Annotated in this window: 36 protein-coding genes (1 of these 36 only partly in view); 27 read left to right on the top strand and 9 right to left on the bottom strand. The window is 50.4% G+C overall.

Annotation, left to right across the window (positions count from 1 at the left end; translation table 11 throughout):
• The 4 genes from B7982_RS12125 to B7982_RS12110 all read left to right on the top strand — a co-directional run.
• Positions 1–363, top strand: a 363-nt coding sequence (locus B7982_RS12125; protein WP_144065964.1) for a nitroreductase family protein, incomplete at its 5' end; no start/stop codon positions are given.
• 11 nt (positions 364–374) lie between these two features.
• Entirely contained in the window at positions 375–3113 is a 2739-nt protein-coding gene (locus B7982_RS12120) for a hypothetical protein (protein WP_088660973.1), read from the top strand.
• Between the two features lie 17 nt (positions 3114–3130).
• A complete protein-coding gene (locus B7982_RS12115) occupies positions 3131–5344 on the top strand; it encodes a hypothetical protein (protein WP_233138536.1) in 2214 nt (737 codons plus the stop codon).
• A 75-nt stretch (positions 5345–5419) separates the two neighbouring features.
• Positions 5420–5866, top strand: coding sequence for a nitroreductase family protein (locus B7982_RS12110; protein ID WP_233138535.1), 447 nt, complete (start codon positions 5420–5422; stop codon positions 5864–5866).
• A 42-nt stretch (positions 5867–5908) separates the two neighbouring features.
• On the opposite strand, the gene B7982_RS12105 is transcribed toward B7982_RS12110, so the two are convergent.
• The gene (locus B7982_RS12105; protein WP_088660971.1) at positions 5909–8077 is read right to left on the bottom strand and encodes an FISUMP domain-containing protein; all 2169 of its coding nucleotides are present in this window, start codon (positions 8075–8077) and stop codon (positions 5909–5911) included.
• Positions 8074–8910, bottom strand: coding sequence for a TIGR02147 family protein (locus tag B7982_RS12100; RefSeq protein ID WP_088660970.1), 837 nt, complete (start codon positions 8908–8910; stop codon positions 8074–8076). Before B7982_RS12100 ends, B7982_RS12105 begins: the two co-directional genes overlap by 4 nt.
• 354 nt (positions 8911–9264) lie before the next feature.
• Here B7982_RS12100 and folE point away from each other — a divergent pair, with 354 nt between their 5' ends.
• The 4 genes from folE to glgA all read left to right on the top strand — a co-directional run bounded on the left by folE (position 9265) and on the right by glgA (position 14167).
• Positions 9265–9834 carry a GTP cyclohydrolase I FolE gene (folE, locus tag B7982_RS12095; RefSeq protein WP_015732037.1) on the top strand — a complete coding sequence of 190 codons (570 nt, stop codon included), beginning with the start codon at positions 9265–9267 and terminating at the stop codon, positions 9832–9834.
• A 135-nt stretch (positions 9835–9969) separates the two neighbouring features.
• A complete protein-coding gene (locus B7982_RS12090) occupies positions 9970–11271 on the top strand; it encodes a S9 family peptidase (RefSeq protein WP_088660969.1) in 1302 nt (433 codons plus the stop codon).
• A 218-nt stretch (positions 11272–11489) separates the two neighbouring features.
• Positions 11490–12731, top strand: a complete 1242-nt coding sequence (locus B7982_RS12085) for an esterase (protein ID WP_088660968.1) — start codon at positions 11490–11492, stop codon at positions 12729–12731.
• Positions 12732–12934: 203 nt separating this feature from the next.
• Positions 12935–14167 carry a glycogen synthase gene (glgA, locus tag B7982_RS12080; protein WP_088660967.1) on the top strand — a complete coding sequence of 411 codons (1233 nt, stop codon included), beginning with the start codon at positions 12935–12937 and terminating at the stop codon, positions 14165–14167.
• 251 nt (positions 14168–14418) lie between these two features.
• Here the strand turns inward: glgA and B7982_RS12075 are convergent, their stop codons facing one another.
• On the bottom strand, positions 14419–16227 hold the full coding sequence (locus B7982_RS12075) for a thioredoxin family protein (RefSeq protein ID WP_088660966.1): 1809 nt from the start codon (positions 16225–16227) through the stop codon (positions 14419–14421).
• Between B7982_RS12075 and B7982_RS12070 the strand changes: the two genes are divergently transcribed.
• From B7982_RS12070 to B7982_RS12055, 4 genes are read left to right on the top strand one after another with little or no spacing between them, the layout of a single operon-like run.
• Entirely contained in the window at positions 16217–17005 is a 789-nt protein-coding gene (locus B7982_RS12070; RefSeq protein WP_233138534.1) for an RNA polymerase sigma factor, read from the top strand. The two genes, B7982_RS12075 and B7982_RS12070, sit on opposite strands and share 11 nt — an antisense overlap.
• Positions 17006–17035: 30 nt before the next feature.
• Positions 17036–19405, top strand: a complete 2370-nt coding sequence (locus tag B7982_RS12065) for a hypothetical protein (protein WP_088660965.1) — start codon at positions 17036–17038, stop codon at positions 19403–19405.
• Between the two features lie 20 nt (positions 19406–19425).
• Positions 19426–19788 (top strand): hypothetical protein, encoded by a 363-nt coding sequence (locus B7982_RS12060; protein ID WP_088660964.1) that lies wholly within the window; start codon positions 19426–19428, stop codon positions 19786–19788.
• Entirely contained in the window at positions 19788–21125 is a 1338-nt protein-coding gene (locus B7982_RS12055) for a CCA tRNA nucleotidyltransferase (RefSeq protein WP_088660963.1), read from the top strand. The genes B7982_RS12060 and B7982_RS12055 overlap by 1 nt, the downstream gene beginning before the upstream one ends.
• A 10-nt stretch (positions 21126–21135) precedes the next feature.
• Here B7982_RS12055 and B7982_RS12050 read toward each other — a convergent pair whose 3' ends face one another.
• Entirely contained in the window at positions 21136–22239 is a 1104-nt protein-coding gene (locus B7982_RS12050) for a glycosyltransferase (RefSeq protein WP_088660962.1), read from the bottom strand.
• A 34-nt stretch (positions 22240–22273) separates the two neighbouring features.
• Here B7982_RS12050 and lpxA point away from each other — a divergent pair, with 34 nt between their 5' ends.
• A complete protein-coding gene (gene lpxA / locus B7982_RS12045; RefSeq protein ID WP_088660961.1) occupies positions 22274–23041 on the top strand; it encodes an acyl-ACP--UDP-N-acetylglucosamine O-acyltransferase in 768 nt (255 codons plus the stop codon).
• Between the two features lie 31 nt (positions 23042–23072).
• On the opposite strand, the gene B7982_RS12040 is transcribed toward lpxA, so the two are convergent.
• Positions 23073–24209 (bottom strand): glycoside hydrolase family 5 protein, encoded by a 1137-nt coding sequence (locus tag B7982_RS12040; protein WP_088660960.1) that lies wholly within the window; start codon positions 24207–24209, stop codon positions 23073–23075.
• 326 nt (positions 24210–24535) lie between these two features.
• Here B7982_RS12040 and B7982_RS12035 point away from each other — a divergent pair, with 326 nt between their 5' ends.
• The 7 genes from B7982_RS12035 to B7982_RS12005 all read left to right on the top strand — a co-directional run bounded on the left by B7982_RS12035 (position 24536) and on the right by B7982_RS12005 (position 35659).
• Positions 24536–25279: a carbohydrate binding domain-containing protein gene (locus B7982_RS12035; RefSeq protein WP_233138533.1), complete on the top strand. Its 744-nt coding sequence runs from the start codon at positions 24536–24538 to the stop codon at positions 25277–25279.
• A 9-nt stretch (positions 25280–25288) separates the two neighbouring features.
• Positions 25289–27571: a hypothetical protein gene (locus B7982_RS12030; protein WP_088660959.1), complete on the top strand. Its 2283-nt coding sequence runs from the start codon at positions 25289–25291 to the stop codon at positions 27569–27571.
• Positions 27572–27598: 27 nt separating this feature from the next.
• The gene (locus B7982_RS12025) at positions 27599–29746 is read left to right on the top strand and encodes a hypothetical protein (protein WP_233138532.1); all 2148 of its coding nucleotides are present in this window, start codon (positions 27599–27601) and stop codon (positions 29744–29746) included.
• Positions 29747–29761: 15 nt separating this feature from the next.
• Positions 29762–31903, top strand: coding sequence for a hypothetical protein (locus B7982_RS12020; protein ID WP_088660957.1), 2142 nt, complete (start codon positions 29762–29764; stop codon positions 31901–31903).
• A 12-nt stretch (positions 31904–31915) separates the two neighbouring features.
• Positions 31916–32575, top strand: a complete 660-nt coding sequence (locus tag B7982_RS12015) for a hypothetical protein (RefSeq protein WP_088660956.1) — start codon at positions 31916–31918, stop codon at positions 32573–32575.
• 17 nt (positions 32576–32592) lie between these two features.
• Complete coding sequence (locus tag B7982_RS12010) at positions 32593–33648, top strand: glycoside hydrolase family 18 protein (protein ID WP_088660955.1); 1056 nt, start codon at positions 32593–32595, stop codon at positions 33646–33648.
• A 250-nt stretch (positions 33649–33898) separates the two neighbouring features.
• Positions 33899–35659, top strand: coding sequence for a glycoside hydrolase family 9 protein (locus B7982_RS12005; protein WP_088660954.1), 1761 nt, complete (start codon positions 33899–33901; stop codon positions 35657–35659).
• Between the two features lie 69 nt (positions 35660–35728).
• Here B7982_RS12005 and B7982_RS12000 read toward each other — a convergent pair whose 3' ends face one another.
• Positions 35729–37324, bottom strand: coding sequence for a chorismate-binding protein (locus B7982_RS12000; RefSeq protein WP_088660953.1), 1596 nt, complete (start codon positions 37322–37324; stop codon positions 35729–35731).
• Between the two features lie 290 nt (positions 37325–37614).
• Positions 37615–38262: a ribulose-phosphate 3-epimerase gene (gene rpe, locus B7982_RS11995; RefSeq protein ID WP_088660952.1), complete on the bottom strand. Its 648-nt coding sequence runs from the start codon at positions 38260–38262 to the stop codon at positions 37615–37617.
• Between the two features lie 69 nt (positions 38263–38331).
• On the opposite strand from rpe, the gene B7982_RS11990 reads away from it, so the two are divergent.
• The 6 genes from B7982_RS11990 (at position 38332) to glmM (ending at position 44020) form a co-directional block, all read left to right on the top strand.
• Entirely contained in the window at positions 38332–38799 is a 468-nt protein-coding gene (locus tag B7982_RS11990; protein ID WP_073425304.1) for a glycogen-binding domain-containing protein, read from the top strand.
• A 160-nt stretch (positions 38800–38959) separates the two neighbouring features.
• Positions 38960–40219: a diaminopimelate decarboxylase gene (gene lysA, locus B7982_RS11985; protein ID WP_073425305.1), complete on the top strand. Its 1260-nt coding sequence runs from the start codon at positions 38960–38962 to the stop codon at positions 40217–40219.
• Positions 40220–40381: 162 nt separating this feature from the next.
• The gene (locus B7982_RS11980; protein WP_088660951.1) at positions 40382–41287 is read left to right on the top strand and encodes a bile acid:sodium symporter; all 906 of its coding nucleotides are present in this window, start codon (positions 40382–40384) and stop codon (positions 41285–41287) included.
• Between the two features lie 206 nt (positions 41288–41493).
• Complete coding sequence (locus B7982_RS11975) at positions 41494–42264, top strand: hypothetical protein (RefSeq protein ID WP_088660950.1); 771 nt, start codon at positions 41494–41496, stop codon at positions 42262–42264.
• 61 nt (positions 42265–42325) lie between these two features.
• Positions 42326–42658, top strand: coding sequence for a cupin domain-containing protein (locus B7982_RS11970; RefSeq protein ID WP_088660949.1), 333 nt, complete (start codon positions 42326–42328; stop codon positions 42656–42658).
• Between the two features lie 21 nt (positions 42659–42679).
• Positions 42680–44020 carry a phosphoglucosamine mutase gene (glmM, locus tag B7982_RS11965; RefSeq protein WP_088660948.1) on the top strand — a complete coding sequence of 447 codons (1341 nt, stop codon included), beginning with the start codon at positions 42680–42682 and terminating at the stop codon, positions 44018–44020.
• A gap of 78 nt (positions 44021–44098) precedes the next feature.
• Here glmM and B7982_RS11960 read toward each other — a convergent pair whose 3' ends face one another.
• Positions 44099–45622 (bottom strand): T9SS type A sorting domain-containing protein, encoded by a 1524-nt coding sequence (locus tag B7982_RS11960; RefSeq protein ID WP_088660947.1) that lies wholly within the window; start codon positions 45620–45622, stop codon positions 44099–44101.
• Positions 45623–45866: 244 nt separating this feature from the next.
• Entirely contained in the window at positions 45867–47414 is a 1548-nt protein-coding gene (locus tag B7982_RS11955) for a T9SS type A sorting domain-containing protein (RefSeq protein ID WP_088660946.1), read from the bottom strand.
• A gap of 197 nt (positions 47415–47611) precedes the next feature.
• Here B7982_RS11955 and B7982_RS11950 point away from each other — a divergent pair, with 197 nt between their 5' ends.
• A protein-coding gene (locus tag B7982_RS11950; RefSeq protein WP_088660945.1) for an NYN domain-containing protein crosses the window boundary here: on the top strand, positions 47612–47849 show its 5' end (the start). It continues 917 nt past the right edge of the window; 238 of the gene's 1155 nt are visible here — the first part of the coding sequence; it begins with the start codon at positions 47612–47614; the stop codon falls past the right edge of the window.

Here is a 47849-nt window from a genome sequence, read left to right as displayed (position 1 = left end):
TACAAGAGCCTCAAGAATTCTATCACGCTTTCGCGCAAGGGCAATTATTCTTTCTGCTACACGGCGCCCGTGCTTATCGTCGTTGCGAACAAGAAGGAATACGGCAACAATATGGCCGATGTTGCCTGCGCTGTCGAAAACATGATGCTTGCTGCAAACGAACTTGACCTCGGCAGTTGCTACATCAATCAGCTCAAGTGGCTGAACGAAGACCCGACGCTTCTCTCATACTTGCGTGGCCTCGGGCTCAAGGAAGATGAACGCGTGTATGCCTCTGTCGCAATTGGCTATGCCGATACGGAATCGGGACTCCCGAATCGTACGGAAACGCCTCGCGTCGGTAACGAAGTCGTGTATGTATAAATAGAGATTTCATGGTGAACTTTATAAAAGCGTTTCTACTGACAGCTGCGTTGTGGCTTGTGGCCTGTTCCTCCTTTGATGATGGGGAGGAGCGGGCTCTTGAACGTTACGATGAATTCGGGGTCCGGTTTTCTCCGACAGAAGTGCAGGGCAGTGTCCAGTACTTGCCTTCCATGACGCCGGAATACTTCAGGATTGTGACCGTCGATAGAAAGCTGAATCCGCGGGATTCTTTTGAATTATATCCTGTGGATGTTTATAAGTTCATCCATGATAATCGCGATTACGAATATCCGTACCTCAAGATTGTGACTGTTTTCCCGGCCGAAGGCGAACAGAAACAAATGGAATTTGTGCAGTACATGCGCCTTTCTAGAGCGGGAAACTTCTCGAAATTAAATCAGAACTTTTATGCGGCGCTTGCATCGAAGCGAATTGAAACGCTTGTGCAAAAAGAGGACTATGATTTTGATGATGCTGTAGATACGGCTTTTGCGGAACTGGGGCGCGTATTTGGTGCTGATTTAAGTGATGTGTTCGGGAAAAAGTATGACCTCGCTCCTTTCGTTTATTGCAGGCACGAGATTTCGGATAGCGTCTTTTATCATGACTTTATCGAATTTCGCGATTCGTTTGCCAAATCGGGGAGTATTGATTCTTCGATAATTGTCCGTGCCGCAGATGCGTGGCTCTCGACTTTTGAACAAGTTTATGAAAAAGGCTACCTTCGCTTTAAGAGCGGCTCAAGGGATAAGGATTATGATGATGAAAATTATTCGTATAAATTTTTTAGTGGGGCTTACGGGATAGGGTTTCCGCGGTGTGATACTTGCTATTCAGAAATCTTGAATAAAAAAAGCGCGTATTACGGTCGTAAATTTATTTGCGAGTACGATGGAAGTAATTGGAATAATACTTTCTTCCGTTTGCCTTCGCTTCTTGAAGATACTTTGGGGCTATGCAAGGTAAAAGCGGTTTCCATAGTTGAACATAATGGTATGTATTACCTGTGCAAGAATAAGGAATTTGCTTGGAAAACGGAAAGCAATCGTGATACGATTTTGACGTATAAGTACGGGACGTGCGGGGGGTACTATACAAGGGGCCATGCTTTCTATCTGAAAGATTCGCTTTTCTTTTGTGAATGCGATAGCAAGAATAAATGCGCTTGGACCAACAAGTATGCAAATACAGTGTTTCATGAAGGGGATTCCCTGTATGCAGAAGTATTGCATGCAAAGGCGCTTGATCGATTTGGGGAATGTAAGGACGATGGGAATAAAAAACAGCTAGATAGTGTTTTTGTGCAATGCTCTTTTGGAAGATGGGCGCAAATAGATTCCTTGATGTATTATTTGGGAGGATGCACGAAAACTAATCAGGTGGGCAAACATCTTGGGGTCTACTATTCATGTAAAGATTATTGGGCGGGTTCTGATTCGCCTGTGTGGCGAGAAGTTTACCCTCCTGTGTATTATAATGACACCTGTGATTCTAGGTATCAGAACCATACTGTAAGATACGATGGTGCATATTTTATTTGTGAAGCTGATTATTGCGTCGATGAGGATGGCTTTGTAAAATCTGGTTGCTGGGGGATTGGTCATTGGCGAACAATAGAAGATGACGAAATGATTCCGCCGATGATTGACAATGTTCCTTGTAATAGGGACCGAATCAATGAGAAAGTGGCTTATGGTGATGAGTTCTATATATGTAGGGATGGCCGCTGGCATAGTGTAGGTGCTGATTCTGTAATGGCTCCTGAAAGAGATGGACTTTTCTGTACGGATAGTTTGTATGGGACTGTGAAATGCTATAACGGTGATTATTATGTGTGCGAGTCCGTAAAGACGTGGCGTAAGATGTCTGCGTTGGAAGCGGGGCCGTATGAATATCGCGATAGCTTGGGTGCGTGTAGCGCTATTTCGCAAAAGACAATTCATTGGAGTGAAAAGGCGGATTCGTTTTTTGGTTGCGCCAAAATGGACAGCGTATGGGATTGGCACGAAATCCTTTTAGGGGCCAAGCCGTATACAATGCCGAAATCTTTTAAGCGCGAAAATTTCAAGGGTGGAAAAATCGACAACGATTCTATTTATACGGTTGAAGTTGGAAACTCTACGTATCGTTTTATACTTTCGAAAAATACAATGTACCTGACCCATGTTGATTTGAGTAGTGGTGCTTATGACGCGTATTTTTATAACGGGAATTTGTTCTTGCATGTGGAACGCCCGCAGGAAAGGCTCCGCGTGGATTCCCTGAAAAATACAACGGAAGAATTTGACACGTACTATAAATCGTGGAAATCCAGTATAACAAGCTACAGCAAGTGCGGCGGTCGCTATACGGCGAATGTGGATACGGTGTACTTGACGCGTTTTGATGTGGATTCTTACAAGGATTATACGGACTGGAATCGCGCAAGCAAATTCTGCCCGGACGGATTCCATATTCCATCATCGGAAGAATTTATGCAAGAGGATTATATTGCGTATTTGACGACGAATATGGATCTTCGAAACGATTCGCCGTTGATGTGGGATTATTACATCAGTAGATGCTCTGTTTACGGAAACTTGATTTACTTTGATTTGTTCTGGACAAGTACTGAAAAGGACGAAAAGACTCAGGAGTGCTTTGAATATGCCTGGCACCACCGTGATGGAGAAAAGGGCCGTCGCCTTGTCGATTGCCCGAAGGATTTGTATCCGATGGTGCAAGCGCTTTGCGTCCAGGATGAATAGCGAGGAGGAAAATGAATATGAGAAAAGTTGTAAAATCAGTTTTGTTGTTTGTAAGCCTGTGGCTTGCTGCATGCTCTGATTCCGGAGAAGAAGTTGTCTTTGCCCGCTTCGACAAGAACGGCTACCAGTTTTCGCCGGCATCGTTGCAAGGGACGATAGATTATTTGCCGACTATGGAACCTTTGTCTGTACGGATTATGAGTGTCGATAAGGATCTGAATCCTGTAGACACTATTGACTTGCCGATTGACAGCTCGGATCGTTGGGACCGCAAGGCATTTGATTTGACCTCACAGGATGTCCGTTATCCGGTCCTGAAAATCGTGACGACGTTTAAGGATGGCGAAAAGTCCAAGAAGGAATTTTCACAGTACTATCGCCTGAACGGGTCTCACTATAGCATCAGCCTGAACATTCACATGTCGCTTGTGGCGGCGCGTGTTGAATATTTGGTGCGCGAGGAAAATTTCGATTTTTCAGCGGCGAATGATTCTGCGTTGAATGAACTGAACGAAATTTTTAAAGTCTATGCGAAGACTATCGGGTATTCCTCTGGAAATAATAATGTCGACTTTGAAAACTTGATGCCGTATATCTTTTGCAAGCATGAAGTATCGGATAGCGCTTTTTATGAAAACTACAAGAAGGTGCGCGAATCGTTTGCCAAGAACGGTTTTGTGGAATCTGCTATCATGGTGGATGCTGCCGATACGTGGCTATCAACTTTTAAACGTGTCGAGAGCGGTGTGAAGGGCAAGCTTTCGTATGCAAGCGTTTCGAGAGATACGGCCGTCGGGATTAAAGCTTTTGAACCGGGCTTCTTTGGCCTTGCCTATGGAATGCATTTCCCGACACAGTATCCGGATTCTGTTCAGATCAAGTGCAAGTCCAGTGCTTACGACGGCAAGTATTTTATTTATGACACGTATGACAATGGCGGTTTTGATTCCCATTGGCGCCTGAAGGATTCCCTTGAAGATTCTATTGGTATCTGCATATTTGAAACGCGCTCTATTGTCATGTACAAGGGCGATGAATATCTGTGTAGGGAAGAATCGAATATCTGGGAAAAGAACGTCAGCCAGAAGGAACTGCTGAGCGGCTACTATCAAGATTGCGGAACTTACTACGAAGATGGTTCTGTGATATTTGTCAGGGATTCGCTATATCTTTGTGAATGCGAAAAGTCCGGTAGCTGCGCTTGGAACGACAAGTACGCTGGTAAGGAAATTACGGAAAAAGATACGCTTGTCTATGCGAAGGCCTTGGACATAAAGGCCTCAAGAAAACTGGGCCAGTGCTATTCTTCCGGTTATGGCGATAGAAAAATATTTGATAGTTTATATGTGCAGTGCATTGGGAGGAGCTGGACAAAGATTGATTCATTGACTTATTATCTGAACCGTTGCACAAAGGACCGCGTCACGGGCAAACATCTTGGTGTCTATTACGGATGCCGTGACTTTGCCGATTATAGTGCGGGCGATACCGTGTGGACCGAAATCCCGGCGCCTGTTTATGCGAATGAACCGTGCACGGAAAAACAGGTGGAAAAGATTTTTAAAGATAGTTTGGATTATTTTATTTGCGAAGATAGTGGCTTGAAAAGGAGTGATTCCAGTGTGGTGTACAAGTGGCGCAAGATGACTCCCGAGGAGGCAATCCCTCCCGTAATCAACAATGATACTTGTTCCATCGTCCCGTTCTATAACTTGTCGAAAAAGATTTATGATGGCAAGTATTACATATGCGAAAGCGGTAAGTGGCATGTTTTAAGTGAGGATAAGTTGACGGTCCCCGAAAAGGCGGGAGATTTGTGCTATGTCGATTTGTACGATACCGTAAAAAGGTATGACGGGGATTATTATAGGTGTATGGCGCTGAATATGTGGATTCTTATAAAATCTGAAAATGCCGTGAGCTATGAATATCGCGATAGCATTGGAAGTTGCGATACCCTTTCGAATGTCGGTTTGCTTTGGAACGAGAAGACTTCGTCGCTTTGGAGCTGTGTAAAATCTGGTGGCAAATACCAGTGGGACAAAATTGAACTGCGTGGTAGGTCAGATGTTTCCTTGCCGGATGATGTAGAACTAAGCCGTTTTGCAGGAGGAACCCGTGTTAGCACTTTGATTTATGCTGTGGATATTGACGGGACGGTTTATCGTTTTAGTGCGCCGACAAATAGTGGTGTTTGGTATTTGAACGGGATTGTAGAACCTGAAGAATAATATTACATTTAAAAACATGAATACACTCGAAGCTATCAAGACTCGTCGCAGCACGCGCAAGGTAATCACTTCTTTGTGATTTCGGATGCGGCGGTGATTGCAAAGCTCAAGGAACTTGCACAGTCCGCATTTGCAGCGATGGAACTTCGTGAAGATTTGTACAAGAGCCTCAAGAATTCTATCACGCTTTCGCGCAAGGGCAATTATTCTTTCTGCTACACGGCGCCCGTGCTTATCGTCGTTGCGAATAAAAAAGAATATGGCAACAACATGGCGGATGTCGCCTGCGCTGTTGAAAACATGATGCTTGCTGCAAAAGAACTTGACCTTGGCAGTTGCTATATCAATCAGCTCAAGTGGCTGAATGAAGACCCGACGCTTTTGGAATACCTGCGCGGTCTTGGTCTTAAGGAAGATGAACGCGTTTACGCTTCTGTGGCGATTGGCTATGCCGATACGGAATCGGGACTTCCGAACCGCGCGGAAACGCCCCGCACAGGCAACGAAGTCGTGTTTGTTTAATACAGGTAATCTCGCGGTTAAAAAATCGCGGGATTTATTTTTTTATTCCTTGACGCAGCGGACGGGAGCCTTGATGTTGTTTATGTCACTGGAGAATTTGCGAGACTTTATTTCGTAGGTTGTTATTTCCGCTACCGTTATGTCTTTCCATCCGGTATCCTGGATCCAGAAGTACTGATAGTCGCTATTCACATAGACTTCTCTATTAAAAAGGCCGGTCTTGGTGAAACTCAGTCCATATTTATCCAATCCATCATAGCCAAGGCCCAAGCTATTCATCTGCGAGAACAATGCATTGAACAACTTTCGCGTCGAGGACACACTAACTTCTTCTGAGTCGTCAGGAGTACTTAGAAGTGCAACTTCGTTATTTGTCGGGAATCTCCATCCCTCCGGGCAGGCTTGTTCCGCAGCATTTATGGTATAGTAGTAACCTGAATTTTTGCAATTGTCACTTTTGCAGTATTTTTTGTCAACTTCAAAGGTTTCTGGAGTTCCTTGATACTTGAGATTTTCGGCCATCCATGTTGTTCCTCGGTAGCCAATGGTACGATAGGTGCGGCCATCTCTCGGATCTGAAAACGAGCCGTATTCAATGTTGGGATTGAAATAAAGTTCGTATGGAATTTCCCAGGATTCGTCTTTACTTGAATACCACTTTCCGTCTTTGCAGGCATAATTCGTCTTGTATTTTTTGTCCTTTTCATTGGCCGTAGAGTACCTTGCGCCATTTTCGCAAGTGATTTCGTCAAATTGATGCCATTTGCCTTCATGGCACACATAATACATAGATTGGAGTTCTTGGCTTTCGAAATGTTTGCCCTCTTCGTCGCATGGGATCTTGTAGGTTTCCCTTTCCAAGCGGGTGGCTAATCCCCAAATGCCGTCCCTACAAATATGGAATGAATCCGGAGCCACGACGCTTTTTATCATTTCCCCATTTTTTTCACAGGGAACGTTCGCGACTTCGGCTTCAAAAGGAGTCGCCTTGTCCCATGTATTTAGGGTATATTCTCGATTCCAGAGATATTCCCCGGTCCAGACGGTATCCCTACAAATATAAACCCCTCCAGGATTCAGTTTGCTTTTGAACAATGCTCCTACTGTATCGCACGGGATTTGCTTCATTTCGATCTTGACGGTCGTTGTTGAATCCCATCCACTATCGGCTGTGCAAATATAGGAGCGATCGGGGTTCTTGCGGCTCACGACGAACTTGCCGTCGGCGTCGCAGGGAATTCCCGACGTTTCGACATCCAGCGGAGAGGCTATTTCCCAATTGGTATAGGTATCGTCATTTATGGTATAATTGTCAGTTATGGTATAAGCGTAATACCTGCTACTTTTGCATACTAATGAACTGTCTTTGTTGAACATCCCGACCATCGCATCGCTGCAGTACGGCATTCCGGAGCACTTGCGCCAGATGTTCTTGATGATGGCTTCCGGGTCCAAAATCTCGTGTTCATCGTATACGCATCCTATGGGCATGAAATTAAAGGCAACTTGGTCAAATGTATCGTATGGCTTATTACTGAAGCAGTAATTTTTCGGTTCAAGCTTGCCGTCTGCAAAATCGTCGACCAAATACGCTTTCAATTGATCGCTGCCACTTCTGTAAAGGTAGAACAAGGTATATTCCATATAATATACCGGCATTTGGCGATCGGCAAGTAGGGAGTCTAGACCGAGTTCTTGCAACAGTTCTTCTGCCGCCTGTATCCAAGCGGAATCGTGTGCGACTCCTTGTTTTTCAAGAATCTCGAGACGTTTTTCGACAAAGGCACTCAGGACTCCATATTTCTCATCTTTCATCATAATGGCTGCGTACGAAGGCTCCTTGGCGGATGCCGCTTTTATCTTCGCTATTTTCGCAGCGGGCTTCGCTTCCAGTGAGTCTGTGTAGACATTGGGGGCTATTCCGCATCCGTTATGTTCCGGAAAGTGTATTCCGACTTTGTATGAACTCGATGACTCCATTTTCACCGAGGAACTGCTTTCCTCCACGACAGAACTCGAGGATTTGATTTCCAAAAGTGAACTAGACGAATTTTCTGAACTGGACGAACTTTCATTAAACGCAATGGCGGGTTCGTCTACCCAGACGCCGGCATCCTGCGGGTTCTCGGTTTCGGAGCAGGCGCCGAAAAATGCGACGGCAAGGAACGATGCGGCAATCGGTAGGCTATTCAAAGTTTTCAGCATATTCATACGTTCCTCTGGGTTTCATCGACTTTTTTCGTCAGGGGGAAAAGTTGCAGATTCAGGCGGTAGACCTGGTTAATTTTTTTGCATTCGCCGGCGATGGCGGCCACCTTGCGGCGGCACTCGTCCACCTCGCGCACGATACGGCGGTAGGTAATTTCGTCGACGCCCATGGTGAGGCCCGAGACGCTTCGTTCGTCAACTTCTGTGTTGTCCAGCGACAGAAAGCCGAGACGGCCCATTTCGCGGTTCATGGAGCGTACCGTCAGGGGCAAGGCGTCCTTCGAAATCTTCACCATTTTCGAAGTCTGCTCGTAGGAATTCTCGCCCGTCTTTTTTAGAAGTCCTGTCTTTACCAAGAACTGGAGTGTATCGCGGACATCGAGCGCCGTAACCTCGGAATTGATTTTTGCGGCCATTTCGCTTGGAAGCGCGCCGGGCATCAGCGGGGCAAGTTCCCGCACGATCGGGCACACCGGATGTTCACAGAAGCGGAAACCGTCCGCATTCAGGACGTGCATCTTGTTCTCCTTGGCCGACTGCAGGATTTTTGCAAGCACGGTCTTCTTCTCGGCATCGCTTTTCACATGGCCCAATTGCACTAGGTTTTCAAAGAAGGTTCGTTCGAATCCCTCGAGACCCATAGCCTTCGCGACTTTTTGAATGCCGGGTTTGCTCAAGTTTGTCTTTCCGTCGCACACCAGTTTCAAGTACGTGGGCGAGACGAATCCGGCTAGCTTGGCGAATTCCCTCCACGAAAACGCGGATGACTTCTTCCGCTCCTCGTAGAAATCGCGCATGTAGCAACGATAATCCAAATAATTAAGAATGGGCTTCATGTTCACTTTCCTTTCGTTTTCAGTTGGCACCAATGCGCCCCGACATCTATAAATTTAATTTCGCGACATTTCTGAAGGCAATAAAAAATATTACAAAGTCTCGAATTTTTGAGCAAAAACATCAATTTTTTTAATTTTTTAAAGCGAAATTTTAATAATGATACGTTTGTGTATCATTAAATAGCGTATCATATAGTCTAACAATCAAAACGCGAAAGACTTTGCAAACGTTCTTATTACTTTGTAAAAAAGTGATTTTTACTCGCTGGCGCAATTGCTGGATTTAAAAGCCGTGATGCAATTTCAACCCAGTTGCGGTTGCCCGACACTGGATATTTTTTTATAATTGCTCGCATGATGGATTTTAAGAAAATGGAAGACGGCTTCCGGATGATTCTGGAAGGCATGGGCGAAGACCCGAACCGCGAAGGTCTTATCGATACGCCGAAGCGTGTTGCAAAGATGTACGCCGAACTCATGACGGGCCTCTCGGGCGAAATGAAGGCCGAGGACATCCTCAAGACGCGTTTCCACGAAAAGTACGACGAAATGATCATCGTGCCGGATATCGAGTTCGCGAGCATGTGCGAACACCATTTTCTGCCGTTTACGGGCAAGGCCCACGTGGCCTACATCCCGGGTGATTGCGTGGTCGGTCTTTCGAAAATCCCGCGCGTTGTGGAATTTTATGCCCGCTTCCCGCAGATTCAGGAACGCATGACGCGCCAGATTGCAGAACTTATTCAAAAAGTGCTCCAGCCGAAGGGCGTTGCCGTGGTTCTCGAAGCTTCGCACATGTGCATGACGATGCGCGGTGTGAAAAAGCCGGGTGCAACCATGGTGACCACTCAGCTTTTGGGCCGTTTCAAGACGGACGAAAAGACCCGCGCCGAGTTTATGTCCCGCATTTACGCTCCAAGGTAAACATCCCTTAACATAACAAGACTGCTTGGATTTTTTGTCCATAGAAGGTGCCTCGTGATTGGAATCACGGGGCTTTTTTTGGGGTATCTTACTTAGTGGATGGGACCGAGGTTTTGGTTAAGAGGAGTGCATAAAATGAAATCAAAAATCCTAAAATTCGCTGTTTTGGCAAGTGCCATTGCTTTCATCAACTGCGGTGACGAAACCGCTCTTGCCCCTTACCTGAATGGTGGGGCTCAGGGGACATCGTCAAGTTCGGACGCCGTGGAATCTGAAATCTCTAGCTCTGACGTGGCTCAGCCAGGTTCTAGCGCTACTGCAGAAACGGGCTCGGAAACCTCGTCGAGTTCTGGTGCTGTTCAGCAGGGCTCCAATACCGATGCGCCCGCTTCCAGCAGCGACGAAAGCTGCTTGGCTTCTTGCCTGCCCGATGCATGCGGCCCGGGAACGAATCCACTTCCGACTTCGAGCAGCGATGCTGCCGTAGCTTCTAGCGCCGACGCTCAGAGTGCTACTTCCAGCGCCAATGTGCAGGAGCCGGCATCGAGCTCCAGTGAAGCTGCAAAACCGGCTAGCTCTTCGAGCGAAAAGAAAGTCGAATCTTCTTCCAGCGAAACTAAGGTGGAATCTAGCTCCAGTGCCGAAGCCCCGAAGGGCATTTTCCTTGCTAGTGGCAAGGAAGAAGAAAAGGACCAGATGCAGGTGGAATACAAGACCCGCACCGGCTGGGATGGCGGTGGAATCCTCTCGTATCCGAAGCAACTTTCTTCGACTCAAAAGCATGGCGTCGTGGTTTGGGGACCGGGTGGCGGTACCGAACCGGGTGCTTATGAAGGCATGATCCGTCGCTTGGCTTCGCATGGCTTTGTTGTGATTGCCCTCAAGGAATCTCCGGGTAATGCTTCCCAGGCCATAAAGGCTTTGGATTGGCTCGACAAGCAGAACAAGGATCAGAATAGCCCGCTTTATGGCAAGCTCGATATGAATACGGTCGGTTGCTCCGGCCACTCCATGGGTGGTCTTGAATCTGAACAGGCTGTTATCAAGGACAAGCGCGTGCTTACGGCGTTCCTCAACAACAGTGGCGACTGGAATGGTGCAGGTGCAAAGAACGTGGCGACGGACCGTACGATTGCAATTCTCTTCGGTGAAGTCGGCATGGAAAAGGATAACGCCAAGAACGACTACAACAATTCTGGCGTGAAGGCTCCGGCTTGCCTTATCGAAATGACGGGTGGCCCGCGTAACTCCGAAGGCGGTTATGGTCACGGTTCTGGCTCTTGGGATGGCATGGCTGCAACGGTTGCCTGGATGCGCTGGCATCTCGGTGGCGAAACGGAACGCAAGGCCGATTTCGTGGGTACGACTGGCAAGTATATCGATGGCAGCATCATCGGTAAGCAGGGCAAATGGAAGACCCAGTGTAAGAACTTCTAAAATTTCCACACTCCAACAACCAAGCGTCTCGATCAATTTGGTCGGGGCGTTTTTTTGTATTGTGGCCTGCGATTTTTTTGATTTGTTTCGTGATTTTAAATAAACTAAATAATTGCGGTCTTTGGATTTTTTATCCACGGGACTTTGTTCAAAACGTGAAATTTCGATGAAATTATAAGGTACTTTCTATACAGGTTATGGGTAAATAGGAGAACAAAATGAAATCTAAACTCTTAAAAACTGTGGTGTTGGCCAGTTCCTTGGTCTTCCTGAATTGCGGTGACGATGTCACGTCTGCAATCAACAACTACGCTGCCGGATTCTCGTCCAGCTCTGCTGAAGAAGTTCAGCCGGGTACGAGCTCTGACTCTCAGGGTGCCACTGGCACAGAAATTTCTAGCTCTGCAGCTCAGCAGAATCAAGACGCAATCCTTCCGGGTTCCAGTGCGGATGTTGGGCCGCAGGTGGAATCTAGCAGTGCTGTCGCTCCGGGCGCAGAATCCTCTGCTGATGTTGCCGCAAGCTCTAGCTCTGTCGATGCTCCGGCATCGAGCTCCGAAAAAGCTCCGGTCGTAAGTTCCAGTTCGGTGAGTGCTCCTGCCGTTAGCTCCTCTAGCTCCGAAAAGAAGGTCGAATCCAGTTCTAGTGAAGAAGCAAAGCCGAAGGGCGTATTCCTTGCCGAAGGCTCGGACGAAACGAAGGACCAGATGCGAGTCAAGTACATTGAACGCACCGGTCACGATGGCGGTGGAATCCTTGCTTATCCGGAACAGCTTTCTAACGACCAGAAGCACGCCGTTGTCGTGTGGGGGCCGGGTGGCGGCACGGAACCGGGTGCATACGGTGGAATTATCCGTCGTCTCGCATCTCACGGCTTTGTCGTGATTGCACTCCGTGAATCTCCGGGTAACGCAACCCAGGCAATTCCTGCCCTCAACTGGCTCGAAAAGAAGAACAAGGATCCGAATGATCCTCTGTACCAGAAGCTTGATATGACGAAGGTCGGTTGCTCCGGTCACTCCATGGGCGGTCTCGAATCTGAACAGGCCCTCATCAAGGACGACCGTGTGATTACCGCCATGCTCAACAATAGTGGTGACCTCGGACATACGGCTATGTCTCAGGTTTCTGCAAGCAAGACTGTCGGTATTGTTTATGGCGAAGGCGGCATGGAACGCCCGAACGCTGAAGCAGACTATAACAACAATGGTGTCAAGGCTCCGGCTTGCCTCATCAAGATGACGGGCGGTCAGGGCAATGAATGCCAGCAGGGCGAATGCGGCTGGGGCCATGGTTCTGGTCCGTGGGGCGGCATGGCTGCAACGGTTGCATGGATGCGTTGGCACCTCGGTGGTGAAGACTTCCGCAAGGCTGATTTCGTCGGTACGAGCGGCCGTTACATCAATGGTGAAATCATCGGTGAACGTGGCCGCTGGAAAGGCACCTGCAAGAACTTCTAATATTTCATTCTAAACACTCCAAACACCAAGCGCCTCGATCTTTATGGTCGAGGTGTTTGTTTTATGCTTGTCATGCCCGCAAATATTATTGTCATGCCCGCCTTCGAGCGGGCATCTCCATATACAATTTTTTATAATTATTCACGAGAACAGTTTGCGGACATTCACCGAACCCCTGTCCACTAAACACTGTTTGCTGTATTATGAACGCTGCTATCCTTACTAACGAGTTTCCGCCAGAAATCTATGGCGGTGCAGGTATTCACGTCAAGTTCCTGAGCCAGGAACTTTCCAAGCTCTGCCACATCGAAGCACGTTGCTTTGGTCCGCAGAATGACGATGCAGACAATATCCGAGCCATCGGTTTTAGCCAGAAGCTAGAACACAATCCGGCTGATGAACGTTTCAAGAAAATCTTGAAGCCGCTCGATATTAATTTGCAGTGGATGTCCTCGCTCAAGGATATCGATGTGATTCATTGCCATACGTGGTACAGCCATTTTGGTGGCGTAGTCGCAAGTCGCCTTTTGCAGTGCCCGCTGATTCTTACAACGCACTCGCTCGAACCGCACCGTCCGTGGAAGGCCGAACAGCTTGGTGACGGCGGCTATAACATGAGCTGCTGGATTGAACGCACCGCTTACGAAGCCGCAGACGGCGTGATTGCAGTGAGCGAAGGCATGAAGCGCGACGTGATGAAGCTTTATGGCGTGCCGGAAGACCGCGTGAAGGTTATCTACAACGGCATCGATCCAGACTTTTACAAGCCGACGTTTGATGAAGAAATCTTGAAGAAGTGGGGCGTGGATCCGAAGCGTCCGTTCGTGCTCTTTGTGGGCCGCATTACGCGCCAGAAGGGCATTAGCCAGCTCATTCAGGCTATCCCGCAAATCGACAAGAACGCTCAGGTGGTACTTTGCGCCGGTGCGCCGGATACGCAGGAACTTGCTGACGAATGCAAGCGCTTGATTGAAGAAGTCCAGAAGACGCGTGATGGCGTCGTGTGGATTCAGGATGCTGTACCGCATACGGAACTTCGCGTGCTCTATAGCCACGCAACTGTGTTTGCAACGCCGTCGCTTTATGAACCGTTCGGCATTATCAATCTCGAAGCCATGAGCTGCGGAACACCGGTCGTTGGCTCTGCAGTCGGTGGCATTCCGGAAATCATCGTCGATGGCGAAACGGGTTACCTCGTACCGCTCAAGGCTGTGTCCGAGACGAACTTTGAACCGGCAGACCCGAAGGCTTTCCAGACGGACTTTGCGAACAAGCTTAACAAGATTCTTGAGAATCCGGAACTTGCCAAGAAAATGGGCGAAGTCAGCCGCAAACGCGCTATTGACGTGTTCAGCTGGAAGACGATTGCCAAGCAGACATTCGACTTCTACCAGGAATGCATCGAACGCTACAAGCGCGAAGGCAAGAGAGTTTAATTTAGTAGTGTCGTCCTTGCCTCTGTTGTCATTCTCGACCCTGTCATCCTCGGAGCGTAGCGTAGGGGAACCATCATTTCTCGTATCTACGTTTGGGAGGGAATCCATTATTTCAAAAAATCAAAAGGTGGCCTCAAGCCACCTTTTTTTGCATCAAGACTTAACTGGATCCTTCGCAGTTAACACTGCTCAGGATGACTCATAAAAAATCCCCGACGGATGTCGGGGCACAAATAACTAACGACCAATAACTAATTGCTAGTTACAATCTTCTCCACAATCGCGTCGGTCGTGAGGAGTTCCGGGAGCACGATTTGCTTGCTTGCATCGCCTGCGGGGTAGATAGCATAGGCGGGGACGCCGGACTTGCCCATACTGCGCAGGAGTGCGGTAACTTCGGGTGTTTCGCGTGTCCAGTCAGCCTTAACACGGGCGACATTCAGACTGTCCATGGCGTGTTTGAAATCATCGCGGTTGAGGACGGCAGCTTCGTTTGCCTTGCAGGTGAGGCACCAGTCGGCAGTAGCGTCAATGAATACGGTACGGCCAGACTTCGCAAATTCTTCAATGAGTTCCGGCGTGTAGCGGTACCAGCCATCTTCGGTGACGAGCTGTACTGACCTTGCCTTGAAAATCGCATCGACTTCGGCTTCGAATTTTGGCGATGCAAATGCAAACCAGATGACTGCAAGAATCACGACAGATCCGCCAACGGAGAGTACTTCGCGAGAAAACGCGACGCCCGGCGGGGCGATGTTCCCTATCGCAAAGCTCATGGCGATGCTCAAGAGCGAAATGGCGGCGAAGATGCCGACGCCGACGTTTCCGGCTTGTTCATGCACGACCCACAGGAGCCATACGACAGTGCCGAGCAAGAGAACGCCCATGATTTTCTGGAGCGTGACCATCCAGGCGCCCGGTTTCGGGAAAACTTTCAGGACTTTCGGAAACGCGCTTACGAGCATGTAGGGAAGCGCAAGTCCTACGCCTGCCGCTGTGAAAAACAAAAACAGCACAGGGGTCGATGCGGTAAAAGCAAAACCCATCGCCGTACCGAGAAACGGTGCGGAGCACGGTGTGCTCAAAAGTACGAGGAGGGCTCCTGTGAAAAATGCGCCCCAAAAGCCCTGCTTGCGCCCGGCCTTGTCCATCTTGGTGGTGGCGCTTCCGGGAAGCCAGATTTCAAAGACTCCAAAAAAGCTCATCGCAAATGCGCTCAGAATCACGACCATGAACGCGATGAATCCGGCGCTCTGGAATTGCATGCCCCAGCCTGCATTCCCGCCGCCCGCCTTGACGGCGGCGACAACCCCGGCGAGCGTCCAGAAACTCACAAGTATCCCGAGGGTTGTCGTGGCGCCTAGCATAAGCAGGCGCCGGCGGCTCTCACGAGACTGCTTGATCAAGCTGAAAAGCTTTAGCGAAAGCACGGGAAGCACGCATGGCATCAAGTTCAGAATTAAGCCTCCGAACAGAGCCGACAATAGCAAAACGAATGTTCCTGCAGCGCCTTCTGTCGCATTCCCTGCGGCACTCGGCGCATTGACGACATTCCCGGCGGCATTTTCAGCGGCTTTCTCGGCTGTTTTCCCTGTAGAGCTCGTGGCGCTTTTCGCCGCGGGTACCGCGGCGTCATCTCGCGAGGCTCTCTTGTTGTTAAACCCCACACTCCCCACGCCAAATGTCACTTGCGATGGTGCGAGGCAAATGGAATTGTCGCAGGCCTGGTAATGGAATGTCGCCTGTGTCGTGAGGCTGTCATAATCGGCATCGACACTGTCGATTGGGAGCGAAATCTGGAAATGTCCCTTGAACACGAGATTTTCAAGGTCCAAAGCTTCGCTGTATTCCTTGATAGGCTCTGGCCACTTGGGCTCTCCGAAGTGGATTCCCTGTGCTGAAATCTCGATGGACGAAGGCTTCAGAAATTCATCGGCGGCGATGTTTGCATTTACGTGCCATTTGTCCGGAATAGTGATGTCTACGGTTACGCTCGAACCTTTCTCCAGGGTGCCTGCAGAATAGTGCAAACTTGCCTCCGGAGGGGGCATGTTGTTCATATTGAACTCTTCAGCAAAGGCTAGCGCTGCAAACAATAGTATGCAAAATGACGTTTTTTGCAAACGGTCGTTTGCAAAATTTTCAAAAACCATAAATTTGTCCAAAATATTCATAAATTGTGTCTCGCTAAAAGAAGTAGAAGATATTGGGAATAAAACTTTTATGTCATGTACGGGTTTCCTTTGTAGATTTCCCCGAAAATGGGTCGGGTCTGTCTGGAAAAAATATTCCTACAGAATATACAAATTGTGCCTGAAAAAGTGTGGGACGAAAGACGAGGCGGATGACTTGTTTCAGGAGGTGGCGCTGCGCTTTTGCAAAAATGCGAGTCAATTGAATAACCAGGTCCATCTTTTGCCGTGGCTTGAGGCCGTTCTTTTGCACTGCCACTACAACGGCTATCGAAAAAGGCACCAGATGCACGAAATCCCGTTTTCGGTCTTGAACGAGCCCAAGGCCTGCTACGACGCGAGATGGGCCGATGCCTATGTGCCGCCCGAAGAGGGAATGTGTACCGAGGCTATTCTGAGCGAGTTCTCGCTTTTGCTCGAGGTCTTGAATCCGCTTGAAAAAATGATTGTGGAACTGTCTGTTGTCGGCGGGCTTAGCATCCGTGAACTGAGTCGGCTTTTAGGGCTTTCGCGGGGTTGCCTTGTCCGGAGGCGGCTTATGGCGTTTCAAAAAATGGAAGAGAAAATGGTAATGCAGAAAGACCGTATTAAAATGATTACGGGGCGTGACGCTTCTTTGCGGGAAATTATTGAATATACTGGTTGAAATGCTCCCAAAATTTCGTAATTTTATATTGTGAAAAATTTGCTCCATCTTATCTGTATCCTTGTTTTCGCTACATCGTCTTTTGCGCAGGACCTGTGGCTTAACTTTACACGCCCTTTCCCGATAAAGGCCGCTGTCCCGAGTGGCGAGGGCCTGCTTATGGCGACATCGGGTGGTGTCCGCTATAGGGCAAGTACGGCCGATGACCTGTACACGACTTCGAATGGCCTTGGCGACCAGTCTGTAAGTGCCGTGATTATCTCGAAGGATGCGGGTGTCTTTTCTGTGAGCGATAACGGCGTCATTTCGCTAATGATGTCGGATGGCCACTGGGTTATCCAGAGCCGTGCCTACGCCGGCAGCAATACCCATGTCATTCCGGGGATGGCGCTTGCGGGCGGCCCTGTTCTTGTCATTGCCTTTGAAGACCGCCTTTCGTTCTTTAGCATCAAGACCATGACCTCTATCCTTACTATCGATAGGATTGCGGATATCAGCATTTCTGCAAATGCGGTGTCTGCGATGGATATCCGTGGGGATTCCCTGATTGTTGCGGCGGGTGGAGCTCTTTACATGCGCAAGATGGACTGGGACAAGCTTGAAGACGACGTGAAGCTTTACGACCCGGATTCATGGAAAATTATCCAGAAGGCATCAAGCGACAAGACTCCTATCAAGAGCATCGCCTGGAAGGATAATGAAATCAGGACGTTTTCTACGGAAGGCATGAGAATCTGGGACAAGGATGGCTTTACGCGCGTCGCTTTGGATACGTTCTCCGTCTTTACGGACACGGACCAGATGGTGACTGTCCGCGGGAAGGTGCTGAAGGATTCCGCCTTGTATGCGCTCGATTCCGTGGTGACCACTGTAGGCAACAAGAGGAACGTCCGTTTTATTTACAAGTCCATTGTGCGCTGGGTTTCTTTGCAGCCGTCGGGCCAGGCGGTTTTGGCAGGTCCTGACAAGGTTTTCCACTACGATGGCAAGAAGCTGACCGATATTTCCGATTACAAGTCGTTCCCTCTCGAAAGCGTCTATGAACTCCGTGCGCTCCCGACGGGCGGTGTCCTCGCGGCTACCGATAATGGGCGCCTGTCCTACTACTATTTCTCGGGTGATGACAAGGACTTTAGGTGGAGCGACCCTGTGCCTATATATCCCCCGGTTCCGGCTTATGCGAATGGTCCCGATGCCCGCGGGCATAACTTGAAAGTCCTGTCGGTGCTACCGACCGGTGGTGCCATGTACCATTTCTGGGGGTACGGCTTTTTCCTGTATAAAGGCTGGGCTGATACGTTGATTAATACGTTCACGTTGTCTGACACAGGCAATTCCTATTGCATGGACAACTGGCACGAAGGTACTAGCATCGAGTCCATATTTACGATTGCCGTTTCGACGACACTTGCGCCAGATAATATGGGCTACTTGACGACTTCTGCATCGAACAAGGGCTATAGCCTGGTCTACATTGACATTAAGGGTGAATCTACGACGATGTCCTGCGCAAGCAACGTTGGCTCTACGCCGATTGGTGGCCCGATGTATGCCCGAGTGAGCGATGACGGTAAGAACTGGATTGTCTACGTGGGCACGCGTGCCGGTCCGTCGCTTGATGCAAACGGTGGCCTGGATGTATTTACGTTCCCGTTGCCGAAATCAAAGGGCGGGGATATTTCCTGGGTGGATTCGACTTACAGGGAAACGTTTAGCGGTTCTTCGTCGACTCCGCTCGACTTGGTCTATGAACCGAAATCCGATAACGTCTGGATGGTCACGAACTCTGCACTTGTGTATTGGGACAAGGACGAAAAGGACTTGAAGTCGCCGCTTTCGACAAACGGACTTAGCGGTGCAAGCTATACAAGTATCGATGTCGATAGCCGCGGAAACCTCTGGGTGGGAACTTCGTCGCAGGGGGCTTACCGCCTGACTCCGCGCAAGACGAGCCCGGATACGCTTTCGACGATACATTTCACGACCCGCCATGGGCTCTTGAGCGAAAAGATCCAGGATGTGGCAGTGGATACGGTTCTTGGCATGGTGTGGTTTGCTCATGAAAATGGCATTACCCGTTACAAGCGCGATGACCTGCGCGGTACTGAAAAGAACATGACGAATGATGCCCCTGAAGACGTCAAGGTGTATCCGAACCCGTTCCGTCCAAAGATGCAGGCGTTTGTTTCGTTTGCAAACCTCGCCGATGATGCTGTGGTCAATGTCTACAACAGGGGCGGCAAGCTAGTGGTGTCGATGAGTGGCGACCAGATTTCGGGTGGCCGTGCCGCATGGAACGGACGCATGGATAATGGAAATATTGTGGCGCCGGGCGTCTACCAGTATGTCATCCGTGGCGGGACCAAGATTAAGAAGGGCAAGCTCCTGATTATACATTAGTTTGTGATGAGGTGGGTGTTATGAATAAAATTTTAGGTTTTGCAGTGATTTTTACGGCGATGCTTTTGGTGGCCGGCTGTGCCGGTGAACGCCAGGGGATAGTCTGCGAAGAGATTGAATACCGCCTGAATACAATGACGTATTCTCCGGACCAGCGTGCGTACATGGAAAATGAACTGCGCACTTGCCGCGAAGACGAGGCGAAAAAGAAAAACGAGGTTCAGTCGCCCGGAAGTATTTACGACCGCTACGCCAATACGGAAAGTGCAGCACTTCGTGATACGTCTGCTGAAATTTCTGTCCAGACGCTGCTCAGGGATTCTTCCGAAGAAAAGACGACTAGCATTTACGACCGTTACAAGTCAGTCGAGGCGGATAAGTAATGCCGAGTATCGTGACTCTTGCAGGCAAGACGTTTGAACCGGACTTGCCTAGACGCTTGCTTTCTATCGCAGGTGAAATCCGTGAAGCTGGTGGCCGCGCCTTCTTGGTGGGCGGCTGGGTGCGCGATGCACTTCTCGGCAAGGATTGCCGCGACTACGATGTCGAAGTTTACGACCTCACGCAAGATGAACTTGTCCCGATTTTAAAGAAGTACGGCCGTACGAATCTTGTGGGGAAGGCTTTTGGCGTGATTCATTTGGCGATGAAGGGCCTCTCGCTCGATTTCTCGTTCCCGCGTACCGAAAGCAAGGTTGGCTATGGTCATCGCGGTTTCGTGGTGCATACGGATGAAAAGCTTTCGTTCAAGGAGGCGGCGCTTCGCCGTGACTTTACCATCAATGCGATGGGCATGGAACTTCCGGAACTCACGCTTTGTGACCCGTACGGCGGCATTGACGATTTGAAGAAAGGCTTGTTGCGCCATGTAGGCCCAGCCTTTGTCGAAGATTCGCTGCGCATTTTGCGCGGTGTGCAGTTTGCAAGCCGCTTTGCGCTTAGACTTGCGCCCGAGACGATTGAACTTTGCCAGACGCTTTCGCTTGAAGATCTTTCCATTGAACGCTTGTTCGAAGAATTCAAGAAGTGGCTCTTGAAGCCGGGCAAGCCGTCGCTTGGACTGCGTGCTTTCCTGGACATCAAGCTGAATGAATTTTTCCCGGAAGTTTTACCGCTGCGTGGCTCTTGGGAAGACTTAGGTGAAATGCTCGACAACATGGAGAGCTTGCGCAAAAGCTTTGTGAATGTGAATGCTGAAGTGGCTGATGGTGCTGTTGGTGACTCCAAGTGCTCGCCGCTTTCGGATAACCAGGTGATGGAATTTGCTTTTGCAGCATTTCTCAGCGGGAGTCCCGAAACGTCTCTCAAGTTCCTCGAACGCATTACGAACGAATCGCACTTGGTCAAAAATGTCCCGTTGCTTTTGAATGCTTATAGCGAGCTTGATTTTGCAATTGTGAATGATGCGCCGGCGCTTCGCCGCATGGCGGTGAAGCTGGGTGGCTTAAAGCTGTTGTGCCTGCTTGTGAAAGCCACCCCGCGTAAGTATTACGCCGCCGCCGGCGCCCCGGAATTCCCGGAACAGCTTTGGCAGGCCGCTGAAGATCTCGACTTGCTCAATGCAGCTCCGCAGCCATTCCTCATGGGCAAAATGCTTATGGATTTGGGATTCAAGCCGGGCAAGCAAATGGGCGAGACCATCAAGCAAAGCTTTGAGCTCCAGCTCGATGGTAAAATCAAGAACGCTGAAGAAGCAATCGAGTGGGTTCGCCGCTTGTAACGCGGCGCCTTTATTTCCATCTAAACATTCCCGAGATTCCTGCGGGGACGCAGAACACAATCATCGGGATCTGGATAAGCTCTACAGGCAAGAACGCGAGCATGCGGCGCTTGGACTTGAGCTTCCAAGAGGCTATGCTCAAGAATACGAAGTCCACGACAATCTTGGGCAGAATGCTGAACACGCACCACTGCCACGGGAAATCAAGGAAGATGGCGCACCACGGACTCACGAACATCCAGATGTAGTACGTGTAAATGAGCGTGAGCAAAAGGATGTAGGCTTTGCTTTCGTAGTTCGTGCCGTTGCTGCTCCAGCGGGCGCGCTGGTTAAAGAGCTGTTTCCACGTGTGCACTGGAGCGGTCTCGATCACTGCATCCTTGTCGAGATTGTAGCAGACCTTCGTTCCCGGGATTTTCATCATCTTGTGGATGAGCATGTCGTCATCGCCACTCGAGAGGTTGATGAGGTCCCCGAATCCGCCGACTTTAAAGAACAAGTCCTTCTTGTACGCAAGGCAAGCCGCACTGGCGACAATCGGGCGTCCAAGGCTAAAGCCTGCCGCTTCCATCGCGGTGTAGCCGAGCGTTTCGAGTTTCTGGTAGAGGTGCGGCATCGAGCGCGAGCCGTTGTTCTGCTTGGGGCCTTGCACAATGCAGATGCCATCGACAAATCGCCCGGCCATGGCGGTAATCCAGCTCTTGCGCGGGATGCAGTCGGCGTCCATCGTCAAGAGCACTTCGTTTTTGGCAATCTTGAAGGCGCTTTCGAGCGCGCGCTTCTTGGGGCTTGCAATTTGCGGTAAATCCTGCGGGAGGCTTAAAACGCGGAAACGCGGGTGCGTGGCGGCGAACTTTTCTAGAATCTCGCGCGTGCGGTCGGTAGAACGGTCATCGACGCAAATCACTTCCCATTCGCCAACGTAGTCCTGGGCGGCGACCGCTTCGAGTGTGCGTTCGGCAAATTCCTCTTCGTTTCGCATCGGGATCACGACCGAGACGCTTGGGGTTGCTTTCGGGCCTTTATAGCGATGCGTCTTTAACAGTCCTACTATGAAGAATAGGAACAGGAGCGCATACAGCGCAGTCAGGCATGCGAGAATAATGCCACCCATGTGGGGAAATATAGGAAATTACTAAATTGCGGATATGCTCCATCCATCCGCTTTTGTTCATCCGAATGCCAACGTCCACGAGTCTGCCGTTATCGGCCCCTGGTGCGTTGTCGATGAAAATGCGGAAATTGGTGAAAATGTGGTGCTCGAATCGCGCGTACGCGTTTACGGCGGCGTGACGATTAAGGCGAATACTCACATTTACGATGGAGCTATCCTCGGTGCGCCTCCACAAGACCTCAAGTACGCAGGGGAGCCGACTCGCCTTGAAATTGGCGAAAATTGCATCATCCGCGAATATACGACGCTCAACCGCGGCACCGTCCAGGGCGGTGGTTGTACGCGCATTGCCCCTCGCGTCCTCATCATGGCTTATGCCCATGTGGGGCACGACTGCCAAATTGGCGAGGGGGCGGTCATCGCAAACGGGTGCCAGCTCGGCGGACATGTGCGCATTGGCAAGTTTGCGACCCTCGGTGGCACCACGGCCGTGCAGCAGAGAAACCAGGTGGGCGCCTACGCATTCGTGGGCGGTACGCTCAAGGTCGATTACGACGTTCCCCCGTGCAGCCGTGCTTTCGGGAACCCGCTCCGCTTTGCGTCTCTCAATCTCCATGCGCTTCGCCTGCATGCTGATGAATTTCCGCCCGAACGTATCGCGTTTTTTGAACGAGCCTTCCGTGAACTTTACCGTGGCAAACGCCCGGCAGCAGAGGTCATCGAAGAATTGAAAAAAGGCCCGGAACCTCTGTTCCAAGCCTTCTTTGATGAGCACTGGGGCGGTTCTCTCGTTCGCCCGTAGCACTTGCGCTTTTGTGCTCGTTTTTTAGATTCTAGAAGATGAGTGCTCCAGGAAATCCTGTGTTCCACGTTTCGGCATTGGGTTCGTAGGCGTCAAATCCGCCTGTGTAGCCAAATCCCCAGTAATGGAACGACATGCCGTTTTTGACAGCGGCCTGCGCGGCCTTCTTTGCCCAGGCGGCCTTGCGCGCTGCGCTGGGAGGCTCGCCCTCTTGCCATTGGCAGGGACTGGAATCACCACCGGCCACGCCGAATTCACCCATGTTCAACGGAACTTGGTCTATTCCGTTCACGTCCGGGTAAAGCTTATAGGCCAGCCCAACGTATGATAACAGGTCTTCGTCCGCTGTAGAGACGTATGCGGCATCGCCAAGGCAGTTGTAGCCATGCCCCTGATGGCTGTATGTGTACGGTTCGTAATAGTGGCCACTGAAGATGATGTTCCCGTCTTGCGGCAAGTGGAGCATCGAGAGGTCGGCAAACTTTGCGGCATGGTAGGCTTCGAACATAATCGTCTTGCCCGGAGCGGCTGCACGGATGACGGCGTAAGCTTCGTTCATCAGCTGGTCCACGCGATCGGCGTTTGGGATGATCGGTTCGTTCAGGATTTCGAGCACGACCTGGTTGTCCTGGAATTCACCCATGGCCGTTGCCACTTGAGCCCAAAGGGCAAGGAAGTGTGCCTTTTCGGCTTCGTATTCGGTGGGGTTGTATGTGCAGCCGTTACCGCCGCCACCTGCGCAGTTTAGTTCGTTGTAGTGGTGGAAGTTCACGACAACAGTAAGGCCTTGGGCGATGGCGAGGCGGATGTCTTCGAGAACGCCTGCCAATCGGTTCGGGTCCACAGTATGGGTCGAGTAGTCAGAACCATTTTGCCAGCGGACCGGGATACGCACGGAATTGAAGCCTGCCGCCTTGATGGTGGCGAAGTCCTGGTCACGGATGGGGTTGCTCCAGGCACCATCATCGGAACCGTCGGATTCCCAGGAGTTACCCAGGTTGATGCCGCGCCCAAGGAGCGCATTCATCGTTCTTCCCAAGGTGTAGTCTACGGGGACGGCCGTGCTCGTGTTGCCCTTGCCGGCCGATGTCGGTATTGTTGCCGAGCCACTGTCGCATGCCCAGAAGGCGCATCCGATTGCCATTGCTGAAAGAATCTTTTTAATCATGGTAACCCCCAAAAGGTTATGAGCTTAAACGCGTGTTCTCAAAATCTATATAAAACAAAAAATAGAAAATCAAAAACATGCTTATCTTATGTTTACGCTTGAGTCCATTGTGAGCCTCATCAAAAAATTTAATTTGTAAACATTAAGAAACATTACGAACGAAAAAATTTCCGTTTACGCTTGAGTCCAGCGTTTGTGTGGCTCTACGAGTGGTATTCCGTTGATACATCTAGCTTTGCAAAGCCTTTTTTGCAAAATACCGGAGCGAAAATTCCCAAAAACAAGCTATATTGTAGATGATCCGAATTTGGAGAATTGTACCTATTATGAATGGAAACTTAAAAAAAGCCATTTGGAAGTCCGCTCTAGCGGCGATGCTTCTTGCTTCATCTTCTTTCGCTGGCTACGGTTTTAGCGATTACCGCGACCGCGACCAGTCCCACTTTGTCATGAAGGATCCTAAACCGTTCCGTCCTGATAAGGAAGTTGTCACCGTTGTCATGCGTGAAGCAATTCCGCGTGGTGGTGGTTACACGTACCAGTATCCGCGTGAAAACCCCGAACCGGTACTCACGGATAAGTATGCCATGGAAGGAGCTCTCTCCATGGAAATTGAACTTATCGCGAGTGACTATTCCGGTGTCGCAATCTGTATTGCGGGTTCCGTGGACTTGACTCCGTATCTCGAAGAAGGTGTTCTCGAATTTTGGATCAAGGGCGCCCAGGGTGGTGAAAACGCATTGTTCGTGCTCGTTGACGATGGCGTGAAGAGCAATGGTGAATCCCTCCAGGTGAAGCTCCGCTCCAAGAGCCTTGGTGAAATTACGACAGAATGGAAGCACTTCAGCATTCCTCTGAAGCTCTTCGGCAATACCGGTGTTTACTGGGATGCAAAGAACACGCGCGAAGTGATGCTCCCGTTCTCATGGTCCAACTTCAAGGGTTTCCGTCTTGAAGTCCGCAAGGATGAAAACGAATCCTTCAAGGTCTGGATTGACGATATTGTGATTAAGAAGCATGGCAAGCCGTACGAAGGCCCGGCTCACTATCCGTTCCGCAACGAGATTTAAGAGGATTTTATGCGCAAAACAGTTTCTTCCCTTTTACTAGCGTCTAGCCTCGGTGCTGCATGGGCTCTTCCTCCGCAGTTGCAGCTTGATTCCCTTCACGCTTCGTTGGATACTCTTTCCAACAATATGGAATCGACTCTTCTCGGCAAGGACGATCTGCCACTGGCAGTCTCCGGTTATATGGCTTTCCGTTTGAAGAATTTCCACTATTCCGAACAGAGCCCGTGGGTCCGTGATGACCAGGCACGTACGAGCGTTGACGCTTTGTTGAACGTGAACATCGTCGCCATGCCGAACTCCTACATTACGCTGTTTACGAACCTCATGTTCCCGTTTGACTTGAGCGGTATCTTCACGAATAAACTCGCCAAGAACCCGACTGAAGCTCCGGGCAACAACGACGAACGCGTCTTGTTTGACCACTCTACCGACTACTATGCATCGACCATCAACGAAGAAATGAACGTCGGTGTCGATATCCGTGCCGGTGTGTTCGGTGCCTACGTTACTGCAGGCGGTGTTATCTGGGCAAACGCCTCTCCGCTTACCATGTGGGAACGTGAAACGAACCCGCGCTTTGTGTGGCAGTACGAACTCTTCGAAGACGAAAAGACCGTTTCTACTTACTATAAGGAAAAGGCATTCAAGCCGGTCAAGGAAGGTGGTCGTGCATTCTGGACGAACCGCTCTTTCGGTGGCGTCTTTGCGAACTTCTACCAGCTCCCGTACGACATGAAGGCTCAGTTCCTCGTGTCCCAGCCGGCTGATGCTGACATGGGTACCCGTGACGGTCTCCGCATGTATGGTGGCCAGCCGGGCGAACTCGAAATGATGGGTGGCTATGATTTGCGCGGTACCGTCCTTCATGGCCGTATCGCCAAGGAAAAGATTGCCGACAACCTGACTGTCGGTGTGAACTACATGGGCGTTACCTTCGACAAGGACATCATCTATGAAGATGAATTCCGTACGCAGTGGATTACCCAGAGCAAAGGCGGCCTTCCGGTCCTCCTCAATACTCACGTGATTACTGCCGACGTCAAGGGCAATATCACCCCGAAGCTCTTCTTGATGGGCGATATCGGTGTCAGCATCACGGACTCCACGACGTTTGTTCCGGATCCGGGCGCAGCTGATTATTCTCTTAACGCTGATAAATCCGTCAATATGAATTCCGGTTACTCCAGCCGCAAGGAAGGCTACGTTTCTACGGTTAACTCCCCGAAGCTCGGTCTTTATGTCAAGGCCCAGAGCAAGTATATCGAAGGTTGGCCGATGACTGCAGAACTCGTGTTCTTCCAGCCGGGCTTCTACTCTCCGTATTCTTTGACGAACCCGTCCCGCTTCCCGGGCTGGCGCAAGAACGAAGCCTACCTCAACGGTGGCGCTCTCCGCTACTCCCCGAACATGACCGGTATCAACTTCAAGTTGGAACCGAGCTTCAACCGCGGTTACTTTGACTTCCAGTACGCCCAGCATCGTCAGATCGAAGCTGGTCCGGACGTGATTGCATTCAACTACCGTCTGAACGGCCGTAACATGTGGGAAAGCTCCAACTCCTGGACCAAGCACAAGCCGCTCTTTGTGGCTGACTCTGGTAACGCTTCCTGGTGTGGCTATATCAACCGTGTCGGTGCCAGCAAGAACTCCTCTGACGGTGTCAAGATGTACCGCCAGCGCGGTGGTCTCTATGGTGGTACCTGGGAACTTTGGGAATCCTTCGCCGCATTTGAAAATGGTGACCAGGTTGCCAAGGGCGAAATTCCGGAACATGCCAAGTGGTCTTCTTACCTCTCCTTCATGGGTGGTTACGATATCGGCCACTGGATCGGCACTGACCGTAACGTCATGCTGACGGGCTTCTTTGCCCTCTCCGGTATTTCTACTTCCTTTAATCCGCTTGCCGTTTCCGAAAAGCAGTCCAACGTGCTCTTGACGAGCTTCTTCGGTCAGATTGAACCGACCGTCGCCGTGACTCCGACCTTCCACATGGTGGGTATCGTCGGTCTCGAAACGTTCAGGTCTGACAAGGCTTACTTGATGCTCACCGCCGATAACGGTACCAGCAAGACTGCCAAGAATACCTATTACTACGAAGTGAACACCAGCTACTACAAGAAAGCTCCGATCAACTACAAGGACTTCGCAATTGGCCTTGGCTTTGACTGGGACTTCTCTGACCGCGTGGGTCTCCACTTCCGCTACAAGTTCATGACGCACTCTGACGAAACCGTTCCTGACAATGATTGGCATTCCCATTACATTGCTGCCGAAACCAAGGCATGGTTCTAAGGGAGGATGCTAAAGATGAATATGAAAATGAAAAATATTTTGATCGCCCTTCTTACTGCATCGGTTGCCGCATCGGCTTCTGCTGTTGCAGATAATCAAAAGGCATTGCAAGCCAAGGCTGATAGCGCCAATGCAAAGCGCGGTGTTGAAATTGGTGGTAGCATTCGTGCTGTTGCACAGCGTTCCAGCTTCTCTACGGACCAGGACGTGCATAGCGTCAACAAGATGCCGAATGTCGAACACAACGAATATGTGAGTGCTGACTTGAGCTTCGGCTTCCGTCCGTACGAAAACGTTCGCGCCAACGTGATTATGCGCCTTGGCGGCGGCATGCAGGAATACTTTGCCGCAGCAGCAAAGACTCTCGAAGCCAAGTGGCTCAATGTCGAAGGCAACATCGGCAAGAACTTCTACTGGACCGTGGGTGACTTCCGCTCGGCAATCTCCCCGCTCTCCATTTACAATCCCGGTATCGACATCATGTACGAACCGACGATTTTCGCCCGCAAGCGCCACATGGCCCAGAAGGAACAGCTCCTCGAAGGCAACAAGCGCAACCTCCAGGGTATTAACCTCCAGTTCCGTCAGGAAATTGATCCGATGATCGGTGAACTCCGCGCCGAGGCCTTCCTCGCCCGCGTGAACCGCGTGTCGGTCCTTGACTTTACCGGTGCTGAAGGCAATATCCTTCCGGGTGATGAAATCGCTGGTACGTCTCTTGCCTCTGCAACGGACAAGTGGCTCGTCGGTGGCAACATCGAACTCTTGCCGGTTCAGAAGAATGTGTATGTCGGTGTGACCCCGATGCTCATTTTCGATAATGAAAATTCGAAGTCCTACACTTACCGCCATCCGAACCGCGACCCGCAGGGCTTTGTTCCGGGTGACGCAGAAAACGCATACGAACGTCAGGAAATCAACCCGTACGAATACGGTCCGCAGAACACGTTTGTGTTGAGCGCCCGTGCCGGTGCTGACGTGGGTGGTCTCGTGAAGCAGAAGGGTCTTTCTGCAGACGTGGTCGTCGAATACGCCATGTCCGTCAACAAGCAGAAGACTCCAGCTTACATCAATGAACTTGGTCTCACGGTTCCGGAAGCTGAAGAATCCATTAACGGTTCTGCCTTGCTCGCCACCGTGAACGCTGGCTACGAGGTCGAAAACTCATGGAGCGCAGGACTTAGCTTGGACGTGGTCATGAACGACGAAAAGTGGTTCAACAACCTTGCCCAGTCCCCGAGCTTCTTCGCCCAGCGCGTGTTGAACTCCGACAAGGACGGAAACACGGTCAAGTACGGCGTGAACTCTCCGCTCTACTCTACCTTTGACGCTCTCTACAACTACTCCCCGAAGTTTACTCCGGTGGCCCGTTCTCTCGGTACTGATGACAACGCCTTCAAGGATGGTCAGTCCAAGAGCTACAACATCGCTCCGTACAACAAGAACTCCTGGGGCTCTAACGTCTACTCTGCCGCTCAGCTTGCTCTCATCAACCAGATGATTGATCCGGCTCTCCAGTCTGCATTGCCGAACGGCCTTGCTACTGCAAACCGCAAGGGCTTCCGCGTAAGCCTCAAGGGTGACTGGCAGAACAAGATCGAAGCTCAGGCTCTCGTGAACATCTTCAACCAGGTGACTCCGGAAAGCGAAGCTATCGATAACGTGAGCTACAAGGAATTTGGCGGTGGCGCCAAGTTCGATATCGCCAAGCTTGCTGGTCTGAACAAGGCTGCCGAAGTTTCCGGTTCCTTCAAGCGTTCCGAAAACACGGTTACCCCGAAGGCCGGTACCGAAGCCAAGATTACGAGCAACTTCATCAACATCGGTGCTTCCTTCCAGTTCTTGCCGCGCCTCGGCTTTACAGCTGGCTTCCAGATGATTGATACCGATTACGGCACTTCGAGCCTTATCAACCCGAATGTCGGTCTGGATGTTCCTTTCATGAAGAGCAATCAGACTCACTGGATGGTTGGCTTTGACTATGTCGTCGCAGACAATGCATGGCTTGCTATCAACTTCGGCATGATCAATGTCAAGAATGACTACAACTTGGCTGTTGTTGGTGAAGAACTCCGCAACTTGCCAGACTACTACTATACAGTAGACGGTGCTACGACTTTCGAGCACAAGTTTAGTCAGGCGATCTTTGAAGCTTCCATTAATGTGGAATTTTAATGGGAGGTAACTAGAATGAATTTCAATATGAACATGCGCAAATTTTTACTGACCTCCGCAGTAGCCTTCTCGGCAGCATCTGCTTTTGCCGCCGACAACCAGGCTGAGGTTGTGACGCAACAGAAATCCCTGTTGGAAAAGCTGGATTCTCTCAATGCGGCTGTGCTTGGCCTCAAGATCAACGGTACGGCTAAGGCTGGCATTGCAGCATCCTTCGCTTCTTCCGATCAGTTCGCTAGCGAATCTCCGACTCAGGAAAACCAGGCCTTCACGGATGTGAACCTCCGCTTGACCGCCCGTCCGAGCTCCGAGACGATGATTGATGTCCAGTTGCGTTTGCACAAGGATTGGCAGAACGCTTACGACGAAAACAACAACCCGATTATCGGCCACTGGTTCAGCTACGATGGTACCATCCTGAACAAGCATGTGGATTTCAACTTGGGTTACATGCGTGTCGGTTATACCCCGCTCACCATTTACACTCCGCAGACCGAAATCCTTCAGGAACCGGAAATCTTCGCTGAAAAGCGTCGCGAAGCCCTTGAAAAGCGCAACCTCGATACTACGAGCCGTCGCCTGTTGCAGGGTCTCAACGTCGTTTACAACAGCGGCAATGTGAGCGTGCTTGATAACATCACCGCCCAGCTCACGGGTGCTCGCCTCCGCAACACGGCCAAGAAGATTGACCAGGTGTTCTTCGACTTCGACTTTGCTGACCGCTACCTCCTCGGTGTGCGTGTCGGTGCCGATGCCTATGGTGCTCATCTCGGTGTGAACTTCGTGAACCTGATGGACCGCAAGCAGACCCGCCGTTCTAGGCCGATTAGCGATGCCGATACCATCTACTACGATAACAACATGGTGATTTCTGCCGATGTGGCTTTCGATTCCAAGAAGCTCCTCCCGGAACTCCCTGTGACGTTCGGCTTGACTGGCGAATTTGCCATGTCCAAGTGGAAGGTTGACCGCGACTACAATGTTAAGGAAAACCAGACTTCTTACAACGCCATGGCTGGTAAGGAAGATGGTAAGTCCTTTGTCTACCTCAAGCCGGTAACGAAGGCTGTGACGACCTACACGAACGAAGATTACGCTGATGTCGATGGCAAAAGCTTCTATGCAGACCTCTTCGTGAAGGGCAATATCAGCGATATCGACTTCAAGGTCGATGCAGGCTACTTCCAGACGGATTCGGGCTTCTGGTCTGAACTCGCCTCTACTCCGGTTTACATGGGCCGTTCGACCATCTTCAATGGCAACGCTCTCTATGGCAACCCGGCTGATAGCCTCGTCTTGGCAACCTTCGGTGCATCGAGCCTCGAAAACCTCTACTTCAGCGTCTACAACTCTACGACGTTGCAGGCCACGAACTTGATGACTTCTGGTGGTTCTAACTCCCTTAGCGCAGATGCTGGCGAAAGCCCCTATATGTACTCTCGCTTGGATAACAACTACAAGAACGGTCACTTCTACCGTAACGGTTACACGAGCAACACCTACAAGAAGCTCGAAATGCTCTCCTTGAAGCCGTTCATGGATATCGACCCGTCTGTGAGCCTCGCATTGCCGCTCGGCAAGGCTACTCCGGACCGCAAGGGCATTACCGCCAAGGTTGATGTGAACTGGGCTGACAAGGTGACCTTCAACGCCCGCGTCAACATGGTTACGCAGAGCAACTTGATCGGCTATGATCCGGTGACCTTTGCTCCGATCTCTACCGAAAACAAGTTCACGGAATTCGCTGCAGGTCTCGGTGTCGATGCTGGCGCTCTCGCTGGTCTTGACCGCCAGATTCTCCTCCAGGGTTCTTACTCTCACGGTGAAGAAGATTCCTACCTGAAGCGCAAGGCTGACCGCATTGTTGCTGGCTTTACTGCCGATGTCTGGGGTCCGATCGCATTGCTCGGCGGCATCCAGATGTACACGAAGGAATTCGGAAATGGCTACGCTGTGGCTGCCGCTGCGGTGACCAAGGCTACGGAAATGCTCGCTCTCGGTGGTGCTCGCGTAAAGCTCGCTCCGCTCTCTTACGTCTCTCTCCAGGGCGGTTTGCTTAAGAACGAACTCGAATACTCCGTTATCGGCGTTCCTGCAGTTAACAAAATTTCCATCAGCAAGCTCGTTCTCCTTGCCGATGTGACGGTGAATTTCTAAGAGGTGCTGAAAATGAAAAAACTTCACCAGTACATGATGATTCTCGTGGCAGGCGTTTTGAGCGCCTGCGGCTCGATGGCCGTTAACGACCCTTATGTAGAAGCCCTTCCGGAAGGCTTTAACGCTCAGGAATACATGTCCTTGCACCCTGAACTGCGTGCTCGCCAACTCAAGGACTATGTGGCTGATTATAATAGTCAGTTTAAGACCTCTCTTGGTAAAGATTACGATGCCGTAAAGAAGGCCGATGATGCCGCATTCCTCCAGGATACGGAAAGACTCGGTGCCATCTACACGCATCCGCAGATTGGCGCCCATTCTTATGAACAGTGGGCTGATCTCATTGCCCAGATGAGTTCTGCTGACAGCACGGCTAACGAAATTTTCAATAGCTTGGCTGAATACAACTTTATCAACGTTGCTGACGATGCCGCATTGCTCCTCACAGTCCCTGTGGACTATGTGGCCATCTCCCAGCAGTTCAACGTATTCGGTAGAGAACATGGCTGGGCCTACCGTGCCTGCCGTGCTGACGAAGCCGCTAACCCGGCCCGCAGTAGTTTGGAGATTGCAAAGAAGCAGGCCTCCAGGGCTACTTCTGCTGCCGGCTTCACTCCGGATACCGGACTTTACTGCCGTGACGCAGCTGGCGTTGATCGTCTGATTCAATAGGATAAGAGGTATTCAAAATGAACTTTAAAGTTATTACATTGGCTCTTGCCATGGGCGCTGCAATGGCCCAGGCTGCCGCTGACAAAGTGATTGGCTTCTATCCGTATTGGAGTCAGTATTCTCAGTTCTACGCCAAGGATATCCGCTACAATCTCGTGACCGACATCCATTACATGTCGATCACTCCGACTGCAGAAGGTGCGGTTGCCTTTGCCGACGAATACGATGCCGACAACTTCAAGAACCTCGCTAGCATGTCCAAGGAAAACGGCGTAAAGCTGATTGTTTCCGTGGGTGGCATGGAAGCAGAATCGAGCCTCAAGGCTATCGCTTCCTCCGACGAAACGCTTTCTTCCTTCGTCTCTAACGTGAAGGACTGGATTGCAACGAACGGCGGCGATGGCGTTGAACTCGACTGGCAAAACCTCACGACGGATGATTCCGAAGACTACGCCAAGATGGTGAACGCCTTGGTCGACGGTCTTTCTGGCTCGACGGTGACGGCCGTGATTTACCCGGCCGCCGGCATGGATGCCTACAAGGCTGAAGCCTTGAACCGTCTCGCTTACGTGGATGTGTTCATGACCGACCTCATGACCGAAAGCGAAAGCAGCCTCGTTCCGAACCAGAGCGCAAACTCTGTGCAGGAAACGCTTGACGCTGTTGCAGCTGCTGGCGTGAATAAGGACCTCCTTGCTCCGGTGGTGTTCCTCTACGGTAAGTCCTTTGCCGGTGCTAAGGGCCTCGGCTCTAGCCACCAGGGCGTGGGCAGCGGTAACGAAGGTTACCTTCCGTATGCAGAACTCATGAACCGCTTTGACACGCCGGACTACACGGTGACATTCGATGAAGCTTCCAAGTCCGAAGTGGCTGTGAGCGAAACCGAATCTATCGTGTTCATGGGTATCCCGTCTGTGAAGGCTGTTGCCCAGCACGTGAAGAGCGAAGGCATGGCAGGCGTTGCCGTGTACGACCTCTCCCAGGACCACTACGAACCGATCGTCTCGCTCCTCGTGACGGTTGGCCTCGAACTCCGTCCGGGCGTGAACTACAAGGCTGGCAAGAAGAAGTAATTCTTGGAGCTTGAGCGAATCGCGAGATTCACAAAATCCGCGAGACTTACAAACGCTTTTGAAAATCCTCGACGCAACAAGCGCCGAGGATTTTTTCTTTCGTCTTTCGTCTGTAGCCACGAAGTGGCATTCTCTCGTCTGATTAATACACTCGATACACTTAGCGTTGCCTATAGTAAACATTAAAATGGGTGGTGTAGGTACGCTTTTACAAAAGAAAAGGTATTTTTTGACAAAAATGAGGTTTTGTATGCGTAAACATCTATTTGCCGCGCTTGCTTTTGCGGTGCCGACTTTTGCAATCCCGCTGGTGAACCAGCTTGGGTTTGCCCCCGAATCCGAAAAGACGGTCGTCATCCCCGGTAACGACGCGAACCCGCTCGAAGTCCGCGACATGGCTGGGAACACGGTGCTTACGCTCGAAGCCCCGATGGTCTACGATTGGGACTACAGTGGCGAAGAAGTCCAGACGTACGATATTTCTTCGATCAAGAAGCCGGGCACGTACCGCCTGTACAGAGACGGCTATATCGGTAACCCGGTCGTGATTGGCGAGAACGTCTATGAAGATTTGACGAAGGCTGCTCTCAAGTGGTTCTATTTCCAGCGTGCGGGCATGGCTCTCGATACGCGCTATGCGGGCAAGTGGGCTCGTGCGGCTGGCCACATCGACGATAGCGTGACGGTTTACGGTACGGATTTGCCGACGGCAACGGTTGTTGCTCAGTCCAAGGGCAAGCCCGCTCCAAAGAAGGCCGACCCGAAGATTATCAAGTCGCAGCGCGGCTGGTACGATGCCGGTGATTACGGCAAGTACATTGTGAACTCGGGCATTACCGTGTTTACGCTTTTGGAACTTTATGAACACTTCCCGGCATTCATGGATACGCTCCAGTGGAACATCCCGCGTGAATTCCCGAAGATGCCGGCGCTCCTCGAAGAAATCCGCTGGAATCTGGACTGGATGCTTTCGATGCAGGACAAGGACGGTGGTGTTTACCACAAGCTCACATCGCTCAAGTTCGGCTCCAGCACGATGCCTGAAATTGATGGCGCAAAGCGTTACGCGATTGAAAAGAGCTTGACTGCAACACTTGACTTTGCGGCAGTGATGGCTCAGGCTTCTCGCGTGTATGCACCGTTTGACAAGGCTTTTGCAGACCGCATGCTCAAGGCTTCTGGTGCCGCCTATTATTGGGCAAAGCACAATCCGAAGGCTTTGTACAAGCAACCCTCCGATGTGCAGACGGGCGACTATACGTATGGCGGCGAAGACGGCAAGGATGAATTTGCCTTTGCTGCAACGGAACTTTTCCGCGCCACAAAGAAGAAGAATTATCTCAACGACTTGAGCGCTTACAAGATCAGAAGCGATGGACCGTGGTGGGGCGATGTGAATATGCTCGCTGTTTACCATGTAGCTTTGGATTCTGCTGACTTTGGCGCAAAGCTCGGTGGTGCCGCTCGCAAGGCATTGCTTGCCGCTGCAAACGAACTTCGTGCGGTTGGCGATACGAGTGCATACAGACTCCCGGCTCTTCCGTCTAGCTGGAACTGGGGCAGTAACAGTGCCATGGCAAACAACGGAATCGTGTTACTCCACGCTTATTATGTCACGGGTGACAAGAGCTATTTGGATGGCGCACAGCAGTGCCTCGATTACCTCTTGGGCAAGAACCCGATTGAAATGACGTACGTGACTGGCTTTGGCTACAGAAGCCCGCGCAACCCGCATCACCGTGTGAGCGAATCTGACTTTGTTGATGATCCGGTCCCGGGCATGCTCGTGGGCGGCCCGCACTTGGGCAAGCAGGATATCAATCTCGATGGCAAGGAACTTTGGAAGTGCCCGAACTACGCTGTTGCAGACAAGCCGGCACTTGCCTACATCGATAACCGTTGCAGCTATGCAACAAACGAAGTGGCCATCAACTGGAACGCTCCGCTTGCATATCTCGCTGGCGCTTTGCAGGCCATTTACTTGGGCCACGCCAATGCGGTTGTAAAGTAAGTTTGCGCTAGGTTGTGTGATTTAGGATTAGGCGGGCTTTGGCCCGCCTTTTTACTTGTCATGCCGGATTTATTCGTCGAGCGTCACTTCCACAATGCCGCGGACGGAATTGAAGCAGTAGATTTTCTCGGCTGTTTGAAGGTCACTCGGGTACAGGATTTTTTCTTTGGTCTTGCCTTCGTTTAAAAGCTTTTGTCTTGTGATGCCGTTTAAAAGCCCGCACTCGATAGGCGGCGTGTAGATGATGCCGTCTTTTAGAATGCCGATGTTCGTGAACGTGCCTTCGGTGATTTCGCCTTTCTCGTTCACGCAGATTTCGTCAAAGACTTCTTTCGGGAATGGCAGGCGAATGCTCGTTTTGTGATACAGAAACGGATTGGATGAATTTACTTTGTGTACAATTTTGATTTTTGGATCTTGCTTGGGTGCGGGAATTGGTCTTGTCGTGAGTTCAAAGTGACCGTCTTTGGAAAGTTCAATCCTGTTCACGACAGAACTATCGAACTTGATTTTTTCAAGGTCGCTGTTCCAGGTGAAGCCGAGTGCATTTGCTGAATTTCTCAAACGTTCGAGATGCATCTCGAAATCGGTGATGCCTGTTTCAATCAGCGAAAAATCGGTATTCAAAAAACTTGCCTTGGTCATTGTTTCATTCCATTCGTCGTCTGCGGTAGAAGCCCATGTGATAGCGCCGCCGGCATTGTATCTGTAATCAGATTCGCCTTGCTTTTTCTGCAAGATTCTGATGGGGACGGAGAAAATCATTTCGTCGCCGTGGATGTAGCCGATGGCTCCGCAGTACACTTCTCGCGGGAATGGTTCTGCATTGGCGATGACTTCCATTGTAGAAATTTTTGGCGCACCCGTGATGGAACCGCATGGATAAATTGCGTTGATGATGTCGTAAAGTGTTGTGCCGTCTTTTAGTTCCGATGAAATTTCGGAAGTCATCTGGAAAACGGTTTTGTGCTTTTCAACTTCGAACAGCTTGTCTGCGCGGACGGTTCCCGGCTTTGAAATTCTCCCGAGATCGTTTCGCAGCAGGTCTACAATCATGACGTTTTCGGTGCGGTTCTTTAAGTCGTTGTGCAAGAATTCTTGCAAAGCGTCGTCTTCTTCGGAAGTCTTGCCGCGTTTGAGCGTGCCCTTCATGGGCTTTGTCAAAATCTTGTTGCCGCGCTTCACGAAAAACAGTTCCGGTGAGAAAGACAGGATCGTCTCGTACTTGTTTTGCAAAAAGGCGTTGTAAGGAGTCTTCTGGTTTGGCAAAAGGAACTGGAATAAGTCTAAATCACTTGCGTTTGTTCTTAGCGTTGAAGGGTATGTGTAATTGACTTCGTATGTAATCCCATTTTTGATTTGCTCTTTGATGTAATCAATCTTTTGCGAGTATTCTTCTTTTGATAGGCGCGGTTTTACGATGGTGCCGATTTTGTAGTTGGGAATTTTTTCTTCGAACGGCTGGAACGAATCGTAGGCTTCGAAGTAGATAAGGGGTGCGTCGCCTGCTATATTCTTCAGGTCGTAGCGCATGTAGCCGAGAAGGTAATAGTCTTGGCGTTGCAAAGATTCAATTCTGTCGAGTGCGGACTGGACCTTTTGTGGGTCGAAAGTTTCAATTGTTTCAATCGGATTATTAAATACTTTATTAGTGTATATTTGCATAATCGAAGGGCTCGTTTTTGACGGCGCAAATATAAATATTGCTATACAAGAAAGTCGTTCTAATGTTAATAGCCTGTTACAATCACGGTTACTTTGTAGCAAAATTGTAACTTTTTGAAAATAAGCGATTTCTTGCAAGTTTTCAGTATATATTACTGACATGCAAAACTGGTATTTTCTTATTGTTGTCTCTATAATTTTTGTGTCGGCCCTCTTTGCTTCTGCAGCATCGACGCCGATGTAAAAAAAGAGGTCCCTTGCGGGACCTTTTTTGCTTTTGATTCGCGAGTTTATTTAACTAAATTCACAAATTCACGGCAGACGGCTTCTGGATCAGGCTTGCCAAAGATAGCGCTACCGACGACGAAGATGTTTGCGCCCGCTTCCTTGCAGGCTAGGATGTTGTCGAGCTTTACGCCACCATCAATCTGGATGTTGAGTTCCGGCTTGAGTGCGCGGAGTTCACGAATCTTGTCGAGGCAGTAGGGAATCAGGCTCTGGCCGCCGAATCCCGGGTTCACGGACATAATCAAGACCATGTCCACGATGTCGAGCACATACTTGATGCTTTCGAGTGGGGTAGCCGGGTTGATTGCGACTGCGGGCTTGACGCCGAGTTCTGCAATCTGGTGCAGCAAGCGGTCGAGGTGGTTTGTGGTTTCGGCGTGCACGCTGATGATGCTTGCGCCTGCTTTAGCAAATTCACCTACGTAGTTTTCCGGATTTTCAATCATCAAATGACAATCGAGCGGGAGCTTGGTGCCCTTCTTGACACAGGCAGAAATGCCCGGGCCAAAGCTGATGTTTGGGACAAAGTGCCCATCCATGATGTCCAAATGAACGAGGCCTGCGCCTCCGTTTTCAATGGCCTTGAGACCATTGCCGAGTTCGAGGAAGTTTGCGTTCAAGACGCTTGGAGCGATGATTTGTTTAAGCATATTTCAAATATAGCAAAATAAAAATTTTTTTACTAAATTTAGGACACTAAGAAATAAGAGGAGATTATTATGTCCAAGAATTCTAAAACTGTGGTTGCAAAACCCGTAAAGAAAGTTGCGACGAAGGCTGCGGCAAAACCCGCTGCAGAAAAATCCGCCGCAAAAACCGTGAAGGCTCCTGCCAAGAAGGCCGCTCCGAAGGCAGAAAAGCCGGCTAAGGCTGCAAAAGTCGAAGCCCCGAAAGCTGAAGTGAAGGTCGCCAAGGCTCCGGCAAAGAAGGCTGCAGCAAAGGCTCCGAAGGCTACCGCTCCGAAGAAGGTCGCTGTCGAATTCGTTGCCGACTGCCCGCTTGCAACAACCGTCTCTGTTGCTGGTACGTTCAACAACTGGACTGTCGATGCCGACATGCTCAAGAAGGACAAGAAGACGGGTCTTTGGGTTGCAAAGATTTCCCTTGTTCCGGGCGACTACGAATACAAGTTTGTCTGTGACGGTGTGAACTGGGACGCAGGCGACAATAAGATCAAGCACGTATAATTGCTCTGATTGAAAAATATTGAAAATGCGCCGGGCAAAATAGCTCGGCGTTTTTTTCATTTTGTGTAAAATAGTAAACTAGTGAAAAACGAAAATATTGTTATAATTCTAAATTCTAAGTTCTAAGTTCTAAGTTCTATTTTTCTAAATTTGCCCCCGTATGAAATATTCCATCCCTGATTCAGTGCTTTTGAAAGCGGCCAGTGAATACGGCACCCCGCTTTGGATTTATGACCGTGCGACGATTGAACGTGCTGTAAAGGACGTGCAGGTTTTTGACACTGTGCGCTTTGCCCAAAAGGCATGCCCGAACCTCTCTGTGGTTTCGCTCATCCGCAAGCTTGGCTGCGTTGTCGACGCCGTCTCCGCTGGTGAAATTGTGCGCGCCCTCAAGGCCGGCTTCAAGGGTGGACAGCAGAAGGGCAAGGTTCCTGAAATTGTCTACACTGCCGATATCTTCGACCGCGATGCTCTCGAACTCGTGAAGAAGTACGACATCGCCGTGAACGTGGGCTCTCCGGACATGATTCAGCAGCTCGCTGATTTTGGCGTGAAGTCTGAACTCACCATCCGCGTGAATCCGGGCTTTGGCCATGGTCACTCCCGCAAGACGAATACCGGTGGCGACCTTTCCAAGCACGGCATTTGGCACGAACAGATTAAGGACTGCATCAAGCTCGCCCAGAGCAACGGCATGTGGATTACCGGTTTGCACATGCACATCGGTTCCGGCACGGATTTTGAACACTTGGCCCAGGTTTGCGATGCCATGGTGGACGCTAGCCGTCACCTCGGTTCTCACCTCCGCACGATTAGCGCTGGTGGTGGCCTCCCGATTCCGTATCACGAAGAAGAAAAGGGCAACCGCATTGACGTGAAGGCTTACTATGATTTGTGGGATAACGCCCGCAAGCGTATCCAGCAGAGCATTGGTCATGATGTCCATCTCGAAGTGGAACCGGGCCGTTACCTTGTTGCAGAAAGCGGCTACCTCGTTGCGGAAATTCGTGCCGTGAAGAAGCAGGGAAATAATTTGTTCTACTTGCTCGACGCTGGCTTTACCGATCTCGTTCGCCCGAGCTTCTACGGTAGCTACCATGCTATTTCTGTGGTTGCCCGTGACGGTCGTGAACTGAACGAAACTGTTGACGCTGTTGTCGCAGGCCCGCTTTGCGAATCCGGTGACGTGTTCACGCAGGAAGAAGGTGGCTTTGTCGTGACTCGCAAGCTCCCGAAGGCTCAGGTTGGTGATTTGCTGATTCTCCATGATGCCGGTGCTTACGGTGCCGCCATGAGCAGCAACTACAACAGCCGTCGCTACGCTGCCGAAACGATGTACACGAAGGGTGAAATCAAGCTCGTTCGTGAACGCCAAACTTTCGAACAATTGCTGCAAAACGATCGCATTATTGAATTGTAAGCGTTGGATGTCATGCCGGACGCAGTTCCGGCATTGCCACATTTCCTTTGCATTCGTCACCCCGGCGTTTGTTCCCTGTCATGCCCCACTCCGATGGGGCATCTCCTTTTTCCTAGCCAAGTCCATACTCAATTTACTACCTTTGGTCTCGGAAATAAGACTATGGGTAATTTACGCGCTATTCTCATGCCGGTCGCCATTCTCGCCGGCATCCTCATTCCTCAGGCGCACTTTCTGTCGCCGCTCTTGCCGTTCACTATCGGCATTATGATGTTCCTTACGTTCGTGACGAAAATTCCGCCGCAGACGCATGGTTACACGTTCAAGATTGAAGCCCGCGCGTTTATCGCAAGTCTCGTGATTATCGCTGCCCTCTGGGGCGTTGTGGAACTTTTCCACTTGCCGCGTGAAGTACTTTTGGGCGGTGCGATTATTGCGCTTTGCCCGCCTGCGAATGCGGCACCTGCAATGGCAAAAATGCTTGGTGGCAGTGCTTCCTTGGCACTCAAGATTTTCCTCAGCGGTAACCTGATTGCGTGCTTTAGCATTCCGGTGATCTTTGGCTATTTGACGGGCGCCGAGGCGGACCTCTCTGAAATCGCGATGAAAATTTTCAATACGATCCAGCCGATTATCAGCATTCCGCTGGCGTTTGCGTTTGGGCTCCGTAACTTTTATCCGGAACTTGCTGACCGTGCCGCGAAATACCAGAAGTACACGATGTTCGTATGGACGTTTTCGGTGTTCATTATTTTGTCCAAGGCAAGCTTCGATATTCGCGAGATGGGCTTTGCCGACTTGTGGAATAGCGGAAAGCTCCCGCTGATGGCTGCGGTTTCGCTTGTGCTTTGTCTTTTGCAGTTTTGGCTTGGATGGGTTTGCGAACGCGGTCGCCGTCCGATTGAAGGCTCGCAGAGCATGGGGCAAAAGAATACGACGCTTGTCATCTGGGTTTCTAGCCTTTACGCGGGCCCGGTGGTGGCGCTCGCCCCGACTTGCTACGTTGTATGGCAGAACCTCGTGCTCAGTTACATGACCGCAAAAATCAAGCCGAAAAAAGATAGTTAGAACTTAGAATTTAGATCTTAGAACTTAGAATATTTCTGAAATCAAAATGTCATGCCCTGCTCCGACAGGGCATCTCCTTTTTTATATCGAGATGGTGATGCCCGCATTCGCGGGCATGACAAAATGAAATTTGTTCATCGTCACATACAAGAAAATTTTTAAACTTTTCTTTACTTTTTGCTTACGACCGCTTTATATTTATACACATGGTGTATTCGAAGCTGGTTTCATCTTTGATTGCCTTTGTTGCAATCCTTTTTGTGTCATTCTTTGTGCGTGACTGGTATGTGCTGCATCAGTGCGGTGCTGTTCAGTCGTGTCTAGATTCTACCAGCGATTTTCAGAACATCACAAAGTTTATTGTAACCTTTATTGCAACGCTACTTGCGTTTATGATTGGCAGACGTTCAGTCACTAGGCGCGACCGCTTCTTTTTGCAGATGAGTTTCTTGATGATTCTTTGTGCCGACTTTTGTTTTAAAATCCTGTACAATTATTTTGGCACGCCTGAAACTCGAGAAAATTTTATCACGCTTGGCATCGGCTTTTTCTTCATGGCGCAGATGATTTTAATTTATCGACATTCGCGTACAAAGAATACGGACTGGTCGTTCCCATGGATTTACTGTATCCCGCTTGCGGCTGTAGTTGCGATGCTTTTCCTTGCATATTTCAAGGTCCTTGAATCTGTAATGCTCATGGCGGTTCTCGCGTACGCGCCTACGCTTTTGTGCTCGCTCTATATGGCGTGCAGAGCGACAACGCTAGGCTTTTTCCCGGAGAAAAATGCGTTCCTCATCATGTTCGGGATGATTTTCTTTACGTGCTGCGATGCACTCACGGGAATTTCGCTCCTTACGGGGGCGGACCATTCGACCCGTGAAATCTTGGCGGTTGTGTCGAATAACTTTATTTGGCTCTTCTACGTTCCGGCCATTATTTTCCTTGCTTTGAGCGGATATCGCCGCAACGTTTAGACCCGCATGGTTGGCTCTCTTTCCCTAAAATTCTATTATTTCCTCGTTCAAAGAGGTCATAATGATTATTGATTTAAAAGGCATGGAGACGACTGTTCTCCCGAATTTTAAGGGTGGCGAAAAAGAATACAAGGCCAAGATGTATTTCGACGGCACGACGCGCATTATGCACGGCACGCTCGAAGCTGGTGCATCTATCGGTTTTCACAAGCACGAAACCAACAGCGAAATTATGTTCTTTGTCTCGGGCAAGGGCAAGGTTCTTTTTGATGACGGCGTGGAATACGTCGAAGCAGGCCAGTGCCATTTCTGCCCGAAGGGCCATTCCCACAGCTTGATAAATGAAGGTCCGGAAGATCTCGTCTTTTATGCGACGGTCCCGGAGCTTGGCTAAGTTTAATTTATTGGAGAAAATATGTCTAAACTGATGCGTTCTATTTCTGGTATCCGCGGAATAGTTGGTGATACCCTTACTCCGCAGATCTTGCAGAGCCACGTGCGTGCATTCCTCGAAATCACGAAGGCAAAACGCGTGGTGATTGGTCGCGATAGCCGCCCCACAGGTGATGCCATCGTGCAGTTTGTTGCTGGTATTTGCCGCCTTTCTGGCGTGGATGTGGTGGATGTGGGCCTTTCGACGACTCCGTCCGTGGAACTTTTGACGACGCATTTCAAGGCTGATGCGGGCATCATCATTACCGCTAGCCATAACCCGCTCGAATGGAACGCTCTCAAGTTCCTCAACAACAAGGGTCTTTTCCTCGGTCCGGATGATGTGAAGCAGCTCTTTGCTCTCGCTGATGCTAACCAGTTCAGCTATCCAGATTACCGCACGATGGGCAAGTACGAAGTTGCCCCGGATGCCGATGGCATTCATATCGATGGCACGCTTAAGATTCCGTTCGTGGATGTCGAAGCCATCAAGGCCAAGCATTTCAAGGTCGCTGTCGATGCTGTGAATGGTGCCGGTAGCTTTATTGTGCCGCGTCTCTTGGAACAGCTCGGTTGCGAAGTTGTTCGCGTTCATTGCAGCCCGGATGGCACGTTCCCGCGCGGAGCAGAACCGATTCCTGAAAACCTCGGTGATTTGCGCAAGGCTGTCAAGGATAACGGCTGTGCTGTTGGCTTTGCCGTGGATCCGGATGCAGACCGCTGCGCTCTCGTCGATGGTTTGGGACAAAGTATCGGTGAAGAATACACGCTCGCGATTGCAACGGACGAAGTGCTTGCCCAGAAGAAGGGTAGCGTTTGCGTGAACCTCTCCACGAGCCGCATGAACGAAGATGTTGCCGCCAAGTACGGTTGTGAATTCAGCCGCGCCAAAGTCGGTGAAATCAACGTTAGCCTCCAGATGATCGAAAACGGTTGCGTCATCGGTGGCGAAGGTAATGGCGGTGTGATTCTCCCGGCACTCCACTACGGTCGCGATAGCCTCGTGGCTGCAGCACTTGTGCTTAGCTGGATGGCCCACCACAACGGCGGTCCGGAAAAGTTCGTGGCTGAAAATCCGGCTTACGTGATGCCGAAGAAAAAGTTCGAACTCGGCGACAAGAAGGTTGCTGACATTCTCCCGAAGGTCAAGGCAGAATTTGCCGGCTGGAAGACGGATGAACGCGACGGTCTCTGGCTCGGGAGTGAAAAGTCCTGGGTGCATGTGCGCGCCAGCAACACGGAACCCGTGATCCGCGTGATTGCCGAAGCTCCGACTGCTGAAGAAGCTGAGACTCTTTGTAGTAAAGTCGAAAAATTGATTTAGTCGCAAACAACAAATTAAACCAAAAGGGCTCGCCGTTTCCGGCGAGCCCTTGAACATTAGAGAGTGTATAGGAAATCTTTAGAACTGTTCAAAGAACTTGTGGACTTCTTCAGGAACCCAAGTGCTTTCCCAGTTCCAGCCAACGCCCATGTTACCGGTGTCGTGAGCGGTCCACTGATGGTCACCCGGCCAGCTGCACCACTTGATGGGGAAGCGTTCGTCGACGGTCGTAAAGTCGTAGCAGACGTGTCCGGTATTGCCGCTCACTTCCTTGGGCTTTTCGGAGCTTGCGTCGGTGAAGTCGCCATTGGCGTCGGCCTTGCCGTTACGCTTGAGGATTCTCGGGAGGGCGCTGTTCTTGGCGCGGTTGTAATCGCATCTGCCGTCGTTTTTGCCGTGAACGTTCATCCAGGCGATCGGCAAGTTCTTCATGTTGTTGCCTTCGGGGAGCCAAATGTTGTAGTCAGCGACTGCGTAGGTGGCTGCAGCGCGGACGCGGCTCTGCATGTCTTGCATGAGTGAGTAGCTGAACATGGCGCCAAAGCTAAAGCCTGTAATGAACACGCGGCTCGTATCAATGCAGTAGTTGTCGTTCAAAGTCGTGAGTGTCTGTGCAAAGAAATCGTGGTCGCCTTGTCCCTTGGTCCAAAGGCCGCCAATGGCGTCAAGCGAAACGAAGATGTAGTCGCCGTTCTTGTCGAGCACTTGCTGGCCGTAGTACGGAGTCGGATGGTCGTAGTCTGCTTTGTGATGCACGAAGTCTTCACCGCGGCTACCGTAGCAGTGGAGTGCAAAGAGAACCTTGTGCGGTTTCTTGTTGTCGTAGTTCTTCGGCAAGGTGATAAAGTAATCGCGGGTGTCGCTACCGACTTTGATTTGGAACTGGTCGCCGTTTTCGACGCTCTTGACTTTCTTCAGTGTGGAATTGGTGCCGCAGCCCTTACTCGGGGTCGGTGCGTTCTTCAAGGCGTAACCGAATTTGAACGTCGGTTCGGGAGGAATGGTCTTCGAGAGCTTCACGTCAACGGTTGTGTCGAGCGTTCCGAGCGGCACGGTGAGCGTGTCATAGCCTTCGAATGTAAAGCGGAGTGCTTCGTCCTTGGCGGCATCCTTCATGAGGGCGCTTGCTTGCGAGCCGAAAGAACTTGTAAAGCTGTCGTCCGTCGTAAACTTGAAATTCTGCTTGGCGTTACCGACAGAGACCTGTGCAAAGTAAGTACCGCGTGCGCTGAGTCCTTTGCTTAAATCATACGTGCCTGCGCCCTGCAATGTCTTTTTGAAAATCTGGTGGCCGAGCGAGTTGTAAATCTTCACCTGCACGGGCGAGGTGCTGCTCTGGGAGTAAGAAAGGATACCGTTGTTGACGCTGACAAATCCGACGGCGTTTCTGAAACCCGGATGGATGCCCACTTCGTCTTCCTGGATGGTGAATTTACCCTTGTCGTCTGTCGTGGCGTTCTTGCCTTCTTTGAGTAAGTCAACCGAGACACCTTTGAGTGCCTTGCCGTCGTTGTCAGAAACGGTTCCCGTGATTGTGTATGCCGATGCCATCCCGCACAAGGCAAAACACGCGGCCGTAAATAGATTGGGCGCTTTAATCATACGTACTCCTTTTACCAAACTCCTAAGACACACCTCACTATAAACTAATTTAATTCCAGATGTGATGAATGTTACGCGTTTGCGCTCCATGTTTATGGATGAATTGTCTATAAAATGATTTTTACAAGTCCCGCTAAGGTTGGCGATGCCGAAGGGCCGGAATGCGCGGGCATGACAGAAAAAAGCGGCTCCTGGGGAGGAACCGCTTTTGGGTAGAGAGCTGATTTATGAAATTCGTTTATGATTAGAACTGTTCGAAGAACTTGTGAGCTTCTTCAGGAACCCAAGTGTTCTGCCAGCCCTGTCCGGTACCCGTGTTGGGGCCGTCATGTGCTGTCCACTGGTGTTCGCCGTTCCAGCTGCACCACTTGACCGGGAAGCGTTCGTCGACATTCTTGAAATCATAGCAGAGGTGGCCTGCAGTGCCGTTGAATTCTTGCGGCTTTTCGGAACTTGCGTCGGTGAAGTTGCCGTTTGCATCGGCCTTGCCGTTACGCTTGAGAATTCTCGGGAGGGCGCTGGTCTTGGCGCGGTCGTAGTTGCACACGCCGTCTCTCTTGCCGTGTACGCCCATCCAGGCGATAGGCAAGTTCTTGGCGTCATAACGACCTGTTCCTGCAGACGGGAGCCAAATGTTGTAGTCTGCAGTTGCGTAGACGGCTACAGCGCGGAGTCTTTCTTGCAAGTCCTGAGCGAGAGAGTTCGTGAACATGGCGCCGAAGCTAAATCCTGTGGCGAAAACGCGAGTCGTATCAACGCAGTAGTTGTCGAACATCGTGGTAATCATTTCGTCAACGAACTGGTGGTCATCCTTTCCGTTCCAGGTTCCGTTATCGTTACCCTGAGGTGCTACGAAGATGTAGTCGCCGTTCTTGTCCAGTTTCTGCTGGCCATAATACGGAGTCGGATGGTCGTAGTCCGGATTATGGTGCACGAAGTCTTCTGCCTTAGATCCCATGCAGTGGTTTGCAATAAGGAGCTTGTGTGGCTTGGTGTTGTCGTAATTGTTTGGCAAGGTGATGAAGAATGTGCGATTCTTTCCTCCAACATTAATGGAGAACTGTTCGCCATTTTCGACCTTTCTGTTGGATCTCAAGCTGGAAGCCTTGCCGCACCCTTTACTCTTGCGCGGTTCGTTCTTGAGGGCATAGCCGAATTTGAAGGTCTGTTCTGCCGGTACGCTCTTCGTGAGCTTCACGTTGAGGTTTGTGTCAAGCGTGTTGAGTGCGATGGTGAGCGTGTCGTAGCCATCGAGGACAAAGCGGATGGCTTCACCTTTCTGGGCGTCCTTCATAAGTGCGCCTGCTTGCGTGCCGAAGGAACTGCTGAAGCTTCCGTCTGTCGTGAACTTGAATTTTTGCGTAGCAGAACCGACCGAGACCTGTGCAAAGTAGGTGCCGCGTGCCTTGATGCCCTTGCTCAAGTCATACGTGCCGGAGCCCTGCAACGTCTTCTTGAAAACCTGGTTGCCGAGCGAGTTGTAAATCTTTACCTGAACAGGCGAGGTGCTGCTCTGGGAGTAAGAGAGAATGCCGTTGTTGACGCTGATGTATCCGACTGCGTTTCTGAAGCTCGGGTTGATGCCTACTTCTTCTTCGTCTTCATGGATGGTGAATTTACCCTGGTCGTCTGTCTTTGTGGTCTTGCCTTCCTTGAGCAAGCTGACGTCAACGTCCTTGATAAGTTTGCCCTGATCGTCGGAAACGGTTCCGCTAATCGTGTAGGCAAATGATGTGGTACATAAAGCCGCAACGCATGCTGCGGTAACGAACGAAAGACGTTTCGCTTTCATCGAGCACTCCTTTTTGAAATCCAAAAATTTCTCTCTGGACCTCTTAACCCAATCCTAATTTATTTTCCAAAAAGAAAATAATCTCTTATGTAAATATATTGTTATGGACATTTTGTCAAGAACCTTGGACAAAGAACTGATTTTGTAAGAAATTTGTAAACTTTGGACGGGTCAAGTTAAATTCTATATATACGCTCATGAACCACATTGCAATTTTTATCGACGCAGAGAACTTGACCAACTGGGTCAAAAATAACGGTGTACAGTCGCTCATGGACGAACTTTTGCCGCTCGGGCAGATTGTCGTGCGCAAGGCGTATGGCAAATGGTCCACGCCACAGCTGATCCCGTTGCAGTCCGCGCTCAATGAAAATGGTTTTGAACTCGTGCACACGTTCCACCCGGTGAGCGGTAAGAATTCGACGGACATCAAGA

It is taken from the genome of Fibrobacter sp. UWB2 (assembly GCF_002210425.1).
Taxonomy (GTDB): Bacteria; Fibrobacterota; Fibrobacteria; order Fibrobacterales; family Fibrobacteraceae; genus Fibrobacter; species Fibrobacter elongatus.
This window is presented reverse-complemented; position numbering and strand designations above follow the sequence as displayed.

What these genes read in the sequence shown, in the direction of transcription:
- B7982_RS12020 (WP_088660957.1), top strand. Translation starts at nt 29,762, where the DNA reads ATGAATTTCAATATGAACATGCGCAAATTTTTACTGACCTCCGCAGTA.
- glgA (WP_088660967.1), top strand. Translation starts at nt 12,935, where the DNA reads ATGAACGCTGCTATCCTTACTAACGAGTTTCCGCCAGAAATCTATGGC.
- B7982_RS12025 (WP_233138532.1), top strand. Translation starts at nt 27,599, where the DNA reads ATGAAAAATATTTTGATCGCCCTTCTTACTGCATCGGTTGCCGCATCG.
- B7982_RS12035 (WP_233138533.1), top strand. Translation starts at nt 24,536, where the DNA reads ATGAATGGAAACTTAAAAAAAGCCATTTGGAAGTCCGCTCTAGCGGCG.
- B7982_RS12090 (WP_088660969.1), top strand. Translation starts at nt 9,970, where the DNA reads ATGAAATCAAAAATCCTAAAATTCGCTGTTTTGGCAAGTGCCATTGCT.
- lpxA (WP_088660961.1), top strand. Translation starts at nt 22,274, where the DNA reads ATGCTCCATCCATCCGCTTTTGTTCATCCGAATGCCAACGTCCACGAG.
- B7982_RS12000 (WP_088660953.1), bottom strand. Translation starts at nt 37,324, where the DNA reads ATGCAAATATACACTAATAAAGTATTTAATAATCCGATTGAAACAATT.
- B7982_RS12050 (WP_088660962.1), bottom strand. Translation starts at nt 22,239, where the DNA reads ATGGGTGGCATTATTCTCGCATGCCTGACTGCGCTGTATGCGCTCCTG.
- lysA (WP_073425305.1), top strand. Translation starts at nt 38,960, where the DNA reads ATGAAATATTCCATCCCTGATTCAGTGCTTTTGAAAGCGGCCAGTGAA.
- B7982_RS12005 (WP_088660954.1), top strand. Translation starts at nt 33,899, where the DNA reads ATGCGTAAACATCTATTTGCCGCGCTTGCTTTTGCGGTGCCGACTTTT.
- B7982_RS12105 (WP_088660971.1), bottom strand. Translation starts at nt 8,077, where the DNA reads ATGAATATGCTGAAAACTTTGAATAGCCTACCGATTGCCGCATCGTTC.
- B7982_RS12085 (WP_088660968.1), top strand. Translation starts at nt 11,490, where the DNA reads ATGAAATCTAAACTCTTAAAAACTGTGGTGTTGGCCAGTTCCTTGGTC.
- B7982_RS12060 (WP_088660964.1), top strand. Translation starts at nt 19,426, where the DNA reads ATGAATAAAATTTTAGGTTTTGCAGTGATTTTTACGGCGATGCTTTTG.
- glmM (WP_088660948.1), top strand. Translation starts at nt 42,680, where the DNA reads ATGTCTAAACTGATGCGTTCTATTTCTGGTATCCGCGGAATAGTTGGT.
- B7982_RS12030 (WP_088660959.1), top strand. Translation starts at nt 25,289, where the DNA reads ATGCGCAAAACAGTTTCTTCCCTTTTACTAGCGTCTAGCCTCGGTGCT.
- B7982_RS11990 (WP_073425304.1), top strand. Translation starts at nt 38,332, where the DNA reads ATGTCCAAGAATTCTAAAACTGTGGTTGCAAAACCCGTAAAGAAAGTT.
- folE (WP_015732037.1), top strand. Translation starts at nt 9,265, where the DNA reads ATGATGGATTTTAAGAAAATGGAAGACGGCTTCCGGATGATTCTGGAA.
- B7982_RS11980 (WP_088660951.1), top strand. Translation starts at nt 40,382, where the DNA reads ATGGGTAATTTACGCGCTATTCTCATGCCGGTCGCCATTCTCGCCGGC.
- B7982_RS12010 (WP_088660955.1), top strand. Translation starts at nt 32,593, where the DNA reads ATGAACTTTAAAGTTATTACATTGGCTCTTGCCATGGGCGCTGCAATG.
- B7982_RS12100 (WP_088660970.1), bottom strand. Translation starts at nt 8,910, where the DNA reads ATGAAGCCCATTCTTAATTATTTGGATTATCGTTGCTACATGCGCGAT.
- B7982_RS11970 (WP_088660949.1), top strand. Translation starts at nt 42,326, where the DNA reads ATGATTATTGATTTAAAAGGCATGGAGACGACTGTTCTCCCGAATTTT.
- B7982_RS12015 (WP_088660956.1), top strand. Translation starts at nt 31,916, where the DNA reads ATGAAAAAACTTCACCAGTACATGATGATTCTCGTGGCAGGCGTTTTG.
- B7982_RS12115 (WP_233138536.1), top strand. Translation starts at nt 3,131, where the DNA reads ATGAGAAAAGTTGTAAAATCAGTTTTGTTGTTTGTAAGCCTGTGGCTT.
- B7982_RS11960 (WP_088660947.1), bottom strand. Translation starts at nt 45,622, where the DNA reads ATGATTAAAGCGCCCAATCTATTTACGGCCGCGTGTTTTGCCTTGTGC.
- rpe (WP_088660952.1), bottom strand. Translation starts at nt 38,262, where the DNA reads ATGCTTAAACAAATCATCGCTCCAAGCGTCTTGAACGCAAACTTCCTC.
- B7982_RS11955 (WP_088660946.1), bottom strand. Translation starts at nt 47,414, where the DNA reads ATGAAAGCGAAACGTCTTTCGTTCGTTACCGCAGCATGCGTTGCGGCT.
- B7982_RS12075 (WP_088660966.1), bottom strand. Translation starts at nt 16,227, where the DNA reads ATGAACAACATGCCCCCTCCGGAGGCAAGTTTGCACTATTCTGCAGGC.
- B7982_RS12120 (WP_088660973.1), top strand. Translation starts at nt 375, where the DNA reads ATGGTGAACTTTATAAAAGCGTTTCTACTGACAGCTGCGTTGTGGCTT.
- B7982_RS12040 (WP_088660960.1), bottom strand. Translation starts at nt 24,209, where the DNA reads ATGATTAAAAAGATTCTTTCAGCAATGGCAATCGGATGCGCCTTCTGG.
- B7982_RS11975 (WP_088660950.1), top strand. Translation starts at nt 41,494, where the DNA reads ATGGTGTATTCGAAGCTGGTTTCATCTTTGATTGCCTTTGTTGCAATC.
- B7982_RS12070 (WP_233138534.1), top strand. Translation starts at nt 16,217, where the DNA reads ATGTTGTTCATATTGAACTCTTCAGCAAAGGCTAGCGCTGCAAACAAT.
- B7982_RS12055 (WP_088660963.1), top strand. Translation starts at nt 19,788, where the DNA reads ATGCCGAGTATCGTGACTCTTGCAGGCAAGACGTTTGAACCGGACTTG.